The following is a 57,671-nucleotide window of genomic DNA, read 5'->3' as shown; positions in this document are numbered from 1 at the left end:
TCTGTATAAATGTTTGGGGAGACCGTTTTCATCAAAACGAACGACAACCTCTCCAGCAATCAAAGGTTTTAAGTACGCAACTAAATCGTCAGTGACATCATTACCGTTTATAATCCAGTCAGCGGGAACACATTTTTCCACGTTGGCACTTTTATGAATGTCGGCAGATTCAATTTTCATCTGATAAGGACTATCGGAAGTTCTGGTAAATACCATCATTTCTCCGCTATGACCTGCCACAGCCTGTGCTACGCCTGCTTCCCCGATTGCTAAAGCCTCCAAAACATCAGTTTCGGATAACAGATGTGCCGCACAACGCTGACATACATTTAATTCCACGCTTCTTGCTTTGCAACCAAGTTCCGCTTTTACTAAGTTTTCCAGCGCTTTTCCTGCACCACTTAACATCGCGTGACCAAAGGAATCGGTAGCACTGGTGCCGCCTTCACAGATTAAAGTGCCGTTTTCATCGTGAATCCCTTCGGATACCGCCACAATCACTTGATGAATTCCCTTTTCAAATAAATTTTGAATATCATTGACAAACTGTTCTTTGGAAAATGCAACTTCAGGTAAATAAATCAAATGAGGTGCGCTTCTGTTTTCGTTTCTTGCCAATGCTGCTGCACCGGTCAACCAACCTGCATGACGCCCCATAATTTCAACGATGGTAACAGATTTCAAATCATAAACCATACTATCTTCGGCAATTTCTGCCACGGTGGTTGCCACATATTTTGCCGCAGAGCCAAAACCGGGTGTATGGTCTGTGATCGCAAGGTCATTATCAATGGTTTTGGGAACACCAATGATTTTCACATCGATACCGTGTTCTTTTGCATAATCGGATAATTTGCAAACGGTATCCATGGAGTCATTTCCGCCAATATAGAGAAAATAACCGATGTTTTTTTCTGAAAAATAAGAAAAAATCTGCTGATACAGTTCGGGGTTATCAGAAACTTTCGGAAGTTTTTTTCGACAAGAGCCTAAGTATGCCGCAGGAGTTTGCTTTAAAATGTCTAAATCAAGAGTGTTTAATTCTATTAAGCTATCATTCAACACTCCTTCAATTCCGTAAACGGCACCATAAATTTTATCAATACCTTCTTCTTTTAATGCACCGCCAATCACGCCTGCCAAACTTGCATTGATTGCTGCAGTTGGCCCTCCCGATTGTGCTACCAACAAATTCTTCATAATGTCCTCCAATGTTACTGTCTTAAAAATTCTTTTTGTAGTTTTCGATGCAATCGGCAATTACTTTTTTTGCCACTTCGGCACCTTCCACCATATTGACAATGGTTTCTTTATATTCAAGCATTTTATACACTTCGTAAAAATGCTTGATTTCGTGAAATAAATGATTGGGCAATTCCGATACATCACGGAAAGAGTTATGATAGGGGTCATTTTCGCAAACAGCAATGATTTTTTCATCTACCGCCCCATCATCAATCATTTTGATAACACCGATAGGATAACATTCCACCACCGTCATAGGCAAAATTCCTTCGGTGCAAAGCACTAAAACATCCAACGGGTCACCGTCCTGGGCATAGGTTCTGGGAATAAAACCGTAATTTGCCGGATAATGAGTGGAAGTGTATAACACACGGTCTAATTTTAAAAGACCGGTCTCTTTATCCAGTTCATACTTGTTTTTTCCGCCTTTTTCAATTTCAATCACAGCAGAAAATTTTTCGGGAGTGATTCTTGCATCACTCATATCGTGCCAAATATTCATTAGATTTTCTCCTTTTCTATAGGAGAGGGATTCCCTCTCTTAAAAAAGTTTGCTTCTCTTTGATAATTTCATCTAAATCTCTCATATACCGTTCCGGCTGCTTGTCGGTACGAAGTTTGGAGAAGGGTTTTTTGGTAGCAAAATCGGTCAGTTTGGAAGTTCCTCCTGCACCAACCGCCACCACGGAAGAAATTTCTTCCATCATAAAAATATTATAGTTACATACCTTGCCATTTCTCATAAAACCGATATTTTCCAGACCTGCCACCGCATTTTTCTGACGGTAAATATAGTAAGGTTCATAAGTTGGTTCCAACACATCGTAAGAATACTGAAGCATTTTCTCAGCTTCCCGATACTGCTCTAAATCGGATTGCATCCGAAGATCAGAGGTACGCTTTTTGCACAAGGTATGTAAGGTAATATGCTCAGGAGAAAGTTCTAAGATTCCGTCCAAGGAATGTTTAAAATCTAAAAAAGTTTCTCCGGGTAACCCGGCAATCAAATCGGTATTGACCGTCTCAAAAGAGAATTTTCTGCTCATTTCATAAGCTTTTAAAAATTCTTCAACACTGTGACGTCTTCCGATTCGGTCCAAAGTAGCTTGGTTTAACGTTTGAGGATTAATACTGATGCGGTTCACTCCCATTTTGGATAACACGGATAGTTTTTCGTAAGTAATGGTGTCAGCTCTGCCTGCTTCCACCGAAAATTCTTTGGGAGTCTGAAATGACAATACAGTGCCGATTAACTGTTCTAACTGTTTTTCTGTTAATACGGTAGGCGTTCCGCCCCCGATATACACACTGTTTAAGGTAAGACAGCATTCCGAAAGGGTTTCCATCACGGCACGAACCTCTGTAAGAAGTGCAATAAAATAATCATCAATCAGCAAGGAATAAGGTTTTAAATATTCCAGCGTGAAAGAACAGTATCCGCACCTTGTGGGACAAAACGGAATGTGAATATATAAAGAAATTTCTTTTTTAGATAATGTTTTTCCTGTTGCAATTACCTGATTGGCACATTGCTCCATCACGCGTGCTTTCTCGGGAGAAACCAGATACACAGAAGATAAACCGTCAAGAACGTTTTCTGAAAATTTCAGCGCTGTCTGAGAAGGGCGGACTCCTGTTAAAATACCAAAAGGCAAGTTTGCATTACACACACGATAGATAGCACGTTTTAGCGTAAGCAAAACATCATCTCTGACAATCGGTTCCTGATGAATTTTATCTCCGCAGGTAATTTTCACAAAAGAATCATGGACCTGATAGGAAATATCCAAATCCGCATTTTCGTGGTTACAAACAACCTCATCAAATGGGAAAATCATTTTTAAAAGATGGTAAATTCCATAGTGATAAGATTCTATTTCGTTTTTCAGATTGATGACCATCTTAAAACCTCATTTTGTTTCTTTTCCATACCAACAGTGGTTTTGGGACCGTGTCCTGAATAAATCACGGTTTCATTGGGTAAAGAAAAAATCCGTTTGGTGATAGAATGAACCAATTTGGATAAATTTCCCGTGGGAAAATCCCATCTGCCGAGGGTTCCGTAAAACACGGTATCACCTGAAAACAAAACATCGTGACCGTACAAGCACATTCCGCCTTGGGTGTGTCCCGGTGTATGCATTACAGCAAAGGATAAATCGCCAACCAAAATTTTGTCTCCCTCTTTTACATAGGAATCCACTTGGGGAATTGAAAAATCAGAACTGATATATCGCGCAAGAGATAACTCGGGATTTAAAATCAGTTCTTTTTCTTCCAAATGTGCAATCACAGTTGCGCCGGTAGCTTTTTTTAATTCATTCACCGCGCCCACATGGTCATAATGACCGTGGGTTAAAACGATTTTTTCAACCAAAAGCTGATGCTCTGAAATCACCTTTAAAATACGACTGCTATCATCCCCAGGATCAATCACAAGACAACGCTTGTTTTCATCCCACACTAAATGACAGTTTTCTTCAATATTTCCTGTGACAACTGTTTTAATTTCCATCATAAATCCCTCAAAAAATCGGCAGAAGTACATACTTCACCGATTATATTTTTTCTATCATATATCATACACCATTTTTATCGTTTTGTCAATTTTTTTCCAAGCAGATTTTATCATTTTTTGAAATAATTTTTGCCGGAACATTTTTGGTAATTTCTCCTCGTAAAATTGTTTCTGCCAAAAAATCTTCCACCTGCTTTTGGATCGCTCGTTTTAAGTGTCTCGCTCCATATCTGGCGTCCTCTCCAATCTTAGCAATATGAGAAATTATGTCCTCGGAAAATGTGATAAAATACCCTTGCTTTTCCAATCGAATTTGAAGTTTTTTTAATAAAATTTCAACAATTTTTTTCATATCGGCGCTGAGGAGTTTCCGAAACACAATCATTTCATCCACACGGTTTAAAAATTCAGGGCGAAAATATTTATTCAACTTTTTTAGCACCCTTTGAGACAGTTCATCATGGTTTTTCTTTTCATTGTCTGATTGCTCACGAAATCCCGTAAGACGAATTTCCTCTGTCAATTCCTTGGCACCGATATTGGATGTCATAATAATCAATGCATTTTTAAAGCTGACCCTTCTCCCTGAGGAATCGGTTAAAATCCCGTCATCTAAAATCTGCAACAGCAAATGAAACACATCGGGATGAGCTTTTTCAATTTCGTCAAACAAAACTAAACTGTACGGATAACGGCGAATTTTTTCTGTTAATTTTCCTCCCTCAGAATATCCTGCATATCCGGGAGGTGAACCAATCATTTTGGAAATACTGTGTTTTTCCATATACTCCGACATATCTAAACGAATCATCGCATCTTCAATACCAAATACCTGTTTGGCTAACGCCTTTGAAAGCTCTGTTTTCCCTACCCCCGTAGGACCTAAAAACAAAAATGAACCTAAAGGTCTCTCAGGATCATTCAGCCCTGCCTTTGAACGTCTGATCGCCCTTGAAACAGCCAAGATTGCATCATCTTGACCGATGATTTCTTCTTGAAGCTTAGCTTCTAAATTCACCAATTTTTCCTGTTCATTTTGCTCTAATCCTGAAAGTGGAATTCCCGTCCATTCCGAAACAACCTGACTGATATCTTCTATTGTGATAACCTGTTTGGAATAATGACGTTGCTCTCTCCACTGCTCCATCTGTATCTGAATATTTTGGTTCAATGAAGTTTCCTCATCACGCATTATCAATGCTCGACTGTAATCCTGCGTTGCAATTGCTTCTTCTTTCTCTTTGAGTACCCCTTTTAACTTTGTTTCCATATCACGAAGATGAGCGGGAACGGTGTGAAGCTTTAATTTCATACGGGATGCTGCTTCATCAATTAAATCAATTGCCTTATCAGGAAGAAAACGGTCCCGTAAATACCGATGAGATAGCTCTGCGGCGCTTTTGATAGCCTCTTCTGTAATTTTAACATTGTGGTGAGTTTCGTAGCGGTCTTTGATTCCTTCCAAAATACGAATGGTATCTTCCACTGACGGCTCCGCTACAGTAACAGGTTGAAATCGTCTTTCTAATGCAGCATCCTTTTCAATATGTTTTCGATATTCTTCGAAGGTTGTTGCTCCAATCAAATGAATTTCTCTGCGACTTAAGAAAGGTTTTAAAATATTCGCTGCATCAATTGCTCCTTCCGCTGCCCCAGCTCCTACAATATTGTGAATTTCGTCAATAAATAAAATAACCTGATCGTTTTTTTTCGCTTCATCAATAGCTTTTTTTATCCGTTCCTCAAATTCTCCCCGATATTTTGTGCCTGCTAAAATGGAGGAGATGTCCAATGATAGAATCCGTTTATTTTTTAAAATATCAGGAATATCTCCATCTGAAATTTTTTGTGCCAACCCTTCAACCACCGCAGTTTTTCCCACTCCGGGTTCCCCAATTAAACAAGGATTATTTTTCGTTCTTCGACAAAGCACCTGAATCACTCGTTCAATTTCCTTTTCTCTACCGATAACCGGATCCACCGTTCCCTCCAGACACATTTGTGTTAAATCCTTGGATACACTATTTAAAAAAGGCGTGTCTCCTGTAGATTTTCTTGGATGGGGAATATTTTTTGTTTTTTCGCCCAAACTTGGAGGCAACATTCCCCCTGATACCATATCATAAATATCGTTTTTCATTTTTTCAGGATTTAATTTTAGTTGCAACAAAATTCTTCCTGCAATGGAATCTTCCAAAGACAACAAAGCCAACAAAAGATGCTCTGTTCCAATATAATTATGTCCCATTTCTTTTGCTTCCTGAAAACTTAACTCTATCATTTGTTTGGTTTTGGGCGTAAATGTTACCTTTCCCGAATAAACAGAAGAAGAAACACCATAAATTTCCTGGATTTTTTTATATATATTGCTTTCCGTTAACCCGTTTGCAGACAAAATACGGTGAGCAATCCCGTTTTTTTCCTTAAAAAGTCCATACAATAAATGTTCACTGCCCAAATAACTCTGAGAAAATTCACGAGCCAGTTGTTCTGCATAGCTAAGAACGGATGCTGCCTTTTCCGTAAACTTTTTTTCAAACATAAAATGCACCTCTTCTCCCTACCATTTTAGCCAAAATTATTTGAAAAATACCAAAGAAAAAAGGGCTGCCTCAAAGCAACCCTTTTTTCTCACTTTTTCACCCGAAAAATCCATCGGAACAAACCTTTTAAGTAGCTAGGCGGACGGTAAACAACAATTTTCATAACCCAATCTCCTTTTTTATTAGAATCTACGTCTTCCTCGATGATATGAACAAGCACATCCCACCCCGATCAGAATGCAAGACAATAAAATCACAATGATACTCAGCGGAACGGCTAAAGCGAGCAAAATTCCGAATCCCAGGGCAGAGAGTACCAACCCCCAACTAAGCGGAAAACATCCGCGAAAAAATTTCATCTTGTGGCACCTCCATCCTTTTTGGCTATAAAAAAACCATACCAAAATAACAACAGTTCTACTATCATTATATTGATATGGCTTTTATTGGTTACAAACAATCAGAAGATTCCCTTCCGATACTGAAATTTCTGCAACATCATCTGTAACAATATTGCTGGTTCCGATAATATCATATTTATCTAAAAATGCATTTTCCAAAGGATAGTAAAATCCTTTTAATGTCACTCCTTCACAAGTATCTGAAAAAGCATAAACAGAAAGTGTTTTTCCCTTTTTCCCTTTTAATGTTACTTTGGAATCGGTTAGATAAATTTCAGTGGCGCCGTCTGTCACGACCATCGAAACATCCCGCACCATCGCGTGCTGAAGCAAACAAATGTTGGCATAGCTATGGTCGAAACGAGTACCGATACCCCCGTATAACACAATGTTCTTGGCGCCTTTGGAAAAAGCGAATCGCAAAGCATACAGCGTATCCGTTTCATCTTTCTCAACGGGCAATTTCACCTTTTTTAAACAATCAGCAGGTTCTTCAGCTAAAGAATCAAAATCGCCAACTAAGATATCGGGAATAATCCCTGATGCTTTTGCATGGTCATACCCTGCATCTGCACAGATAATATAATCTGAGGCATTCGCATACTCAGCAAGTTTATCAGGATTATGATGATTTCCTGCTGATATAATCAAAATATTCAAAACTTATTCTCCTCGTAAAATACGGATGGCTTCTTCACGATTTTCATCACCAAAAACAGTGCTTCCCGCAACTACCATGGTGACGCCCGCTTTTTCTAATTTGCGAACATTTTCATAATCAACTCCGCCATCAACAGACAATAAAATATTTTTGTCTTGAATCATGTTACTGATTTCTTTGATTTTTTCGTAACTGGATTCAATAAATTTTTGCCCTCCAAATCCAGGATAAACAGACATTACGGTAATCATAGAAATCTCATCCAGATATGGTGCTAATGCGGACACAGGCGTGTCAGGACTAAGTGCAAGACCTGCTTTTTTACCAAAACTTTTGATCAAACGAATACATTGTTTGATATCATCCGGCTGTTCTACATGAACCGTAATATAATCAGAACCTGCTTTGGCAAATGGTTCAATATATTTTAGGGGATTATCAATCATCAAATGGGTATCAAAAGGTAAATCTGAGTGCGGACGAATGGATGCAATCACACAAGGGCCAATCGTTAAATTCGGTACGAAATGCCCGTCCATCACGTCCAGATGCAAGAAATTTGCTGTTTGCACAGATTTCATTTCTTCCCGTAAGTTGGAGAAATCAGCTGCTAACATCGAAGGTGAAACTTTTACCATATTTCATTCTCCTCTCTACTTTTTATGCCAAGGTTTAATATCTTTGATTTTTTCAAAAATCTGCACATAGCTTTGGTATCTGGAAGGTGCAATTTCTCCTGACTGCAACCCTTCCAAAACACCACAACCTTTTTCCTTTGTATGTGAACACCCTTTAAACTGACACACTACATCCCGAAATTCCGGAAACATTTCATCCAGATTAGAAATAGCAAAATCAATTTCCAAGGAAGAAAAGCCGGGAGTATCCGCTACATACGTATTCGGGGCAATCTGAAACAACTCCGAATGGCGTGTTGTGTGACGTCCACGGGTAATTTTACTGATTTCTCCGGTTTTTAAATCTGCGTTCTCAATCAGTTCATTAAGCAAGGATGATTTCCCTGCACCGGAAAATCCTGCAAACACATTGATGCCACCTAAAATACTTTGCTTTACAGCGTCAATCCCTTCCCTTGTCAGGGTACTGGTGTAAATCACAGGATATCCGATACGACAATATAAATCGCCGTATTCTTCTCCTTTTTTCAGGTCTGTTTTATTGATTACAATCAAAGGCTCAATCTGATACAGTTCACAAAAAACCAATAGTTTATCCACGAAAAAGGTATCAAAATCAGGAGATTTTGCAGGTGCTACAATGATAAAATGATCCACATTGGCAATGCTTGGGCGAATCATCAGGTTTTTCCGAGGCATAATATGATCAAGGCTTCCCTTTTTTTGTTCCTCAGAGACCACAGAAATCTCAACTTTATCACCAACCGTTGGCGTAATTCCGTTTTTTCGGAAAACACCTCTTGCTTTACATTCGTAACAGCCATTCTCGGTTTCTACGTAATAAAAACCTCCGATTCCTTTTGTCAATAAACCTTTCAAATTGCACCTGCACCTCTTTTCTGTTAAATATTCTAGCAATTAGTTAAATGCAACGGACTGATTGATAAATACCTGCCCATCTACTGTAATTTCAACGGTTTGAGTACCGCTACCTCTTACTGCCACATTTACCGAACCGGAAGAAGTATCACATTCCTGCTGATACACAACAACACCGTCTCGTTTTGCAACAACTGTTGCGTTATCTTTATCCTGCGGTAAATCAACACTCCAGGATTTGGTCACAACTGTATTGGAAACGGGTTCTGCCGGCTCCTCACTGGGGGTAGGAGTTGGAGTTGCAGTAGGTGTTGCAGTAGGAGTCGCTGTGGGTGTCGCAGTAGGTGTTGCGGTAGGAGTTGCGGAAGGAGTGGGTGAAGGAGATGCTGAAGGAGTTGTTTTTTCCACTGCAACAGTTAACTGAATCGTGGTTCCTTCTCCAACGTCATCGCCTTTTTTCAAAGACTGCGAAATTACCTTACCGATATTAGAGCTGCCTTCTTTTTCAATAATCACAACAGTAAAGCCTAACTCGGCTGCTTTTTTGGTAGCAGCATCTTTTTCCATTCCCACAAAATCAGGAACTGTAATGGTTTCAGATTCACCATCTTTTTTAGAAACATAAACAATAACTTCGCTACCTTTTTTCACAATACTGGTGGCAATGGGGTCCTGTCGAAAAACGTATCCTGCCTGAGTTGTTGAAGACTCTTCTTCAACAACTCGAACCGTTAACCCTGCTTTAGTTAACTCGTCCACCGCCTGGTCTTTTCGTTTGTTGGTTACTCTGGGAACAGAGATTTTTTCTCCGGAAGAATCATTGCCCACAATATCAAATTCCAAAACGGTACTGCCTACTTTTACAGAAATATTGCCGTAAGGAGACTGTTTTAAAATGGTTCCTTCTTCTTTACTGTCATCCTGAACCTCATTCACAATAATTTCAAAACCGGCTTCTTCTAATTTGTCGCGGACTTCATAGAAATTCTGACCTTCCATATTCGTCAGATAATACACTTTATCATTATTTTTAGAGTTCTTCATATTGGGGAAAAATGTACTTATAATCAGAAAAGCTACCACAAGCACAATTGCCGTTGAAGCACCGATAGCTGTCCAAAAAGCAGTTTTATCCGATTTTCCGCTAGTTTTTTTCTTTTTCTTTGCCTTAGGAATATCTTCGTCTTCATCATGGTATCTCTGCACAATTGTCTCTTCTGCGCCCTGTCTTTGTGCACGCTGATTTCTTCCGGGAAGTTCAATTCCTGCATCATGTCTTGCCAGATTTACCATTTCAATCGTTTCTAAAACGAAAGCATCTTCATTTTCTTTTGTGGTGAGATTTTCCACCTTTTTGAATTCGGTCAATTCGGCAGACATTTCTTTGGCACTCTGATAACGGTTCAACACATCTCTCTGCATGGATTTGGTAACAATGCGAACCAATTCATTGGGCACAGAAATATTTAAGTCCTTAATGGAAACCGGCTCAGAACTTAAGTGCATTAACGCTACCGAAACCGGATTATCCCCATCATAGGGCAATTTTCCGGTCAGCATTTCATACATCACAATCCCTAAAGAATAGATATCGCATCTGGCATCAATCATAATGCCTTTTGCCTGCTCAGGAGAAATGTAATGTACCGAACCGATTACATCACTGTCAATCTTCTTGGTTTCGTTGTTGTTAACTGCTCTGGCAATACCAAAATCAGTCACTTTTAACACACCGTCATCGGTTACAATGATATTTAAAGGTTTAATGTCACGATGAACAATACCGTTCTTATGCGCACATTCTAATGCAGAAAGAATCTGCAATGAAAAATTAAGTGCAACATTCCACGCCAAAACTCCGTTGGCTTTAATCACTTCTTTTAGAGTGACCCCTTCCACATATTCCATAACAATATAATGAATACTATCTTCTTCACCCACATCATACACAGATACAATATGTGGGCTGGACAAGGATGCCGCCGCCTGAGATTCAATATAGAAACGCTTGATAAATTCTTTATCCTCGTTAAATTCATCCTTTAAAATTTTTACGGCTACAAAACGATTTAAGAGGTTACATCTTGCTTTATATACGTGAGACATGCCTCCCACGCCAATTAATTCTAAAAGCTCATATCTTCCGCCCAGAATTTTTCCAATCATAATCTTTTCTCCTTATTTCGATTTCTTATCGGTTCTACCGAAGAACTATCGTGATATTATCTGATCCGCCATATTCATTTGCAAGCTTTACTAAAGCTTCCGTGGCCGCCTTGCGGGTATATCGGTTTACAAGGTTGAAAATTTCTTCATCCGATACGTGCGATGTAAGTCCATCGGTACACAAAAGAAGTTTGTCTGTTCTCTCTGTGTTTAAGAAGAAAATGTCGGGATACACTTCCGGTGCAATCCCAAGTGCCTTTAAAATTTCATTTCTACGAGGATGAGTTTTTGCTTCCTCGGGAGAAATCACTCCATTTTTCACCAGTTCATACACATAAGAATGATCCTTGGTGATTTGCGTTATTTTTTCTTTGGATATCAGATAAGCCCTGGAATCTCCCACATTGGCAACATACATTTTTTTGGAATTTCCAACAGCTACCACTATGGTTGCTCCCATTCCGCTTAATTCATTATTGCTGCAAGCTTCCTGATAAATTTGGGTATTTGCATACGAAATTGCATTTCTTAAAAAAACTTCAGGATCCGAAAAAGGATCGTTTACTTTAGCAAATTCTAAAATGGAACTCACCGCCATTGCACTTGCAATTTCACCTGCATTATGACCACCCATTCCATCGGAAACAATAATTAAAAATCCTTGTTTCTGATTTTCAAAATAAAAACTGTCCTCATTTAAAGAACGTTTTTTTCCGACGTCTGTGATACCGTGTATCATAGGGGCTCACCTTCCTTTCTATTGGATGCAGCTCGTCTCAACTGACCGCAAGCAGCGTTAATGTCTGTGCCAAGGGTCCGTCTAACCGTAGCGTTCAATCCGCCTGACATCAACATTTGCTGAAACTCTGCAATTCTTTTTTTCTCTGAGGGGGACATACTGCCCCGTGCCGGATTTACCGGAATTAAATTAACATGACAAAGCATTCCTTTTAAATGCCCGATCAGCTCTTTTGCATGTTCGGGTCTGTCATTCACGTCTTTGATCAAAGTATATTCAAAGGAAACGCGTCTTCCTGTTTTTTTCACATATTGTTTCACAGCTTTGAGTAATGTTTCATACGGGTACTTTCTGGAAACAGGCATTGTTTTATTTCGAATCGTATCGTTGGGAGCATGAAGAGAAACCGATAAGGTTAACGGAATATTTTCCTCCGCCAATCGGTTAATACCATCAACCAAACCGCAAGTGGACAAAGAAATATGCCGATAACCAATATTGATACCGTGTTCATCATTTACATTTTTTAAAAAACGAAGCACATTCTCATAATTATCCAGAGGTTCGCCGATTCCCATCAACACAATGTTGGAAATCCGTTTCCCCTCACCTTTTGCGGTAAAAAGAACCTGGTCTAAAATTTCGCCTGCTTCCAAATCTCGCACTTTGCCGCCTACAGTGGATGCACAAAATGTGCATCCCATATTGCATCCCACCTGGGTGGAAATACAAATGCTGTAACCGTGTTTATAATCCATCAATACGCTTTCAATGGTATTGCCGTCTCCCAATTCATATAAAAATTTGACAGTACCGTCTCGGGAAACTTCTTTTTTCACAACCTTCAAATCAGAAATATAAAAATCCTCTGATAATTCTGCTGCCATTTTTTTGGAAATATCTGTCATTTCTTCAAAGGAAGTAACCCCCAGAGAAAGCCATTTAAAAATTTGTTTGGCTCGAAACTTCTGGCGGTATTTTTGCAAAAAATATTCTTCTAATTCAGAGAAAAGTAAATTTTTAATATTCTGTTTCATAGAAGAACGCACAATTCCTTCCTTCGTTTTTATAAAGTAACTTTTTTAATAATCTTCTTAGGACATTTTTCCATACAAATACCGCACCCCACACATTTTTCGGGGTCAATGGTTGCCAGATAATGATCCACCTTTACAGCCTCATTGGGGCAATTTCTTTGGCAAAGAGAACAACCGATACAACCAGCCTGACATTCCTGCTTTACCAGGGCACCTTTATCGGTATTCCGACATTTTACCACATATTTGTCTTTTTCAGAAATAATGGTGATGAGCTGTTTGGGACAAGCTTTCACGCACTGTCCGCAGGCAGTACATTTATGAAAATCCACCACTGCAATCCCGTTTTTAATGCTGATAGCACCAAAATCACATACCTGCACACAAGAACCATACCCCAAACAACCGTTGCTGCAAGCCTTATAACCGCCACCAATCATACGGGCAGCAGAAACACAGTCTAAGATACCATCATACTGAAATTTAATTTCTGCAACATCGGTGCAACCTTCACAACGCACAAATGCAGCTTTCTTTTCAAAAACTTCCGCTTCCACTCCCAAAATTTTGGAAATAGTTGCCGCAGTTTCTTTTCCACCCACAGGACACACATTGGCCTTTGCTTCTCCTGAAAGAATTGCTGCAGCACACTGTGAACATCCTGCGTAGCCACATCCACCACAGTTTGCGCCGGGCAAAGCTTCGGTAATCAGTGGTAATTTTTCATCCTGCTTTACATAAAAAATCTTTGCAGCAAGACCGAGGAGCGCACCGAACACAAGACCCATAGCCGAAATTGCAATCGTTGCACTTAAAATATTTGTCATAATCTATTTCCTTTCGTCTACAGTTTCATACCGGCAAATCCTAAAAACGCCATCGCAATCAATCCCGCAGATACCAAAGCAATTGGCATTCCCTTCATAAAAGAAGGAATCTTAGAATTTTCCAAACGTTCTCTTACACCCGCAAACAACCAGATTGCCAAAGTAAAGCTCAAAGCTGCGGCAATCCCGGATACCAGACTTTCTAAAAATCCGTAATCTTTTTGCACATTTAAAATAGCAACGCCAAGCACAGCACAGTTGGTGGTAATTAAGGGCAAATAAATTCCCAAAGACGCATACAACGGCGGGCTTAACTTCATAATCGCCATTTCAACAATCTGAACCAATGCCGCAATTACCAAAATAAATGCAATTGTCTGCAAATATTCCAACTGAAACGGAACTAAAACGAAATGATTCACGAGCCACGTCATAGCACTGGCAAGCGCCATAACAAAAGTAACCGCCATTCCCATAGCTAGAGCGGTACTTGTTTTTTTGGATACCCCAAGGAACGGGCAACATCCTAAAAATTTAACTAAAACAAAGTTCTCCACCAAAATGGTGGTAATTAAAATGGAAAATAATTTGCCAACATCAACCATTTTTGGTGCCTCCCTTCGTTCTCATTGCATTGATCACGCCCAACACAATCCCCAAAACGATAAATCCGCCCGGAGGAAGAATCATCATAATAGCTTTGGGATAATTGGGACCGAACACAGAAATTCCTGCTAAGCTTCCGTTTCCAAGCAATTCACGGATGGAAGATAAAATTACCAGCGCAACCGTGAAACCAAGTCCCATGCAAAGACCGTCAACCGCAGATTTTCCGGGAGTATTTTTGGATGCAAAGCTTTCTGCTCTAGCCAAGATAATGCAGTTTACCACAATTAACGGAATAAATACCCCCAAAGATGCAGAAATGTCTGGAAGATATGCTTTTAAAGCCATTTCCACTGCGGTTACAAATCCTGCAATAATTACAATGTAAGAAGCAATTCTGATTTTATCGGGAATAAATTTTCTTAAAATAGAAATAAAGAAATTAGAGCAGATTAGAACCAAAGTAGCGGATAAGCCCATTCCCAAACCATTGATAATGGAGGTGGAGGTTCCTAATGTGGGACACATCCCAAGGAGTAGCACAAATACAGGATTTTCCTGAAACATTTTTTTAAAAAACGCTTTCATTATTTAGCACCCTCCTTTGTCTCTTTCGCCTCTTTTGCCTCTTTTGCCATATCAGATGCCTGATTGATGGCACCATTTACGGCTTTCGAGGTGACAGTAGCACCTGTCATCGCCTGAATTTCGGAAAAATCCTGAGCCGGCTTTCCGTTAAACTGGGATGCAAAAGGCTCTTCTTTCGCACGGGAACCAAGACCAGGAGTTTCAGACATTGAAATATATTCCACGCCGGTTACATTAAAATCGGCATCGAAACCGACAATCAGCTCAATATCGCCACCGTAGCCTTCCGGAGTTACAACATTTACTGCATACCCTTTTATTTCGCCATTCTCAATTCCGACATAAACTGCATCACTGAATTTTTCCAACTCACAATCAGATAAAACAGATTGCATTGCTTCTGCTTTTTTGGATTCAGTCAATTCATCAATAATCGGTTTCGTCACATAATTTAAAGCGGATAAGCCCAGTGCAACTACCAAACATATTACAAACAGTTTGATTGCTAAAACGAAAATGTTATCATTTTTTTTCATCTGCAACATGTCTCCTTTGTGCACCGTATTTTTTAGGAAGAACTAATTTGTCAATTTGAGGTGCTAAAATATTTACCAATAAAATGGAATAACAAACACCTTCCGGATAACCGCCCTTCACTCGAATAAAAATGGTTAAAGCACCTGCTAAAATACCGGCAATGATATTGCCCTTTCCTGTGGTGGGAGAGGTAGTGTAATCCGTTAACATAAAAATTCCACCCAGTAATACGCCGCCGGTTAACACAGAAGCAATGGGATCACCACTCATCAATCCCTGATAACCAAAGAACCAACCTAACAGGGCAACCGTTACTACATAGGAGAAGGTTGCATGAGGTTGAATAATTTTCCGTGCCCACAAATAAATAAATCCCAAAATTAAAGCAACGGCACAAACTTCACCCATAGCACCGCCCATATTTCCAAAAAGCATATCCATGTAACTGAGGTTTACCTGCTCTCCTGCTTTCAAAAGTTTTAAAGGAGTAGCATAAGAAACTGCATCCACAGAGGAAGCCTGATAAGAAAAAGGAGCAGTCCAAGTAGTCATCGGAAGTGAGTAAGATGCCAACAAAAAGGCACGACCTGCCAAAGCGGGATTAATAAAGTTATTTCCTAATCCGCCAAACAGACATTTTGCAACAATAATTGCAAAAAAGGAGCCAACCACAGGAATATACCAAGCTACACCGACGGGCAAGGTCAATGCAAGCAATACGCCGGTGATTGCAGCACTACCGTCAAAAATGGTAGTTGGCTTTTTAAAAAGTGTACACCACAAATGTTCAAACAACATTGCTGAGGTCACAGAAACAATGATTAAAATCAATGCACGAATCCCAAAAATCCAAGTTGCAGCCCCAATTGCAGGAATCAATGCAATCAAAACATTACTCATAATTTTTCCGATTCCAAAATTGGTTTGAATATGAGGCGAAGTAGATACAATCAATTTTTCATTCATAACAGTCACCAAATGCCAAAAGGCACCTTGCTAATAATCCTTTCTATACAATAATTCCGATGAAGAAATCTATTGTTTTTTCGGAAGACTTGCTTTAGCAATTTTAATGGTTTGCACTAAGTGTCTTCTTGAGGGACAGATATAACTGCAAGTTCCGCATTCCATACAATCCTTAAGTCCGTAACGAACAGCCTGATCGTAATTATGCAGTTCTGCATGTGCCATAATCATAAGCGGCATCAATCTCATCGGGCAGTGCTTTACGCATCTTCCGCATTTTAAGCAATCTTTCGGTTCATAATGACGATATTCCTTATCAGTAAAGAATAAAAGTCCTGAAGTTCCTTTCATCACAGGTGCCTCTAAAGTGTACTGCGCGGTTCCCATCATCGGACCACCTGCCAATACTTTTTTTATTCCGTCGGTAAGGCCCACATGTTCTGCCAGACAAGATAAAGGAGTACCGATTCTAACTAACAAATTTTCAGGATTTTTTGCACCGCTACCTGAAACGGTAACGACTCTCTTGATAAGAGGCATCCCGGTTCTGATTGCCGTGGAAATTTCAGCTGCAGATGCTACATTTTGCACCACAACACCCGCATCAATGGGTAATTGACCGGATTTCACCTCACGTTTCAAAACAGAATCAATCAGCTGTTTTTCACTACCCTGGGGATATTTTGTTTTTACGAGAATTACCTCGATATCAAATTCTTCTTTACACTTTTCACTCAATAAGCGGAAGGCATCTTGTTTATTATCTTCAATAGCGATATAACCTCGATGCACATTTAAGATTTTCATCATAATTTTTAACCCGTCGATAATATCATCGGGATGTTCCAACATCATACGATGATCGGCAGTTAAAAAAGGTTCACATTCTGCACCGTTTAAAATTACACAATCAGCTTTTTTGCCTTCGGGAGGAGATAATTTGATAAAGGTTGGAAAAGTAGCTCCACCCATTCCCACAATACCGGCTTCTTTGATGGCTTCAACCAATTCCTGGGCAGACATTTTACCGGGATTTTTGGGAATCACTGTTTCACAAACGGTGTTTAGTCCATCATTCTCAATCACCACAGCCAAGCATTTTCCAAGTCCTGTGTGCGGACGTTCTTCTATTGCTATTACCTTACCGGAAACAGAGGAATGCACAGGAACCGAAACAAAGCCGGACGGTTCACCAATTTTCTGCCCCATTTTTACCTCATCACCAACTTTTACCAAGGGTTTACAAGGTGCCCCGATATGTTGTGACATGGGAATCATAATGGTATTCGGAGTTGCTAAAGCAACGATTTTTTTTGCTGCAGTAATATCTTTACGTTCCGGAGGATGAAATCCTCCTCGAAATGTACGTGCCATATTGCAAAATCCTCCTCATGATTTAACAATTTTTATTCTACTTCTGCCGCTACGGGTGCTTCTGCTAAAGGAGGGATAGAAGATTCTGCACTCGGAGCAGCTTCTGTGTTCTGTGAAGATACAGAAGGCTGGGATGTTTGTGTAGACTGAGTAGATTCTTGAGAAACGGATGACGAAGTATCCGCAGAATCTCCACCGGTAGTAGTTTCAGGTGATTGGGAAGTTTGCTGAGTAGATTCTCCTACAGGAATCTGTTCGGTTGCAGCAGTATTTTCCGATTCAATAGTTGTTTGAGATTCCCCGGCGGTGCTATTTGCTTCACTTTCAGCTTCATTTGTTTGAGGAACTGAGGGAGCCGTGCTGGCAACAGTTCCTGCTAAGCCTGCATTGGAGGTCTGAATAATTTTTGTTAAGGGAATGTAATTGGAAACACCTAAATCATCGGTACGAATTACATTACCGCTTTCATCTTTTACAATACGGTATGTACGCACATCCTGACCATCGTAACCATATTGCGTTACAATACTTTTTCCGGCTGCCAAAGAGGGATTATACACGTATTTCACCCCACGGCCGTAATACCCTAAATTTTCAGTAGTGATTTCAACAGTATTGTTGTTTTCTTTGGTTCCCCAAATTTCAACAGTCATTACCCCATTTTCAGCATATGCTTTAATTTTGATGGGATTCTGCATTGAATTTTCAAATTTAAAATCAATAGAGCCGTATACTACGGTAGCATCAACACCGGGCTCCGCATAAGCCACCACAAAATTATGATTTTTACGTTCAACAATCTTTAAATCGCTATACAATGCAGCAGGATAGATGGTGGAGGAAACCTGGCAAATACCGCCACCGGTACCGTCAACCACGCTGTCTGCCAGGAAAATTTTCGCATCCTTAAAACCGTTTTCGTAGGAACGCTTTCCAACAACTTCATTAAAGGAGAATACATCTCCACTGTTTAACACTGTTCCGTTTACTTTTTCTGCTGCTAATTTTACATTAGAACTACGGGAAACTTCGTCTTCATTATATTCAGTAGAAAAAATAGACAAACGATTGGGGAAAGCATCTGTAGAAAGTTCATCGGTACGTACGTTAGGTTCTAATACGGTTACGGGAACACTGAACTCTCTTTCTCCGCTGGCCAACATTTGTGCTAACACAGCTTCATCAATCTGAAGTCCTGTCTGATGAGGCAACACAACTTTTTTCCCATCTTGCACCTCGATTCTGGCATCAACCACAGGAAGATTGATGTCCTTTGCCATTTCCGCTGCGGTCAAAGGTCCGGCAACACGTTTGGTCAGTTGATATGCGTCCTGAATATCGGGATACTGCTCTGTAATTTCAGAGAATAACAGCTCAAAATCAAATACATGAGTTTCATCAGATAACACAATGTCAGCAACGTTTTCGTTAATCGTAAATTCAAAGCGCTGTACTTGAAATCCTTCCTGAGTCAGAAGAGTCTTTAAAACTGTAGTAAACATTTCTTCATCCATAACTACACTGGGAGCAATATCTCTGTTGCTCCAACGAATGACAAAATTATCAAAGAAATTATTTTTCCCCGCAGACATAATATCTGCCAAAGTTTTTTCCTTGTCAATAGAGAAGCCTGCAGAATTCAAATCCAAAGCAACCGTTTTGTCTTCCACAGTAACACTAATCCCCTTGGTCTTCTGAATTTCTGCATCAATCAAAGCAGAAATTTCTTCTTCGGTTTTTCCGCCAACAGAGGTACCGCAAAAAGAAACCCCTTTGGAAGCGGCTGCCGCATTATAGGTATCGCAAATGGGGGGAATCATAAAGCAAAGCAATACAATTACCAAAAGAGAAATCCCCATAATCCATAAATTTGTTTTCGTAAAAATCTTCTTCATAACTCAATTCCTCAAAATCCGTTCAATTATTATTATTCACAGAAATAATAACTTTTCTGTTCAGCAGTAAGTGCGTCCAAACCCGCTCCCAAAGATTCCAACTTAATTTTTGCTATCTTTCGGTTAATTTCTTCGGGCAGATAGTGCATACCGGGCAGTAATTCATCTTTATGCGCTTTTAAATAATGTAATGCCAATGCCTGCACGGAAAAACTCATATCCATAATTTCGGCAGGATGTCCATCCCCTGCTGCTAAGTTTACCAATCTGCCTTCAGCCAGCAGATGAATTTCGTTGCCGTTAGTTAAAGTGTAGGTTTCAATATTCTGACGGGTTTCTTCGTGAGAAACACTTAAGGACAATAAATCATTTTTATTGATTTCTACATCAAAATGACCTGCATTTGCTAACACCGCACCATTTTTCATCACGTTAAAATGTTCTTTGGTGATAACATCTTTGCATCCTGTTAAGGTTACAAAAATATCACCTAATTTTGCAGCGTCATCCATTTTCATCACGGTGTGGCCATCCATCACCGCTTCGATGGCTTTGATTTCATCAATTTCGGTGATAATAACCTTGGCACCCAACCCTTTTGCACGAAGGGCTGCGCCACGTCCGCACCAACCGTAACCTGCAATCACAACGGTTTTTCCTGCAACCACTAAGTTGGTGGTACGGTTGATACCATCCCAGACAGACTGCCCTGTTCCGTAACGGTTATCGAATAAAAATTTCATCATCGCATCGTTTGCAGCGATAATGGGATATTTAATTTCGCCTTTTTGTGCTAAATTTTTTAAGCGGTTTACCCCTGTGGTGGTTTCTTCGGTGCCACCAATCAGGTTGTCTGCAAGATGAGGCATTTTATGGTGGATAATATCGGTTAAATCACCGCCGTCATCCAAAATCAAATCGGGACCGTCGGATAAAGACTCTTCCAGATGACGTTCGTACTCTTCCATAGAGACGCCGTGTTTTGCACACACACGGATTCCGTCTGCCCGTAATGCTTCACACACATCATCCTGAGTGGATAAGGGATTGCATCCGGTTGCGGTTACAATGGCACCTGCGTTTTTGAGCATCTTTACAAAGCAGGCTGTTTTTGCTTCTAAATGAATACAAACAGTGATTTTTAATCCTGAAAACACCTGTTTTTCCACAAAGTCTTTTTCAATTTCGGTTAACACGGGCATAAAACGTTTTGCCCAGGCGATTTTCTTCTGACCGCTTAAAACTAAATCATTCATAATTTTTTCCTTTATATTATCATTGTTAGATCAGGTACATCAGTTCAGATAATACCTTCCAAAATGTTTCAGTAGCTTTTCTTCCTTCCTCCACCACTTCTTCGTGAGAAAGGGGCGCTTTGGAAATTCCTGCAGCTAAATTGGTAATTAAGGAAATGCCAAGTACATTCATCCCACAGTGATTTGCCACAATGACTTCCGGCACGGTGGACATTCCTACCATATCAGCACCTAAAATGCCAAAGGCACGAATTTCCGCAGGTGTTTCAAACTGAGGTCCGCCCGTCATCACATACACACCGGTTTTATAGGGAACCCCAACTTTTTGGAAGGCAGTTTTGCAATGTTCTCTCAACTCCATAGAATATGCGCAGGACATATCGTGAAAACGAGGACCAAAGGTTTCATCATTTGGGCCAAGCAAAGGACTTTGTAACCCTAATTTGATATGATCGGAAATCACAACCAAATCCCCTGCACGAAAATCGGGATTGATGCCTCCGGTTGCATTGGTGAGAATCAAATTGGAAACACCGAGAAGCTTTAATACTCTCACATAGAAGGTGACTTCGCCCATGGAATAGCCTTCATAAAAATGAAAACGACCTGACATAAAAATCACGTTTTTTCCGTTCATTTCGGCAAAAACCATTTCTCCCCGATGCCCCGGTACCGTAGAAACAGGAAAACCGGGGATTTCACTGTATGATATTGTCAATTTATTAGGCAATTTGTCGATTAAATTGCCGTAGCCGGAGCCTAATACCACGCAGGTATCGTAGGCTCCGTCAATTTTTTCCTGTAAGAAAGCTGCTGCTTTCTGATAATTAGACATTTATAATACCTCTTTTATTTGAAGTATGCTACGCCGGATTCAAAGAGTTTCATATCAAAAGAACCGTCGATATTTTTATACAAGCTATCTGCAATACGTTCAGAGTGACCCATTTTACCAAAGATTCTGCCGTCTTTGGAGGTGATACCTTCAATGGAGCATAAAGAACCATTGGGATTATATCTGGGATCATAGGTGGGATTGCCGTTGGGATCAACGTACTGAGTAGCCACCTGACCATTTTTAATCAGTTCATCCAACACTGCTTTGGGTGCAGTGAATCTGCCTTCCCCGTGAGAAATTGCAGTTTTATACACATCGCCAACCTTGGTATTTGCTAACCAGGGAGACAGATTGGATGCTACTTTTACGTCTACCATTGTCGAAATATGACGAGGAATGGTGTTAAAGGTTAAGGTAGGCCAGTTTTCGTTGGGTTCTAAAATGTCGCCGTAAGGAACCAGACCTAATTTAATTAACGCCTGGAAACCGTTACAGATACCTAACATCAGACCATCTCTCTGATACAGCAGTCTGTTGATTGCATCTTTGATTTTTGGGTTTCTTAACACTGCGGAAATGAATTTACCGCTGCCGTCGGGCTCGTCACCACCGGAGAAACCGCCGGGAATCATCATAATCTGAGATTTTTCGATAGCATTCGCCATTGCTTCCACGGATTCTTCCAACATAGAAACAGTCAAGTTTTTAAATACCATAATTTCGGGTTCTGCACCTGCTTTTTCAAAGCGTCTTGCAGAGTCGTATTCACAGTTGGAACCGGGGAATACGGGAATTAACACCTTGGGTTTTGCCACCTTGATGGAAGAAGTCACAATGTTTGCAGCTTTGTATTCACAATCTGCCATTTCACCGCTGATTTCATCTGCATAAGGGGGATATACTTTTGCTAAGGGTTTTTCAAATGTGTCAGACAGCTGAGCTAAGTCATATTCTTTGCCGCCCATCACGATGGCTTCAGATTCATTGGTAGTACCGATTAAGGTAAGGTCTAAATCTTTTTCGGTTTCTACCACGAAAGAACCGTATTTTTTATCAAATAAACCGTCTTCTTTTGCAAAAGTGAAACCAATGCGGTTACCCAGCACCATTTTGGTGACTGCTTCTGCAATACCGCCGTAAGAAACAGCAGAAGCAGAAATCACAGTACCGTTTGCTAAGTTTTCTTCTAACCAATGGATATTTTCCAAGAATTTATCCATGTCAAGGAGTCCGTTTTCTAAAACAGGAGTTTCCAACAGATATACTTTGGAATTTTTCTGTTTCATTTCCCGGGAAATAACATTTTTGGTAGACACAGGTGCAATCGCAAAGGATACCAATGTGGGAGGCACGTCCATATCGTTAAAGGAACCGGACATAGAGTCTTTACCGCCGATTGCTGCAATTTTAAGCAGTTTCTGAGCGTGGTATGCACCCAGCAACGCTGCAAAGGGTTTTCCCCAACGGGTTGATTCATCACGCAGACGTTCAAAATATTCCTGGAAGGTTAAATAAGTGTCGGACAGTTTGGCACCTGCCGCAATAATTCTTGCAACAGATTCAATTACCGCGTAGTATGCACCGTGGAAGGTGGATACAGAAGACAGTTTGGAATTATAACCGTAGCTCATTACGGTAGCGGTAGTGGTATCACCGTATTCAACGGGGATTTTTGCCGCCATAACGTCTTCGGGGGTCAGTTCATATTTTCCTCCGAAAGGCATTAAAACAGTTGCCGCACCGATGGTGGAGTCAAAGTTTTCAATCAAGCCCTTCTGAGAGCAGATATTCAAGTCGGAGAGCATTTCGTCTAAATCAGAGAATTCTCCGCATAATGCGTTTTTCAGTTCAATTTTGGGAACGGTTACTTTTGCCTGTTTGGAAGCACCGTTGGAATTTAAGAAGGTTCTGGACAGATTTACAATCTTATTGCCTCTCCAGTACATTTCCAGTCGATTGGTGTCGGTAACATCGGCAACTAAAGTTGCTTCTAAGTTTTCTTCATTAGCATAAGCAATGAATTTGTCTGCATCACTTGCTGCAACCACAACTGCCATACGTTCCTGAGACTCGGAAATTGCCAGTTCGGTTCCATCTAAACCTTCGTATTTTTTCGGAACTTTGTCCAGCTGAATTACCAGACCGTCACACAGTTCACCGATGGCAACAGACACACCGCCTGCACCAAAGTCATTACAACGTTTGATTAAGGTGGTAACTTCTTTCTTTCTCATCAGACGCTGGATTTTACGTTCTTCAGGAGGATTACCCTTCTGCACTTCTGCACCGCAGGATTCTAAAGATTCCATCGTGTGTGCTTTGGATGAACCGGTTGCACCGCCGCAACCGTCACGTCCGGTTCTGCCACCCAGCAGAATAATTTTATCGCCGGGCTGAGGACGTTCTCTAACTACGCTTGCTTTCGGAACAGCACCCACAACGGCACCGATTTCCAAACGTTTTGCAACATAGCCTTCATCATATACTTCTCTTACCAAGCCGGTTGCCAGACCAATCTGATTACCGTAGGAGCTGTAACCTTTCGCTGCAACTTTGGAAATTTTTCTCTGAGGCAGTTTACCGGGTAAGGTATCTTTTAAGGATTTTCTCGGGTCACCGCTACCGGTAATACGCATTGCCTGATACACATAGGAACGGCCGGATAACGGGTCACGGATTGCGCCACCCAGACAGGTTGCTGCACCACCAAAAGGTTCAATTTCGGTGGGATGGTTATGGGTTTCGTTTTTAAACATAATGAGGTAAGCTTCTTTTTTGCCGTTTACTTCTGCTTCTACCTCAATGGAACATGCATTGATTTCTTCAGATTCGTCTAAGTTCTTTAAGTAACCCATTTTCTTCAGTTCTTTTGCAGCAATGGTGGCAATATCCATTAAGCAAATGGGTTTCTCGCTTCTGCCGAGAGTTATTCTTGCATTGCAATAATCATTGTAAACTTCATTTACCAATTCGTCTTCCACTTTGATGTCGGTTAAGTGAGTTGCAAAAGTGGTATGACGGCAATGGTCAGACCAGTAGGTGTCAATCATACGAAGCTCGGTTAAAGTGGGGTCTCTTCCCTCTTCGTCTTTAAAATATTTCTGACAGAAGGAAATATCATCAAAGTCCATAGCGAAGCCATAGTCAGAAAGCATCTTTTTCAATGCAATTTCATCTGCAGTGATGAAGCCATCGATCACAGCAACATCTGCAGGTTCGGTAACCACATCAATTAATGTGGTGGGTTTTTCAGCTTTAGCTTCTCTTGCTTCTACAGGGTTAATCAGATATTTTTTGATTTCTTCTAATTTTTCATCGGAAACATTCCCTAAGAAAGCATATACAGTAGCCGTTTTTACGATGGGACGTTCTTTCCCGGTAATAACCTGCACACACTGTGCCGCTGAGTCTGCTCTTTGGTCATACTGACCGGGCAGATATTCCATCACGAAAGTTTTGGCATCTGCTAAATCCACGGTTTCGTCATAAACGAAATCCTGCATCGGCTCCGAGAAGATAACATATTTTGCTTTTTCGTATTCTTCTTTGGTGATGCCGTAAATATCGTAACGCACCAGAACACGAACTTTTTCCAGTTCCTTGGTATTTAAGTTGTCTCTTAAGTCTTTGCAAACGGATTTTGCTGCAATGTCAAAGCCGTCTTTTTTTTCTGCGTAAATTCTAAAAATTTCCATAACCTGACTCCTACTGTATCCTTTCATTTATTCTTTTCCTACTTGATTTTTTAGACTTTGAAGATAAGCTTCCACAGCACCTCTTCGAATCGTGGTAACACCGGAAAACTCCTGATTTAAAGATTCTTCCATCATTTGGATTGCCAGCTCGGCTTCTCCCAATCTATCCAACACACAACCGTAATTGTAATACGCTTCGGGGAAATTTGGATTTTTATCCATTAAGGCTGCATAAATCTCTTTTGCTTTTTCGTATTCACCTTTTTTATAAAGGCACAATCCGTAATTATCGCAAATGACCATATTATCGGAATTATACCGATAAGCTTCTTCGTTTACATCTGTGTAATATTGTTCATCTTCAGTCAGAATTGCCATATAACCATAAGTGGCATAAAAATTACTGTTCACAAATCCGCTTTCTTTAATGGCTTCCAAAATTTCTTTGGCTTCCAAAATTTCTTTATTCTGCAAAGCGATAATCGCCATCATGCATCTTGCCTGACTTTTTACTGCGGGTTTTATTTTAGCATCCATCAACAAAAGATTCAGTATTTTTTTTGCTTCTCGTTCCTCTCCAAATTTCAGTTCAGCATATGCTACCTGAATTTGCTTTGCCGGCGCAAGACCTTGTTTATATGCCTTTCGAAGCTGCTCCATACCTACCGAAGAATCTCCGGAAAGCACCTCCTTCACGCCCTTATGATATGCGATAGATGCGCGCTTTTTAAATACATAAAAAACCGCAAAGGCAAACAATATAAATCCGATAAATTCGAATAATCCCATTTTTTCAATCCTTCCTTGCGAGATATGATGATGCTTAAAACTCAGCTGTGCCCACTGTTCTGGGGAACGGAATTACATCACGGATGTTTGACATACCGGTTATATACATAATTGCACGTTCAAATCCAAGACCGTAACCTGCGTGTTTGTTGGAACCATATTTTCTTAAGTCCAGATAGAATCCGTAATCTTCTTCATTTAAGCCCATTTCTTTCATACGTTCCAAGAGAACGTCCATTCTTTCTTCTCTCTGGCTACCACCGATGATTTCGCCAACACCGGGAACTAAGCAGTCCATCGCTGCAACGGTTTTACCGTCATCATTTAAGCGCATATAGAAAGCTTTAATATCTTTGGGATAATCGGTAACAAAAATGGGTTTTTTGAACACGGTTTCGGTTAAGTAACGTTCGTGTTCGGTCTGCAGGTCAATACCCCATTTTACGGGATACTCAAATTTTTCACCGCAATTTTCTAAAATTTCAACTGCTTCGGTATAAGTTACTCTGCCAAAATCGGAATTTGCAACAAAGTTCAATCTTTCCAACAGTGTTTTATCTACAAAGTTGTTGAAGAATTCCATTTCTTCGGGAGCGTGTTCCAAAACATAGCGAATAATGTATTTCAGCATTGCTTCTGCCAGTTCCATATCATCATTCAAATCAGCAAATGCAATTTCAGGCTCAATCATCCAGAATTCTGCAGCATGACGGCTGGTGTTGGAATTTTCTGCACGGAAAGTGGGGCCAAAGGTATACACTTTCTTGAATGCCATTGCATAAGTTTCCACATTCAGCTGACCGGAAACGGTTAGGTTGGTGGATTTCCCGAAAAAGTCTTCGGAAAAATCAACTTTGCCATCTTCCATCGGTAGTTCGTTTAAGTCTAAAGTAGTTACTCTAAACATTTCACCTGCACCTTCACAGTCACTACCGGTGATAATGGGAGTGTGCACATACACAAATCCGCGTTCGTTGAAGAACTGATGAATCGCAAAGGCAACCAGCGAACGGATGCGGAACACTGCAGAGAACAGGTTAGAACGGGGACGCAAGTGCGCAATCTGACGGAGATATTCCACACTGTGACGTTTTTTCTGCAGAGGATAGTCAGGAGAAGAAACGCCTTCAATAATAATTTCTTCTGCCTGAATTTCAAACGGCTGTTTGGATTCGGGAGTTTCTAACAGAATTCCTCTTACTCTCAAAGCAGCACCCACATTTAAGGCAGCAATTTCTGCATAATTATCTAATTTATCCTGACTGAAAACAATCTGAATATTTTTGAAAAATGTTCCGTCATTCAATTCGATAAAACCGAATGCTTTGGAATCACGGATGGTTCTTACCCAACCGGTTACGAATACTTCCTGCTGATCTAAGGAAGCGTGAGTTTTGTAAAGTTCTTTGATTTCTGTGGTGCGCATGAGTTATCCTCCATATCTATTCTTTTTCATTACGAATTTGGTTTGGATTGGTATATAATTATATCTAATCCATAATTTGATATTTTATTATAACATAATAAAATCATAAAAGGAAGACTTTTTTGCAATTTTTTTTAAATTTTTGCATATTTTTTTTGATTTTTTCTAAAATAAACAAAAAAGGGGGTATTTTTTATGAATTTCAGTATCAATTTGGACGAAAATATCACCCGTTTACGAAAACAATTTCAAGGAAATTGTATGATTGTTTTCCGACATCTGGAGAACGCTGTTTCCCCACAAATCAAAGGAACCGCGATTTTCTCTGACGGATTAGTGGGAGCAAGTTTGGTAAACGACTATGTGGTAAAACCGTTTGTGGGAAATACACTCCTGAAAGAACAGGAAAACAAGCTGCATTTTTTACAAAATAGCGTATTTCAATCGAATGACGTGGTAATTATCCAAAATAACCAGGAATTGGTTCAGCGTTTGTTCTCGGGGGACGTCATTTTTTTCCTGAATGGCTATCATACTCCGTTAGCGGTGAACGCCAGATTCCCTGCCACAAGAACTGTCTCGGAGCCGGAAAATGAAAAAACGCTGAAAGGCCCACGAGAAGGGTTCTGCGAATTGATTTTGTTCAACACCGCTCTTATTATGAGAAGACTGAAAAACGAGCACCTAAAACTGGAAAATTTCACGTTGGGAACACAAACTAAAACTACGGTAATTATGGCATATATTGAGGGACTCTGTCATCCCGAGCTGATTGAACAAATCCGATGTCGACTGAATGCAATCAAAACCGACGGACTAACCGACACCAATCAACTGGCGGAGCTCCTAAAAGACAAGCCTCTCTCTCCGTTTAAAACTACCGGTTCTACCGAACGTCCTGATGTGGTTTGTCATAAACTGATGGAAGGCAGAATCGCGATTTTAGCAGATGGCACGCCTCAGGTAATTACTCTTCCGTTTCTATTCCACGAATACTTTTCTTCCACAGATGATTACAGTGTAAATTTTTATTACGGATCCATCTCAAGACTGCTTCGTTACATTTCCTTTTTAATTGCCGTTTTTTTGCCGGCTATTTATCTTGCAGCCGTAAAATTCCAACTGGAAATCCTGCCGGAAAAACTGCTTTACAGCATCAGCTCAAGCAGAATGAACGTTCCTTTTTCCGCCACGGTGGAATTACTGATATTTTTTCTGTTTTTTGAAATTTTAAGAGAAGCCTCAACCCGCACTCCGTCAGCAATTGGACAAACATTAAGTATTGCAGGCGCACTCATTTTGGGTCAGACTGCCGTGGAAGCCAATTTTATTTCCGTTCCTGCCATTATTATCGTGGCAATCAGCGGACTTTGCACCAATGTGTTACCGCAAATGAGAGGTCCACTCATTTTACTTCGTTTGATGATTCTGATCGGAGCCGCTTTTTTGGGAATTTACGGAGTTGTTTTAGGGGCAATTGCACTCATTGTTCATCTTTCTGATATTACTGTTTCAGGCGAAAATTACTTGTCGGAAATGATTCCGCAAAAAAGGAATCTTTGGGATATTTATATCCGCGGTCCTTACCGCTTTCTAAAACGAAATAAAAAAGAAAAAGCAAGGTGAGAACGAAATGGTAAAAAAACTGATTCTGTTAATTCTTTTGATAACAATCTCAGGAATCCATACAGGTTGTACAAAAGAGAATGAATTAGGAAATCTTTCTGTGGTAACCGGGTTATTCTTGGGTGAAAATCAGAACCGATATATCCTCATTGCAGATTGCATGAACTTCTCCAACGAAGAAAATGGAAAAGAAAGTAAGTCGATTCGGATAACCGCATCCTCTTTGCAGAAAGGCTTTTCTTCCTTAAAAAAAGAATCCCAAACTCCATTGTATTTTTCCCGTACCAAAGTTTTACTCTTAGACAAAAAAATTTCAGAATCAAAAAGAGACGCTGTTTTAGAAGAATTGCTGAACTGCCGGATTGTCCCGGCTGATATTTCTATTTTAAAAGCAGATTTCTCAGAAAAAAAGCTTCTATCCGAAGAAGGAACCTCCTTTGGTTTAACCATTGACGAGCAACTAAACAAAAACAATGATGCCGATTTTTGCAAACTGTATCAACTGGTGAAAAGCGATAACGAAATAAGCAATGAAATTCCGGCGGTATCATTATCTGAAAACGGATTTTATATAAAAACTCAAAACTCCAAATAAGAAAGAAGGTATCCTATGAAATTGACTGACCGACAAGGTTTTTCGTTAATTACTGCATTCCTGTTCGGCAACGTATTATCAGGAATCGGCGGGAACGGCAGCGGACCTAAAACAGGATATCTTTCTGTATGGCTCAGTTTTGGAATTTTTGCAGTGCTCACCCTGATGTTTCAAAAACTTACAATCAAACATAGTGCTCATGATTTTTTTTCATTGACCCATCAGCTTTTTGGCAAAATCGGCAATCAAATTTTTTTGGTTTTTGTGGCGATTTTCAGTTTTTCTGCAAGTTTTTTAAGCATCACAAACTATATGGATTTTATTCAATTTTCCGTAACCACAAATTTTCCCGTTACCATAGGATTATTTTTTATGTTACTTCTGACTGCTTATCTTTGCTTAAAGGGCATCAAAATCATGGGAAGATATGCAGAGATTATTCTTCCGATCGTGATAATTTCAGTGATTTTATTGCTGACTCTCGGGGTAAAAGAAATTCGGAATATTACGTTACCTCTCCCCTCATCTCCCACTCAGTTTGCAAAACAGGGATGGCAGATTTTTTGTTCTCCTTTTTCTGAAATCACATTTTTATGGATTCTTTTTGACCACTTGCAAAACCCCGAACACATCGGGAAACTCTCTCTCAAATCCGGGCTTATTACCACCATATTATTTTCCTTGGTTTATCTTTTCAATGTCAATCTGCTGGGAGAAAATTTACTGCAAAAAATCAGGTTTCCAACTTACTTTTCCGCCTCTTTGGTGGAAGTTGGAATTGTGGTGGAAAATGCCGAATCTTTAATAACCCTTTCCTACTCTTTTTGCGATATTTTATACGGTGCTCTTTGTCTTTTTGTTGGGGTAAAAGCAACTTGTAAATTGTTGGAAACTGTTGGATTTTCTACTCACAAAACAAAAAAAATAACAGCATTTTCAGCTGTTATTTTCCTGTTTCTATTGTATATTTCCGGATTGATTCCAACCGATTTATCGACTTATTATCCGGCAGTTTCGCTTTTGTTTCTGCCGTTTACGGTAGGTGTCCCACTGCTTTTATTCTTTCTTGGAAAAAATCAAAAAAGCAGTTCATTTTCTAAAAAACTGTAAAATTTGTTGCCTGATACCACAAGATGGTCCCGAACACGAATATCTATGGTGTTTAATGCTCTGGTAATCAACCTGGTAGTATCCATATCCGCACCACTTGGAGCAAGATTTCCACTGGGATGATTATGAGCTAAAATCACCTGTTTCGTCTTCGGAAATTTCAAAGCTTCTTCCACGATTCTACGTGATTCCACAGTGATTTCGTTCACAGAACCTTCCGTGATTTTGGTATACGAAATCACTTTATTGTTATTATTTAAAAAGATAGCATAAAACACTTCATTTCGGTGTCCGGAAAACAAATGAATTACAAAATCTCCAATTTCTTGGGTAGTTGTTAATATTTGAGTTTCTTTCAACTTTTCTTTCTCGAGTTCCCGAATAATACATTTCACCAATGTAATCAGTGCAGCTGTATTTTCTCCCACACCGGGAATTTTACTAAGTTCACCGGGGCTTGCTTCAAATACCGTAGAAAAATTGTTCCCATAGTAATTCAAAATGGTATGTGCAAGCTCATTGGTATCTTTTCTTGGAATGGAATAAAACAACAGCAATTCCAAAAGCTCGTGCTGACAAAGATAATCAAACTGAGAAGAAAGCAATTTGGAACGAAGTCTCTTCCGATGACCATCATGCACAGTGCTTTGTACCGCTTTTTTCTTAGGCTCTGTCATACAGGTTATTACCGTCTTTATCAATTACCACGGTTAAAGATAAATCTTCCACTTCTAATCTACGCAGTGCTTCTGCTCCTAAATCTTCATAAGCAATCACTTCTGCTTTTTTGATAGATTTGGAGATTAACGCACCTGCGCCACCGATTGCAGCAAAATAAATACCTTCATTACGTTTTACCGCATCGATAACATCCTGGTTACGAAGACCTTTTCCAATCATACCCAACTGACCTTCATCCAGCAGAGTGGGAGCATACTTATCCATACGGTAGCTGGTGGTAGGTCCGCAAGAACCAATTACTTCACCCGGCTTCGGAGGAGTGGGACCTGCATAATAAATGATTGCATCTTTAATATCCAAAGGTAATTCTTCCCCTGCTGCCAAGGCATCGGTCATTCTCTTATGAGCAGCATCTCTGGCGGTATAAATTACGCCGGAAAGCAGAACCATATCCCCTGCTTTTAAGTTTTTGATTTTTTCAACTTCTGAAGTGTGCAATTTGATTTCCATACAATTTTTCCTTTCTCAGTCAGTTATTACTTCGACAGCAGAATCTCAGGAAGTTCGGTTGCATCTTCCAGAATATAATCTGCTCCCATATTTTCAAAAAAAGTGCGGGCATCCTTGCCGTCTACCCCGGTTAACACAGCGCAGAATTTACACCCTGCATCATGTGCTGCAATTAAATCACATAGAGCGTCTCCCACCACTAAAACATGGCTGAAATCTCGTTTGTTTTTTATAGATTCCAACGAAAACTCTTTCCCCAAAGCTCCCTTTACAAACTGAAACGGATGGGGTTTTACAAATTTTTCATCGGAATGATATAATTTTTGATATTCATTTTGCCAAAACAGAACGTCATCATAGCTAACAATTCTTTCTTGATCAAAGCAGTCAAAAACTCCCCAATTTTTCAAAGGGCGTTCTAATTCCTGACGTGGTCGTCCGCTTCCAATGCCTAAGGTATATCCTGCATTGTGAAGTTTTTTTAATAAAGTTTGAGTTTCAGATAACCCCAACAAAGGTTCTTCCAAATCCACTAACCCTATATTTCCTTTTTCCATGGGTAACTTCTCGTGATAGCAAGCCATATAACCATCATCCCCAAGATACCAATGCTGAAATTTTTTTACAATTTCGTCGTAAAATTCGCCACCCTTTCTGGCATAACCCTCAGGGTAGTTGAAAATTTCTTCATATTCCTGCGCCAACACTTCCAAAAGCTCAGGTGCCAAAATATTTTTATCTGCCAAAAACTCAGGAACCATGCCAAAGATTTCTTCGTCTTCAATTCCCTCGCTTTTTAAAATATCAGTAGTTAAAATCACCGCATACGCCAAATCCCAATTGGAATTTAGTCCCAATGATTTTAAAGTAACCACAGTTTCCTGATACGAAAAAACAGTATCCATAATGGAATCCACTTCTTCATAACAGAATTCACTGTTCAACTCCAGATCTTCGTGAAAATACTCATATACGGTTAGTGCTGCCGCCTTCCAATAGGCTTGTTCGCCGGTAATCACACCGTCTAAATCAAACAGTACAGTGCTAAACTTCCCGGAATGCCCGTCGTCCATAATATTTCTCCTATCTTTTTAAGATGATTTATAAAAAATTATTCAATGACAAAATCTATTTTTCCTGCAACGCCTGAAGTTAAGCCAATTCTGGCTTCATCACAATACAAGGCATTTTTCAGACAAATACCAAATGCGCGGTAAATCGCTTCGAAAATATGATGCATATTGGTGCCTTTTCTTAAATTGATATGTAAGGTTGCCTGTGCTCCTTGCGCCACACCTTCCAAGAACACAAATAAATCTTCGGTAGCTACTCCTTCGGTTGTGTCTGCAAGTTTTCCTGCATCATTGGTAAAATTAAAATAAGCACGGTCTTCAAAGCTGATTGCTGCTTCCGCATATGCTTCGTCAATAATACCAATACCGTCACCAAAACCGGTAACGCCGGAGGCTGCATTTTCTGATACATAGGTTTTCAGAGCTTTCCCGAAAGCGATGCCCAAATCCTCAAAAACTACATGTGATAATACAAAAGTATTTAAGCAAACATCGGTTTCCACAGTAATCCCTGCCCGATATGCAATATGTTCAATCATATGATTTAAAAACGGGTAAGGTGTGTTGATTTTCTTGCGATAATCTGCTGCAAGTGCACGAAAATCACAAGCTACCTTCATATTGGATTCAGTTGTGGTACGTGTTACGGTGACAGTAGTTTTCATAAGGTTTTTCCTTTCTTTCATATATTCATAGAATATACATAAATGGTATTATAGCACATTGTGAAAAAAAAATCAAGTCCTAAATTTCTGAGAATCCTTTAAGATAACATTCCAAAAAACTCTTCCTCGGTCAGAATGGTAATTCCAAGATCCTGGGCTTTTTTCAATTTACTGCCTGCTTCCTCTCCTGCTAAAACGTAATCCGTCTTTTTAGACACAGAAGAAGATACCTTTCCACCGTTATCTTCAATGATTTTTGATGCTTCGCTACGATTTAAGGTGGGCAACGTTCCTGTTAAAACAAACGTTTTATTTAAAAAGATTTCAGAAACGCTTTCGTCCTGATATTCCATATTAACACCCTGCCCACGAAGAGCTTCCACCATCTCACGGTTGGATTTTAAAGCAAAAAATTCCACTACGCTTTTTCCTGAAATTTCACCAATTTCAAAGATACCCGTAAACTCCTCCAATTTGGCATCCATAACAGCAGACATATTCTTAAAGTTTTTGGCTAAAATTTTACCTGCTTTTTTCCCAATCTGACGAATTCCTAACGCAAAAATCAAACGGGATAAGTCGTTTTGTTTGGAACGTTCAATGGCAGAAATTAAATTTTCAGCAGATTTCTGTCCCATTCGTTCCAAAGAAGCAATATCTTCTGCACGAAGAGTATAAATATCAGAAACTTTTTTGATTAAGTTGCTTTCCAGAAGAAGGTTTACCACCTGGGGCCCTAATCCTTCAATATCCATCGCATCTTTAGATGCAAAATGCACGATATTTCTTAAAATCTGTGCAGGACATTCCACATTGGAGCAGCGGATTGCAACTTCATCCTCTATACGAACCACTTTGGCTCCGCAAACAGGACAAATATCAGGCATTTCATATATCACTTCAGAACCGTTTCGTTTTTCGGGAACGGATTCAACCACTTCAGGAATAATGTCTCCTGCCTTTCGCACTCGAACCGTATCACCGATACGAATATCTTTATCGCGGATATTGTCATAATTATGCAGGGTTGCACGTCTTACTGTGGTTCCTGCCAGACGGACAGGTTCCAGCTCCGCATTGGGTGTTAAAACCCCCGTTCTTCCCACCTGAATAAAAATATTAGTCAGTTTCGTTTCCTTAATTTCGGCAGGATATTTATAAGCAATCGCCCATTTAGGGAATTTGGAAGTTTCCCCCATTTTACTACGAGAGGAAAATTCATCAATTTTTACTACCGCACCGTCAATATCAAAGGGTAAGTCTTCTCTCATATCCCCTAATCTTGTGATTTCCGAAAAAACATCTTCCATCTTGGAAAACAAATTATAGTAAGGACTCACAGGGAATCCCATTTCTTTTAAAAAGGTTAAACTTTCGCTATGAGAAGAAAAAGTTTTTCCTTCACATAACTGCAAATTAAACACAAAAATACTTAGCTTTCTTTCTGCGGTGATTTTGCTGTCTTTTTGACGAAGAGAACCTGCCGCTGCATTTCTGGGATTGGCAAAAGGCTTTTTCTCCAAGATTTCCTGCATCGCATTTAATTCTTCAAACACTGCTTTTTTCATATAAACTTCCCCACGGACACAAAGGTAGGGAATCTTTTCGGGTAACACTTTGGGAATTTCTTTAATTTCCATCAGGTTGGCAGTGACATCTTCTCCCACAACACCGTCACCACGGGTTGCACCACGAACAAAAACGCCATTTTCATATTCTAAAGAAACAGAAAGCCCATCTATCTTCAGTTCTACCGCATACTCATAGGAATCACCCAAAACATTTTGTACCCGCTCATCAAACGCAGAAAGCTCCTCGTAGGAAAAAGCATCTTCCAAACTCTGAAGCGGTATTCTATGTTCCACAGGACTAAACACATCACTTGCCTTCCCCCCAACTCTTACTGTGGGAGAATCGGCAGTGCGAAGATGAGGATTTTCATCTTCCAAAATTTCTAATTCCCGCAAAAGTTTATCATAGGTAAAATCATCCACCACAGGACTGTCTTCATTATAATAGCAATCGGAATAATAACGAAGAAGGTCCCTGAGTTCTTTGATTCTATCTTCTGCCTTCATATGGGGCAACACTCCTTACAGCACTTATTTCAAACTATCGTAATCCACAAAGAAATTACATTTCATCACCGGTTTTACAATAATGGAACTATCAATTTTCTGGCGCATATCACGAGATAATTCGCTAGTATTTGCCGGAGGTAAAAACATAACTGCCACAATGGCAAAACATGCCACAACAAATGATGATCCTGTTAGCAACATGCCCGCCCATTGATTGATTTTACCAAGCACGGGAATACGATTGATAAATTTTGTCGATTTTTTCAAAATAAACAACACCAACCGCAGCAAGAAGAAAATGATAATAATACTGATGATATTAATAATTACAGCAGAAACCCCTTCTGCCATCTTAGAAGTTAAAAGTTCCACGGTAGTTACTTTATAGCGCTGAAACAAATCAGGCTGGTTTACACTTTTCGCAACATATCCTTGCACACCGGCGAGCACACTGCTATGTACCATATTATATAAAGGTGTCTTCGTTAACACAACCGCAAACGCAGGATAAAACAAATATCCTCCGAAAGCAGATAAAATAATGCTGACAAAACCCACTAAAGCACTGGCAAATCCTGAGCGATAACCCAGATAAAGAGCAATTGCCAAACCTACTACAAAAATAAAATCCAACATAAGAATTCTCTCCTTTCTATCTAAAGCCTATGTCAAAATTACTGAAGAGTCATTTCACCATACCCCATTACAGCTACACGATTCTGGAAATAAGACACATGGTGAATATCATAATCCATTACTTCGCTTTTTATAATTTTACCGCGTTTGGTCACATTGAAAAATTCTTTTCTTGTATGAACTACAAATTTATCATCCGCAATGTCTCCAATTTTTACAAAAGCGGTCAATCCGAACTGTGCAGTTCGTTTTCCGTTCAAATCGTATACTTCACACTGATAGGTATCCACGGTATCTCCACCGAAACAAAGCAAAGCTGAACCATCAGTAAAATAATCAAACGTTTTTAATTCCCGATTGGACACATCACAAATCAAATCAGCTTTTTCACCGTCTTCCAATAAATAAAGTCCGTTAGCACACAATACATAGATTTTATCTTTTACATAAGAAACAGATGCTCCCACCTGATTATCCACAACCTGCCCTTTTACAGGCTCCGGGTTGTCCATTTTGAAAAACAATACTTTCGCAGTAACACCAGTTTCTGAAATTTCATTGGTAAGAACCGCCATCGTATCATTCTCCGGATTGATGGTGGCATCCACCACATATCCTGTTCCGGAATACCAGGTGAATTTTTCATTTCCGTACATATCATACAGCTTTACTGCAGATTTACTTCCATCTTCATCCACAATCACCACAAAATCACCATCAGCATTCATTCTTGCGCGAATAATCTGTCCGTTAAAATTAAAGGGACTCACAATTCCCGTATCATCATACAACAAAGCAGAAGTTCCGCGAATGTCATAAACCAAAATACTTTGGTTGCTCTTTTCGAAAATCGGTTCAGTCATTGCTTTTAAAAACGGTGCAATGGATGAAGCAATCTCAGATTTTGCATCACGGCCCTTGATATCCACTGCTTTGACTCCATCAGATGTAGTGAAATAATAGGTGTCTTGTAAATAAATACCACAAGGATGCTCATTGGCTGTGTAATGAACGGTTTTGGCAGGTGGGTAAATGGGAAACACCTCAATATGATACAGATAGGTTACTCCCAACAATATCACAACTATCCCAACAATCATCCAAATCCATTTGGATTTTAGAAAATTGGTGTCTGTTGTTTTTGTAAGACGTAGTTTTCCTTCTTCCTGTTGTTCGTCAACATTCGTCGTTTCTTTATTCATTGCGACTCGGTCCTTTCATCTAATTCATAGTATACGTCGTATAAATACAAGCCGTAAGGCGGAACGGTCATTCCCGCATCGGTACGATTTTTTTCAGCAATAATCTTACCCAGTTCTTCCTTGGTCATCTTGCCAATTCCGATCTGAATCAGAGTCCCAACGATAATGCGCACCATATTATACAAGAATCCGTTGGCACTGACACGGATTTCAATTTCGTCATCCACAGGAGTAACGCTTAACTCCATCACATTTCTGACGGTTGTTTTTACCTGTCCTCCTGATGCCATAAAGCAACGGAAATCCTTTTCTCCGATAATGACATTGCAGGCATCCTGCATTTTTTTAATATCCAGCATAATGGGATAAAAATAGCTCCTGCGGAACCGAAGTGCTTCGGGATTCCGCTTATTTAAAATCCGATACACGTAGGTTTTGTATTTTGGAGAAAAGCGGGCGTGAAAATCCTCGGGAACTTCCCGACAGCATCGCACCGTAATATCATCAGGAAGCAGAGAATTCATCGCCAATACAAATCGGTCACAAGGAATGGGAGACTCGGTTTTCACATTAAAATAGTAACGGATGGCGTGAACCCCTGCATCGGTTCTGCCGCAACCTGTAATACGCAAATTCTCGCTTGTAAGAATGTTGAGTACCCGTTCCAACTCACTCTGAATCGTAATCTGCCCATCCTGACACTGAAAGCCGTGATAATTGGTGCCATCATAGGAAATCTGAAACAGTAAATTCCTCATAAAATTCCTCCCAAAAGATTTAAGGAAAGAATTCCCGTGAAAGCAACTGCAAAAATCAAAAATGCAACAGTGTCTTTTTTACCGTAATGAAGTGCGTTCATTTTGGTACGGTTTTCTCCCCCGTGATAGCAACGGGATTCCATAGCAACCGCCAGTTCATCCGCACGGCGGAAAGCAGAAATAAACAAGGGAATCAAAATAGGAATCAATGCTTTTGCACGTTTTAAAATATTCCCTTCGGATAAAGCAGCACCTCTTGCTTTTTGCGCTGCCATAATTTTGTCGGTTTCCTCAATCAAGGTAGGAATAAAGCGAAGGGCAATGGACATCATCATTGCAATTTCATGAGCAGGTACTTTGATTTTCTTTAACGGTTTTAATAAACTTTCAATCCCGGCAGTTAAGGTAATAGGAGTAGTGGTGTAGGTTAAAAAGGATGTTCCCAACACTAAAAAAACCACTCGAAACAACATCAATACCGCCATTGAAATTCCTTCTTGGGTAACCTTGAGTATTCCCCACTGCCACAACACCTTACCGTCTGTCATAAACAGGTTGAGCAGTGCGGTAATTGCCATCAGAACAGCCAATGGTTTTACACTTTTCAGCATATACTTAAATGGAATTTGAGAAACTTTTGAAAGAAGCACACAGCCTACGCCAAGTGCCAAAAAACCCCAAAAGTTACCGATAAAGAAAATGGCAACAATGTACGCTAAGGTGAGTAATATTTTTAATCTCGGATCTAATTTATGAACCACCGATTCTGACGGGTAATACTGCCCGATGGTAATATCTTTTAACATGATTTGCCTCGTAATTTTAAAATTTCTTTGATTGCATCCTGCACGGTAAAAATGTTTTCAGCAATATTGATTCCCTTTTCACGGAGTTTTTGCACCATATCGGTAACCTGAGGTACCGAAAGTCCCACTTTTTTTAGTTCACCTGCGTGAGAAAACACTTCCGCCAATGTTCCCGAAAGCATCAGCTCCCCTTCATTTAACACAAAAAGTCTGTCGCAATATTTAGCAACATCTTCCATACTGTGAGACACTAAAATTACCGTCATTCCCATATGCTTATGGATTTTTCGGATACTGTCTAAAATTTCGTCTCTGCCTTTGGGGTCAAGCCCTGCAGTGGGTTCGTCCAGAATCAAAATCCCCGGTTCCATGGCAAGAACTCCTGCAATCGCCACACGACGTTTCTGTCCGCCTGAAACGGCAAAAGGCGATTTTTCCGCCATAGACAACGGCAAGCCTACCAGCTCCATCGCGGTGCGCACACGCATATCAATTTCTTTTTGGGATAATCCCATATTGGAAGGACCAAATGCAATGTCCTGATAGATGGTTTCCGCAAACAACTGCTGTTCGGGATACTGAAATACCAATCCCACCTCAAAGCAAAGACCTTTGGTGTCCGCATTTTTTCCGGTTATCACACGGTCTCCCACAGTAATGGTACCGGAAGTTGGCTTTTCCAAACCGTTTAACTGTTGCACCAAGGTGGATTTACCGCTGCCGGAATGTCCGATCAGACCAATAAATTCTCCGCTTTCCACCGAAAAAGAAATATCTTTTAGTGCATGCTTTTCGTGGGGAGTGTCAGGCGAATATATATAAGATAAGTTTTCAACTTTTAATTTCACAATGATTCCTCGTTCTTATAAAACTTTCGTAATCTGTTCCACAAATTCGTCCACAGATAAAATACAGCTGTCAATGGGAACACCTGCTTTATGCAGTTCGTGGGATAATGCGGTAATCTGCGGAACATCCAAGCCTGTATGCTTTAAAATGTCATACTGAGAGAAAATTGCCTTTGGAGTACCGTCTAACAGGATTTTTCCTTCTTCCATCACCACGATACGGTCAGCTAATGCAGCTTCATCCATATTGTGAGTAATCAGTACGGCGGTGATGCCGTATTCACGGTTTAAACGCTGAATGGTTTCCACCACTTCCCGTCTGCCCTTAGGATCAAGCATGGCAGTAGGTTCATCCAGCACAATCACAGAAGGACGCATAGCAACTACCCCTGCAATGGCAACTCTCTGTTTCTGTCCCCCTGACAAATGATGAGGCGACCACAAGCGGTATTCATACATACCAACGCATTTTAAGGCTTCATCCACTCTTTGTCTGATTTCATCGGGTGCAATTCCCAGATTTTCAGGTGCAAAAGCAACATCATCCTCAATGATGGAGGCAACCAGCTGGTTATCAGGATTCTGAAACACCAGTCCGCAACTTTTACGGATTTCTAACAGAAGGTCCTCGTTTTGGGTATCCATATCGGATACATACACCCTTCCCCCTTCAGGAAGCAAAATGCCGTTAAAAAGCTTTGCCAAGGAAGATTTCCCGCTGCCGTTATGTCCTAAAAGTGCGGTAAAACTTCCTTTTTTGATTGTAAGATTTAAGTTATTGAGAACAATTTTCGTGCTTTCTTCATAGCGAAAAGTTAAGTTCTCTGCATTAATAATATCCATTCTCTTTGGTTCCTTTTTTTCTGAAAATACCAAAATACTAAAATACTAAAAAGAATCTGCTTGCCATCTTGCAGTGGAGCCACAGGGTAAGTATAAACCGGAATGTTTTGCCTGAAAACCAATTTCATCTGCGGTTACTTTCCCACCGAATTTTTTGGTAACGGTTAAATTTAAGATGTTTTCCATAACGGTGTTGGAAAGACCGGTGGTGTAACTGTTAATGATGAAGAACAGCGGTTTCTCAGTTAAGATGCGAGATGCAAGTTCCACCAATTCAAAAATTTTATCTTCAATTTTCCAAAGTTCCCCGTTAGGGCCTCTGCCGTAGGACGGAGGGTCCATAATGATGGCATCGTAAGAATTACCACGTTTGATTTCTCTTTCCACGAATTTATAGGCATCGTCCACAATAAAACGAACTTTGCCGTTTTGATTTAAGTGATTTAAATCCACATTTTCCTTTGCCCAGGTGACAATGGATTTTGCCGCATCCAAGTGGCACACACTTGCTCCCTCTTTTAAGCAGGCAACGGTGGCACCGCCGGTATAAGCAAACAAGTTTAACACCTTGATTTCCCTGCCGGATGCACGAATCATATCACGAGCAAAATCCCAGTTGACTGCCTGCTCGGGGAACAACCCTGTATGTTTAAATCCTGTGGGACGTACTTTGAATTTCAAATCACGGTACAGTATCTCCCAATGTTCGGGCAGTTTTTTAAAATATTTCCATTCGCCGCCGCCTTTTTTGCTACGAAAATATTTGGCGTCAATATTTTGGGAATATTTTCCGATTTCACCATGTTTCCAAACCACCTGCGGGTCGGGACGAAGGAGCTTCACGTCCTTCCATCTTTCCAGCTTGTAGCCGTCATCAGCTTCCAATAATTCAAAATCTTCCCAATACTCTGAAATCCACATAATTTATCCTCATTTTTCTGTGTTTAATCTATCAAAATCTAAAAATGGACATACTTTAATCAATTTTATCATAAATGCTATGTTTTGTCAAGGTTTTAAGGGCGGAAAATGGCACAAAAAAAAGCCTCCCCTGTGTAAGGGGAGGTTGGTTTTGCCTCACAAAACTCGGAGGTTATTTATTTGTAAAACCACATTGAAAATTATTTTACATAATATAAACCAAAATCATCAAAAGACATATCGAGTTCAATCTGCATATGAACATCCATCAATCTCAAAGTGGCATTCAACAATCTGACGTACTTTTCATCAGGAAAAGTATTAATTCCCTCTACATAAGGCTGATTCGCTTTCGGATACTCAGCGTACAATTTGTATTGCTCTCCTTCTTGAAAATAACTTTGGGAATAATATAGAGATGAGTTGCTATCGGGAGAAATCGTAATCATAGCCGTTTCTTTAAAATCTCCTTCGTACAAAAAAAACAAGCTAATTTGATCCTCGATATAGTCATAAGTAAACAATATGGAATATTGATTATCATCGGAATAACAAAAAACATAATAGCAGTCATCCTCGTAAGATATACGACCTTTACTCAAAATATTATCTTTCAACTCATTGTAAGCAGTCATATTTACGTTGGGCAGTGTGATTAAAACTGTTTGGGTCGAACCATCCCACTCAACGTTCATATGAAATGCTTCAGAAATAGCTCTAACAGGAACTAAAGTTCTTCCATCGATAATACAAGGTGCTGTATCTAACTCAATTGGATTTTGCTGATTAATTCGAATATTTGGGATTCCGATTGTAAGTTTCACGGTTACATCGTCTCTGGCAGAAGTTACTGTCTGAGTTTCTTGATCCCATTCTACTGTTGCTCCCAATTCTTCAAAAATTGTTCTCATGGGAACCATTGTTCTACCGTTGATGATTTGCGGTTGAACATCAAAAGCTAGTGCTTTTCCATTAAGTTTGACAGTAATACCACTGTCTGCAGACGCCGTCAAACTGATCGACATAGAGAGTATAAGTAGCATACTCAAAACCAATGCTGTGATTCGTTTCATCATAGAAACCTCCTTAAAATAAAAAATGTGTGACTTCAACCGAAAATAAGCTCGCATTTTTACCAAAATAAAGATAAAAATACCAGATTTATTATTTACAATTTTTGATGAAATCAGAATCGCTATTCAATTTTAGATTATGTGACAAAAACAGTATAACACATACGATAATAATTGTCTATACTTTTTTCAAAAAATACCAAAATAATTCTTGCTTTATTTTCTTTTCTATGATATAATAGAGTGTAAAAATTTGTGAAGAGGTGAAATTGAGTGGCAGAAGAAATTTACGGCAACGAGAGTATATCCAAATTAAAAGACGAAGAACGAGTACGTCTTCGCCCTGCTGTTATCTTTGGTTCGGATGGGATTACCGGTTGTCAACACTCTATTTTTGAAATATTATCCAACTCCATTGACGAGGCAAGAGAGGGTTACGGGAAGAAAATTGAAATTACCCGTTTCCGTGACCAGTCTGTGGAAGTGAAGGACTACGGCCGTGGAATTCCTTTGGATTACAATTCCAAGGAAGATACCTACAACTGGCAGTTGGTATTCTGCGAATTATACGCAGGCGGGAAATACAACAATCAAGGTGGCGAAAACTATGAATACAGCTTGGGCTTAAACGGTCTGGGCGCTTGTGCAACCCAGTATGCTTCCGAATATATGAGTGTAAGAGTTGTCCGTGACGGATACCTTTACTCTTTGGAATTTGAAAAAGGAAAAAATGTGGGTGGTTTAAAGAAAGAACCCACTTTGGAAAAGAAAACAGGTACCGTTATCAAATGGCGTCCTGACTTGGAAGTGTTCACCGATATTGATGTGCCTTTGGAATACTACATCAACACCTTAAAAAAACAAGCGGTGGTAAACTCCGGCATCACTTTCATCTTAAAGGATGAAATGGAAAACGGAAAATTCCAGGAATATACCTTCCTCTATAAAGACGGTATCACCGACTATGTAAACGAGCTGACCACTGATAAAGCGCTCACTCAGGTACGCACCGTTTCTGCAGAACGTATGGGACGTGACCGTTCGGACAAGCCGGAATACAAAGTGAAAATGAATTTTGCTTTCTGTTTTAACAACGAAGTGAATCTCATTGAATACTACCACAACTCCAGCTTTTTGGAATATGGCGGTTCTCCCGAAAAAGCAGTTAAAAATGCTTTTGTGTATGCCATTGATAACTACATCAAGCAGACCAATAAATACAAAGCAAACGAAGCTAAAATCACCTATAATGACGTGTTTGACAGTCTGATTTTAGTTTCCAACTCATTCTCCACCATTACCTCTTATGAAAACCAGACCAAAAAAGCAATTACCAACAAGTTTATTCAGGAGGCAATGCAGGATTTCCTAAAAGAACAATTGGAAATCTATTTCATTGAAAATAAAACCGATGCCGAAAAAATCGCAGAACAGATTTTAGTCAACAAACGTAGCCGTGAGCAGGCGGAAAAAGCAAAAGTCAACATCAAGAAAAAACTGTCTCAAGCGGTTGACGTGGTAAACCGTGTGCAGAAGTTTGTGGATTGCCGTACCAAAGATGCCACCCGTCGTGAGTTATACATCGTGGAAGGTGATTCTGCATTGGGGTCCTGTAAACAAGGGCGTGATGCAGAGTTTCAGGCGATTATGCCCATCCGTGGTAAAATCTTAAACTGCTTAAAAGCAGGTTACGACAAAATTTTCAATTCCGAAATCATCACCGACTTAATGAGAGTGCTTGGTTGCGGCGTGGAAATCAAATTAAAAAATCAGAAAGATATGTCTGCATTTGATTTGGAAAAACTTCGTTGGGACAAAATCGTTATCTGTACCGATGCCGATGTGGATGGATTCCAGATTCGTACTTTGGTTCTGACCATGCTTTATATTTTAACACCTACCCTTATCGAAAAGGGAAAAGTGTATATTGCAGAGTCTCCCTTATATGAAATCAACTCCAAAGAAAAAGGAACTTTCTTTGCTTATGATGAGAAAGAAAAGGCAGACCATATCGCTTCCCTTTCCGGCAAATACACTCTGCAGCGTTCCAAAGGGCTTGGTGAAAACGAACCTGAAATGATGTGGCAAACCACCATGAATCCCGAAACCCGTCGGTTAATCAAGGTAATGCCCGAAGGCATGATTGAAACCAAAGAAACCTTTGAGCTTCTGCTTGGCGACAATCTGCAAGGCAGAAAAGACTATATTCAGATGCACGGCAAAGAATATTACGAATTCTTAGATATCAGTTAATTCTTTTAGCATTTGTGTTTTTAACTATTTTCTTATTTATTCAGTATCAAAAGAAGGAGTGAACCCCTTTGAATCATAGAGAACAGCCCATTACCGAGACCTTACGAACCAACTATATGCCCTATGCCATGAGCGTTATCATTTCTCGTGCCATTCCGGAAATAGACGGTTTTAAGCCTTCTCACCGAAAGCTGTTATACACCATGTATAAAATGGGATTAATCAATTCCCAGCGAATTAAATCTGCCAATGTTGTGGGCAGAACCATGCAGTTAAACCCTCACGGTGACGCTGCCATTTATGAAACGATGGTACGTCTGACCCGTGGGAATGAAGCACTGCTTCATCCCCTTGTTGACTCCAAGGGTAACTTCGGGAAAGTATATTCCCGCGATATGGCGTATGCTGCATCCCGTTATACCGAAGTAAAATTAGACCCCATCTGCAGTGAACTGTTTCGTGATATTGATTCCGACACGGTAGATTTTGTGGATAACTACGACGGTACCATGAAAGAACCCGTTCTTCTGCCCGTTACCTTCCCCACTGTTTTGACAGGCGCTAATCAGGGTATCGCAGTTGGGATGGCCTCCAACATCTGCTCTTTCAATTTAAGAGAAGTATGCGATGCTACCATTGCCTACTTAAAAGACGAGGATGCGGATGTTTATGAAATTATCACCGCACCTGATTTCCCCACCGGCGGAACCATCATCTGTGACCCTGAAGCCATGAAAGAAATCTTAGCAACAGGACGTGGCTCCTTTAAAATCCGTGGGTCTTACGAATACAACAAAAAAGAAAATGTTATCGAAATCAAGGAAATCCCCTACACCACCACCATTGAAGCAATCATTGATAAAATCGTGGAAAATATCAAGGGTGGAAAATTAAGTAAAGAAATTGCGGATGTCCGTGACGAAACCGACTTAAAAGGCCTAAAGATTGCCATTGATTTAAAACGTGGCGTGGATCCGGATGCCCTGATGCTGAAGTTATATAAAATGACTCCTCTTCAGGACACCTTCGGCTGCAACTTCAACCTGATTGTAAACAACGAACCTGATGTGTACGGTGTGGGCGGAATTATATGCGAGTGGTCAAAATTCCGTATCAACTGTGTAAGACGCCGATTACTCCACAATATCAAAAAGAAATCCGATAAGCTGCATCTTTTGGAAGGGTTAAAGAAAATTCTTCTTGACCTTGATAAAGCCATTGCCATTATCCGCGGCACCGAAGACGACAGTATGGTTGTGCCAAACTTAATGGCAGGATTCCAAATTGATGAAATGCAGGCAGAATTCATTGCAGAAATCAAATTAAGAAACTTAAATAAAAAGTATATCTTAAACCGCATCGCCGATGTGGATGATTTGAAAAAAGAAATCAAGGATTTAAAATTCGCCGTTGAACACGAAGAAGAAATCAAAAAAATCATTATCGGCGAATTAGAGAAAATCAAAGAAAAATACGGTATTGACAGAAAAACTGCCTTTGTTCCCGAAGGTGATGTGGAACATTACGAAGCCAATGCCGCAATTGAAGATTACAATTTGAAACTCTTTATCACCAAACAGCATTACATTAAAAAAATTCGCTTGACTTCCTTGAAAACGGGCGGTGAACATAAGTTAAAAGACGGCGATAAAGTGCAAATTGAAATCGATGAAACCAACCTAGGCGAGATTCTGGTATTTACCAACAAGTTTAATGCATACAAACTGAAAATCCACGAAATTCCCGATACCAAATTATCTAACTTCGGGGATTATCTCCCCTCTTTACTCGAAATGGAACCTGATGAATTACCCGTTCAGTTATTCACCACAGGTGACTACAAAGGCTTCTTCCTATTCGTGTTTGAAAATGGTAAAACCGCTAAGGTACCTGTATCCGCTTATCAAACCAAGACTAACAGAAAGCGTCTGATCAAAGCGTTTTCCAATGCATCTCCCGTGGTTCGTATCTTTAAACTTCAAGAAGATACCGATTTGGCGCTCTTCTCCAATATGGATAAAGCGTTGGTGATAAATACTTCTTTAATCAACTTAAAAACCACCCGTGATACCATCGGGGTGCAGACCATGAGATTGAAAAACGCCAAAATCAAAAAAGCGGCTTTGTTATCTGAAACCCGCATTAAAGAACCTGAATATTACTTTGGCAGAACCATTCCGCTAAGCGGTTGCTCTATGCGAATGGAAGACAAAGGATTTAAACAGTTGAAATTATTTTAGAGAAAAGGAAATAAAACTATGAAGCTCGGAATCGTAGGACTTCCCAACGTGGGAAAATCCACCTTATTTAACGCAATCACTAAAGCAGGTGCAGAAGCACAGAACTACCCCTTCTGTACCATTGAACCCAATGTGGGTATCGTAACCGTTCCCGACCCTCGTCTGGATGTGTTAACCAAAATGTATAACTCCAAAAAGACCGTTCCTGCCATTATTGAATTTGTGGATATTGCAGGCTTGGTAAAAGGTGCCAGCAAAGGCGAAGGGTTAGGAAACAAATTCTTATCCCACATCCGTGAAGTGGACGCAGTGATTCATGTGGTAAGATGTTTTGAAAACACCAACATCGTACACGTGGAAGGTTCTGTGGATCCTGCCCGTGATATTGAAATCATCAATATGGAACTGATTTTTTCCGATTTAGATTCCATTGAAAGAAGAATTGACCGTACCACAAAAATGTTAAAAGGTGACAAAAAATATCAGGCAGAGTTGGATTTGTTAAAACATTTAAAATCCGAAATGGAACAAGGCAAAACCGCCCGTGAAGTTGGTTTATCCGATGAGGATAAAGAACTCTTAAAGGATTTATCTCTCTTAACTTTAAAGCCCGTGATCTACGCTGCTAACCTTTCCGAAGAAGATTTGAAAAACGGTGGCGAAAATAATGAATACTTTAAACTCTTAACCGAACTTGCCAAAAAAGAAAATGCAAGCGTTATTCCCGTTTCTGCACAAATTGAAGCAGAAATTTCTGAATTGGATGACGAAGAAAAAGCAATGTTCTTAGAAGAATTAGGCTTAGAACAGTCAGGGCTTGACCGTCTGATTCAGGCAAGTTATTCGCTCCTTGGTTTAATTTCTTACTTAACCGCAGGAGAACCTGAAACCAGAGCCTGGACCATTGTAAAAGGTACCAAAGCGCCCGGTGCTGCAGGTAAAATCCATTCTGACTTTGAACGTGGCTTTATCCGTGCAGAAGTAATCGGCTATGACGAGCTGATTGAAGCAGGTTCTATGACCGCTGCAAAAGAAAAAGGTTGGGTACGAAGCGAAGGAAAAGAATATGTGGTAAAAGACGGCGACATTATTTTGTTCCGTTTCAATGTATAAAGGAATTTTGTTATGTATCAGTTATTAAAACAAGAAAATGATGCACGGCGCGGTGAATTTAAAACTGTTCACGGAACCATTCAGACTCCCGTGTTTATGAATGTGGGAACTGCTGCGGCTATTAAAGGTGCGGTGTCTGCTCTGGATTTAAAAGACATCGGTTGTCAGGTAGAATTATCCAACACCTATCATCTGCATCTTCGTCCCGGAGATGAGGTAGTGAAAAAAATGGGCGGCTTACATAAATTTATGAATTGGGACCGTCCTATCTTAACCGACAGTGGCGGATTTCAGATTTTCTCCCTGGCAAAACTCCGTAAAATCCAGGAAGAAGGAGTAACCTTTGCTTCCCATATTGACGGACGCCGTATTTTTATGGGACCCGAACAGTCCATGCAGATTCAGTCTAACTTAGGTTCCACCATTGCTATGGCGTTTGACGAATGTGTGGCAAATCCGTCTACTCACAGTTATGTGGAACGTTCTGCCGCTATGACCGTTCGTTGGCTACAGCGTTGCCAGAAGGAAATGGAACGCCTTAACTCCCTGCCCGACACCGTGAATCCCAACCAATTGTTATTCGGTATCAATCAAGGTGGTATTTATGACGATATCCGTGTGGAACATATGAAACAGATTGCCGAAATGGGATTGGATGGTTACGCGATCGGCGGACTTGCCGTTGGTGAAACCCACGAGGAAATGTATCGTATTATTGAAGCGGTAACTCCCTATATGCCCAAGGATAAACCCCGCTACTTAATGGGCGTTGGTACCCCCGGCAACATTTTGAATGCGGTGGCAAGAGGGGTGGATTTCTTCGATTGCGTTATGCCTGCAAGAAATGCACGTCACGCTTCTATCTATACCAAAAACGGCATTATGCATCTGATGAACAAAAAATATGAAACGGATGAGCGTCCCATTGACGAAAACTGCAACTGTCCCACTTGCCGCAATTTCTCAAGAGCCTATATCAGACACTTGTTCAAGGCAAAAGAAATGCTGGCAATGAGACTTTGCGTGATGCATAACTTATATTTCTATAACGAACTGATGGCAGATATCCGTCATCACATTGAACAGGGCACCTTCACCAAATTCTATTTAGAAAAGGCACCCATCTATGATAGTCCGATTCAGGAATGAGGAACCGATTATGGCAGAAATGAATAAAAAACATTTTAACGAAAATGAAAGAATTGACGATAAAATCGAGGGAAGAAACCCGGTGTTGGAAGCTTTAAAAGCAGATACCGAAATTGATAAAATCTATGTGATGAATCATTTCAAGGACCCGATTTTATATCAGATTGTGAAACTTGCCAACCAGAAAAAAATCCCTGTTTCCCGTGTGGAAAAAGGAAAGCTGGACCGAATGAGCGAAGTAAAAAACCATCAGGGTGTTATCGCATCGGTTTCTCAGGCAAAATATGTATCCGTGGAAGAAATTCTGCAGTCTGCTTATGAAAAAGGCAAAAATCCTTTTTTGGTTATCTTAGACGGCATTGAAGATACTCATAACTTAGGTGCTATCGTCAGAAGTGCCGAATGTGCAGGTTGCGACGGTGTGATTATTCCCAAACGACGTGCCGCAGGGGTAAACAGCGGTGCTTACAAGGCATCTGCAGGTGCGGTAAACTATATGAAAATTGCCAGAGTGACCAATTTAAATTCCACTATTTTGGAATTAAAGGAACAGGGCGTTTTGATTGTAGGAACGGATGCATCTGCCAATATGTCATACAAAGATCCCGACTTAACTGTTCCGTTGGCTATTGTCATCGGCTCCGAGGGGTATGGTATGAGTGAGCATGTGAAACAAAAATGCGATACCTTGGTAAGCCTTCCCATTTTAGGACAGGTAAACTCACTAAACGCCTCCGTTTGTGCCGGCATTATGATATACGAAGCATTAGACCAGCGAATGAAATAAATCAACAAATAAAAACAGCAAGAAACCATACCAGATTTCTTGCTGTTTTTTTCTATGTTATATTATGGAGCAGGATTAAAAATCCGTTCCCGTAAGGCTTCGATTTCTTCAGGAGTCACCTCACGGATTTTTCGATATAAATAGATTTCGGTGCCGTCTGCCAAGGGAAACGATATTTCTTCTTTTTCATAAGCAGTACCGATCCCCACCTGTTCCGTGATTTCGTAATACGGAACGGCAATCACCCGCTGTTCTTCTTCCGCTAAGTGAATCTGCAAGGTGGACGGTACCAAAATATAATCTGTCCAGAACAAACTTTCCGATAATCCGTTTCGCTTATCCACATCTGAAATACCGTAGTAATAAGTTGATCTTTCAATTTGTGACGGTGGTTGCACCGACACAGAAATTTCTGCATTTTTTAATGTTTCATAATTGAGTTTTAGGGAAGATGCCAAAAAGCAAACACGTTTCCCCTTCTCTCCGATTTCCTTATCCATATAAGCAGTCACTTTTAAAATCCCTTCAACATTTGGGTCAACGGGAGGATAGGACGAATAATTGGGAAATATCGCTGCCTGCTTTATCTCCGAAATGGAGGTTGGCTGCACTCGTGGAATAAAAGTATTCACCGTCTGAAAAGCAGAAGCGGCTGCCACTGCTACCGTTGCAAATTTTCGGTTGACCTGTTTCATTAGAGATAAAAGTAATACCGAGAAGGCAGGAACATACAAGCAAAGATGTTGCTGTCCGTGGGTCTGAACACCCACAAACAACGTAAACATCAAAATGGTCTGGAATAAAACAAATGTTTCTCTATGTAGTTTTTTACGGTTAAAAACTTGTTTTGCAATCGTATACAGACATACCGAAGCGGTCATCATCACACCGTAATAACGAGTGAAAATCATCACATCGGTGCGGATACCGAGCTGATAAGCAGCATAAATATGTCGATAATCCGCCATTAACTTTTCGCTGACAAAATCTTGGGTAAAAAACAGCAACACAAAGGTAAATGAGACTAAGATTTCGAAAAATGCTTTCAGATTTTTCTTGGTGATACCGTGAAGAAACACAGTAATTACAAAGCTTAAGGCAAAGAAGGAATACCATCTTCGTAAGTATACAGAAAGCGACAGCAGCACACCGATAAGGATTCCTTGTTTTTCTCTGCGACCAAAATAGTATAGTATCAATGCCAACAGTACAGGCGCAATTCCACCAACATCGATAAAACCCGTATTGGCAGCAAACATCAAATACCAAAGACATAAATAAACACAGATAATTTTCCAGTTGCTTACATGAAAGTGCCGTTTCGCACAGAAGTATATCAACATCAAAACAGGATAGATATAACAGTTGATGATAGATAATACAAAGACCAATCTGGATTCCCCGAAAAGTTTACAAAACAGACTGGCAGGAATCATAATCACGTAATTATAATCTGTGGTAAAAATAGAGTTATAGACTTCCTTCCAGTAAGAAATGCCGGGAAACATTGTATTATACTGATGCACACTGGTAAAATAGCCTGCATTGTCCCAGGTGAAAATTTTTTTTAAGAACATGCAATATAACACTGCAATCAGGTTGACAACAAGAAAAACAGAGCCTGCAAAAAAGACATCTTTTTTGGAAACAGAAACCATTTTCAATCTACCAAAAAAGTATTTGATATTTCGGAAAAAAAGAATCAAAAAAGCACCGAACAGCAAAGAAGATCCAATGAGACAACTCATATTACTCCCTTGCGTGCATCCTCGCAAAACAACGGATTGCAACAGGAAAGAAACAAGAAATGACAAGCAAAAAGCAACGCTCCCTGTTTTGGCACTGATGTCTTTAAACAGATATTCTTTCAAATTATTTCGAAAAGCGACCACAAGAAGCTCTGATATTATAATTCCAATCCAACGAAGAGATTCTGTGCAACAAAAACCGAAAACTACCGATAAAAATGTGCTTAATCTGGAGAATAAAAAATATAGTACCGGCAATGAGCATATACAAACAAGCCATTCCAACTTTATTATTTTTTTCACAGCAATCCACCTTTCCCGGTAATTTGGAGTCATTCAAATACACGATTCATTATACCATAGTAACATGGTAATGTCCATAGTTTTCCTATATTTTAAAGCAACAAACAAGATTGCAAGCGATCTTGTTGTTTTTATTGTGAATACAACAAGGTTCCGGGGCACCCGACCGCAATCTTTGATTGCGTCATCGGGTCTGGTTCTTATTCCAGCTCTTATCTATGCTTGGATTCTTTCTGTTTCCCAACCGGATTTTTGATGGGATACTTGGAATTTTGCAGCTTACTTTCCATTTAATTCTTCTTGGTTCTAAGAATTACAATCACATAACGAATCAGCAACAGAAAAACTATCACAATAAAAGAAACTAAAAATCCGCATAAAAAACCGTTATATACACGGTGAATGCTGACTGTTACTGCGGTAAAAGTATGGCAGAATGTGTTGAAAATGGAATTAAACAAAACGGTTGCGCCGATACCGAAAATCAACTTCCATTCAATTTTTGTTTTTATCGCCGAACAATAATAGAACAAAGCCAGTAACGGATATCCAAATAAAAATTCCTTGGTTCTGGGGCGAACATAGAAAACATCAGTCAGCCATTTTCTGAAGTGGTCTTCTAAGGGAATTAACTGTTCGTAATTGCCGATTCTGGTGCAGTAATATAAAAATCCTACCACTGCGGCAATTATAATGGGAAGAAAAATAAAAATTCTCCCCTTCTTACACCAATTCCCAATAACGGAAGAAATTTTTCCAACGGGGCAACTATCATATAAATAAATCATATATCCGTTGAATACCGCAAAAGCAAAAGGTAAGAGCATACTGAGCACGGTGCCGTGAAACAGCTTGGTTGACGTGTAGAATTCAATTCCGCCCAACAAAGAGCTAATGGAAACGATTCCCGAAACGGTAATTGCAAGGGAGGAAAGAATCATCCAAAGATATTTCCTCTTTCCTTTTCCGTTTTTCTCCAGATACAACAGCAAAGCGCTAATCACAGCAGATGCCATCACCATAATACCAAAGGCATACAGTCCTGCTAAAAAATCGGCAAATGCGTACGATAGAATGGCAACTGTCACCATCAATATAAAATAAATTTCGGTAAATAGACGGGGGATTTTTCGTAAAATAATCACCAAATACAGGTACGCCAAACTCAAAAGCATCAGACCGCCTGCCATAGAAGCCGTCTGCACGGGATAAACATAAGGCACATCGATTCCTGTTTTTGGGAAATCGTAATTTCTAAGTCCTGCTTTGAAATCCGAAATAGCCTGTAAGGTCAGTTTAAAATTGGCTTCCGCATCCATATCGGGATTTTCCAGGAGATTGGCGTGGATAAATTTGGTATTTCTTTCTAAAGCAGAGTTAAACCACTGATAATAACGGTATCGATATCCGCTTTCATCGTGGGCAACCAATTTATCCATATGGAAACCACGCAGCGTACGATACTTAGCAATCGAAAAGAAATCATCGTATAAAAATGGTGTTTCGTTTCCAATCTGACTTTCATTTTCCCAGACCACCAAGGTTATGTCCAGATTTCTGAAAACGTTTTTAAATTCTTCCGACAGGGGGATTTCATTATCGTAAGGATTGTTTCTTAAAACCAGAAAAGAAATATCATTAGTCTTAACAAACCGCTCAAAATACTTTGTGTAAGCAGGGTTTTCAAACGTGTAGGACGGATAAACCAAGGCAGAACTCATATCAGCTTCCGAAATGAGTTCCAACTGCTGCTTATCATACCCAACAACCAAATCATTTTCCCCGGTAAACTTTGGAATGACAAATACCATTGTCGTTTGATCTTCCAACAAAACGCTGGTATACTCCTCATAGCGACAGGAAAGTTCTTCACTGAGATAATGCTGCACTTGAGGATCGGTCACCACAATCATGAAATGATCTTGTTCATAGGTATTGTCACCGAAAGCAGTTATGATTTGTTGGGATCTTGCATCTTCCTTCTCAAAAAGAGAAGAATAGGAAATCAGTTCCACCTTCCCGGCTTGTTCCAGACCTTTTATGGTCTGAGGCTCCACAGTAACCACATTAGCCCCTGCATCTTTTAATTGATGAAGATGCGATATGGTAGCTTTCCCGTGAGACGCCAAATTTTTTATATCTACGGACATAAATGCCTGACGGCTGTTATTTTCATATTGGATTCTGCAAAAAAAGCTTCCCAAAAGAATTAACGTTGCCATAAAAATAACCAGCGACGATATCCACAGACGTTCTTTCTTCACAAACATTCTCCCTTCCGTGGGATGGTTTTATTAAAGCAAAAAAATAGCAGAGAGGATTTTCTCGGCTATTTTTGCTGTTTCATTATTCGGTTACAACACCTTTTTTTAAGATAATGTTGGCATAAAGTGCACTTTCTCCGCTCATAATGACTGCATAAGATTTCTCTGCTCTTTCGTAAAATGCAAAGCGTTCCACATACTCAATGGGAGCATCGGTATATTTTCCAACGATTTCTTTATAGGTATCCCAGATAGGAGTTTCCACAGTGTCACCGGGTACTTTCTCCATCAGATATACAGGAGCAGCATAGGTATCTAAAGGGAACAGTTTTAAAATTGCTTCTAAAATTTCGGGCACATCATGACCATCTAAACGAACCAGTTTATCACCGATTCTGGCACCGGGAAAATTACCGTCACCAATTACAATTTCGTCACCATGACCCATTTCCATTAAAATTTTCAACAATTCGGGAGATAAAATTTTCGGAATTCCTTTTAACATGTTTCAATACTCCTTTTGATAAGATTATAAGTAAAATATTTTAACAGTTACAGTATAACACAGTTTATCACATTCGTCAACCGATTCCTATGATTTTAAGAGGATTCCCAAAACAAGTCCTAAAATATACCAAATCCCCCATTTTTTTTGATAACCACGCTGTTTCTTTTCCAACGACAGATACAGAATTTGCACGGATAATAAAATTCCGGAAAGAATTCCAAGATACAATCCATTTCGAAAATACGAAGAAAACGGCATCCGAAAAAAACGGTATCCCATCATTCCCGTCAGGCAAATCAATAACCAGGTATGCGGTCGTTCCCCGATTTTCAAAGGAATCATCAATAATAAAAAAACGGATAACACAACTCCCAAAAGAGCGGTTAATACTCCTGCAATCTCCACAGACAATGGGAAAATATAAAATGTGGCAACTGCCATGGAAAATCCTAAAAATAACTCGGAGAATAGATAAGAAAGCCATGTGTTTTTCATAAAACTTTGATACTGTTTCATAGTTTGCAACGACTCCCTGTTCTTATGATAGACCATTATATGCATATCCTAAAAAAATAAGAACCCGACCCGATAACGCAATCAAAGATTGCGGTCGGGTGTCCCGGAACCTTGTTGTATTCACAATAAGACAAAAAAGCAAGTCCCCGATAAGAGGACTTACTTTTTTCACTTATATAATGGTACAATCCCAAACATCAATACCACTGTCTCCAAACACAGACTTCAATCGGTCGCGAACCTGCTCACGAGTAACTCCTTCTTTTAAAATCACTTGCAAAAAGCCGCCGCCACCTGCTCCGCAAACCAGTTTTGCATCAATCAGATCATCCACAGATAAGAAAATCTGATCAATTAAAATATTGGTAATTCCGCTATCAATTTGTTTAGATAAATTCCAATGCTCATTCATTAAATTGGCAAACGCATCAATATCACCAAGCAGCAAAGTATCTTTCATTTTTTGAGAAACCAGCTGAATTTCAGATAGCGAAAAAACAACCTCAGGGATATTGCCGATATATCTTCCCACAACTTCTCGTAACAGATTTCTTGCCAATCGGCGCTGACCGGTATAAATCAATGCAAACCGTTGGTTTAGCTTTGCTAAAATATCAGGTTTTAACGGCACATATTCCACTTGAATATCCTGAAGCAAACCAGGCTTGGTGGTGATATATTTTAATCCATCTGTCACCCCGCCAACCTGATCCTGCCAACCGCCACCCGTGGACATAATTTGTTCCACACAAAGCACGCTCTGATAAAGTTTGGCATCATCATAAGAAATTCCAAAAAATTCGTAAATGGCTTTCACACAAGCTGCTGATAAAATGGAGCTGGTACCCAGTCCGCTCCCCTTGGGAACACCGGTTACCTCAGAATCCATCACAAAGCCGCCACCAGCCCGTTTTAAAATATCGGTAAGATTTCCGCCCTCTTTCGGTAAAATGCCGCAAGCAAGAAGTGCTGCTTTTTGCAACGCAAAGGGATCATAGGGATTTCCTGTTTCCAAAAGAGGATCGAGTGAAGTAAATTCTCCGTGCACATCCATATCACGGCTTTCCAGCACGATTTTATATTCAGGAATCCGTTTTAACGTTACCTCCACGGGTTTTTTACCGTTTAACAAAATTGCTGCATTGAAAACTGTACCGCCCTGCTCAATACAATACGGTGGAGTATCACTCCAGCCACCGCCAAAGTTTACTCTGAGCGGCAAAGAAACTGTGTGAGTGTCCATCTGAATTCTGCATTCGCTGTGGTAGGTGGTAGTATCCATACTGTTTTGCAAAATCGTGTCACGAATACAGCCAAAACATTTGGAAAAATATTCATCACCATAGGTTTCGCCTAAAATTTTTCCAATATAATAATACAGTCTGATTTTTGCAGAAAAATCTGCTGTTTTAAAATAGTTTTTCAGCCAATCTTCCTGCATTTTGGTTAAATGTTGAAAACGATAAGCCTGGCATACTTCATCCGCACTGACGCCATCTGCGATAGCTTTTGCAATGCCTTCCATCACCATCAGTTCGCGCATACGGTTATTCCAAGCAATAATTGCATTTGCATCTGCATCAAAAAATCCGGCAGATAAACTTTTTCTTTCGGTGTTTTTCCAAAGAGTAAAATCTCCTGCTCCGTAGCAAAGATTGTATAAATTCAAAGCGTGAGAAACTGCTTCTTCCATAGTATCACAAACAGGATAAAGCTTCGCATTCCATAAAGTATGGTC

50 protein-coding genes (2 of these 50 cut by a window edge) are annotated in these 57,671 nt (G+C 39.9%); 9 read left to right on the top strand and 41 right to left on the bottom strand.

The window, feature by feature from the left end; genetic code table 11:
- The 23 genes from E7413_02780 to asnS all read right to left on the bottom strand — a co-directional run.
- Positions 1-1,203 carry the 5' portion of a 6-phosphofructokinase gene (locus E7413_02780; GenBank protein MBE7018787.1) on the bottom strand. The gene continues 3 nt to the left of window position 1, outside the view, so 1,203 of the gene's 1,206 nt are visible here — the first part of the coding sequence; it begins with the start codon at positions 1,201-1,203; its stop codon lies beyond the left edge, outside the window.
- 19 nt (positions 1,204-1,222) lie between these two features.
- Positions 1,223-1,747, bottom strand: a complete 525-nt coding sequence (locus E7413_02775; protein MBE7018786.1) for an inorganic diphosphatase — start codon at positions 1,745-1,747, stop codon at positions 1,223-1,225.
- 16 nt (positions 1,748-1,763) lie between these two features.
- Positions 1,764-3,146, bottom strand: coding sequence for a coproporphyrinogen dehydrogenase HemZ (gene hemZ / locus E7413_02770; GenBank protein ID MBE7018785.1), 1,383 nt, complete (start codon positions 3,144-3,146; stop codon positions 1,764-1,766).
- The gene (locus tag E7413_02765) at positions 3,131-3,793 is read right to left on the bottom strand and encodes an MBL fold metallo-hydrolase (GenBank protein MBE7018784.1); all 663 of its coding nucleotides are present in this window, start codon (positions 3,791-3,793) and stop codon (positions 3,131-3,133) included. Before E7413_02765 ends, hemZ begins: the two co-directional genes overlap by 16 nt.
- A 55-nt stretch (positions 3,794-3,848) precedes the next feature.
- On the bottom strand, positions 3,849-6,305 hold the full coding sequence (locus E7413_02760) for an ATP-dependent Clp protease ATP-binding subunit (protein ID MBE7018783.1): 2,457 nt from the start codon (positions 6,303-6,305) through the stop codon (positions 3,849-3,851).
- A gap of 444 nt (positions 6,306-6,749) precedes the next feature.
- Positions 6,750-7,367 carry a thiamine diphosphokinase gene (locus tag E7413_02755; GenBank protein ID MBE7018782.1) on the bottom strand — a complete coding sequence of 206 codons (618 nt, stop codon included), beginning with the start codon at positions 7,365-7,367 and terminating at the stop codon, positions 6,750-6,752.
- A gap of 3 nt (positions 7,368-7,370) precedes the next feature.
- Entirely contained in the window at positions 7,371-8,006 is a 636-nt protein-coding gene (gene rpe / locus E7413_02750) for a ribulose-phosphate 3-epimerase (protein MBE7018781.1), read from the bottom strand.
- Between the two features lie 15 nt (positions 8,007-8,021).
- Positions 8,022-8,873 (bottom strand): ribosome small subunit-dependent GTPase A, encoded by an 852-nt coding sequence (gene rsgA / locus E7413_02745; protein MBE7018780.1) that lies wholly within the window; start codon positions 8,871-8,873, stop codon positions 8,022-8,024.
- Positions 8,874-8,924: 51 nt separating this feature from the next.
- Positions 8,925-11,051, bottom strand: coding sequence for a Stk1 family PASTA domain-containing Ser/Thr kinase (gene pknB / locus E7413_02740; GenBank protein MBE7018779.1), 2,127 nt, complete (start codon positions 11,049-11,051; stop codon positions 8,925-8,927).
- 34 nt (positions 11,052-11,085) lie between these two features.
- Complete coding sequence (locus E7413_02735) at positions 11,086-11,790, bottom strand: Stp1/IreP family PP2C-type Ser/Thr phosphatase (GenBank protein ID MBE7018778.1); 705 nt, start codon at positions 11,788-11,790, stop codon at positions 11,086-11,088.
- Positions 11,787-12,827, bottom strand: coding sequence for a 23S rRNA (adenine(2503)-C(2))-methyltransferase RlmN (gene rlmN, locus E7413_02730; GenBank protein MBE7018777.1), 1,041 nt, complete (start codon positions 12,825-12,827; stop codon positions 11,787-11,789). Before rlmN ends, E7413_02735 begins: the two co-directional genes overlap by 4 nt.
- Positions 12,828-12,856: 29 nt before the next feature.
- Positions 12,857-13,654: an RnfABCDGE type electron transport complex subunit B gene (locus E7413_02725; protein ID MBE7018776.1), complete on the bottom strand. Its 798-nt coding sequence runs from the start codon at positions 13,652-13,654 to the stop codon at positions 12,857-12,859.
- A gap of 17 nt (positions 13,655-13,671) precedes the next feature.
- Positions 13,672-14,259 carry an electron transport complex subunit RsxA gene (gene rsxA, locus E7413_02720; protein MBE7018775.1) on the bottom strand — a complete coding sequence of 196 codons (588 nt, stop codon included), beginning with the start codon at positions 14,257-14,259 and terminating at the stop codon, positions 13,672-13,674.
- Entirely contained in the window at positions 14,252-14,848 is a 597-nt protein-coding gene (locus E7413_02715; GenBank protein ID MBE7018774.1) for an electron transport complex subunit E, read from the bottom strand. The genes rsxA and E7413_02715 overlap by 8 nt, the downstream gene beginning before the upstream one ends.
- On the bottom strand, positions 14,848-15,393 hold the full coding sequence (locus tag E7413_02710) for an FMN-binding protein (GenBank protein MBE7018773.1): 546 nt from the start codon (positions 15,391-15,393) through the stop codon (positions 14,848-14,850). The genes E7413_02715 and E7413_02710 overlap by 1 nt, the downstream gene beginning before the upstream one ends.
- Positions 15,371-16,351, bottom strand: a complete 981-nt coding sequence (locus tag E7413_02705; GenBank protein ID MBE7018772.1) for an RnfABCDGE type electron transport complex subunit D — start codon at positions 16,349-16,351, stop codon at positions 15,371-15,373. The genes E7413_02710 and E7413_02705 overlap by 23 nt, the downstream gene beginning before the upstream one ends.
- A 69-nt stretch (positions 16,352-16,420) precedes the next feature.
- The gene (gene rsxC / locus E7413_02700) at positions 16,421-17,725 is read right to left on the bottom strand and encodes an electron transport complex subunit RsxC (protein MBE7018771.1); all 1,305 of its coding nucleotides are present in this window, start codon (positions 17,723-17,725) and stop codon (positions 16,421-16,423) included.
- A 32-nt stretch (positions 17,726-17,757) separates the two neighbouring features.
- Positions 17,758-19,620, bottom strand: a complete 1,863-nt coding sequence (locus E7413_02695) for a hypothetical protein (GenBank protein MBE7018770.1) — start codon at positions 19,618-19,620, stop codon at positions 17,758-17,760.
- Positions 19,621-19,652: 32 nt separating this feature from the next.
- The gene (locus E7413_02690; protein ID MBE7018769.1) at positions 19,653-20,876 is read right to left on the bottom strand and encodes an adenosylhomocysteinase; all 1,224 of its coding nucleotides are present in this window, start codon (positions 20,874-20,876) and stop codon (positions 19,653-19,655) included.
- Positions 20,877-20,901: 25 nt separating this feature from the next.
- Positions 20,902-21,711 carry a purine-nucleoside phosphorylase gene (locus tag E7413_02685; protein ID MBE7018768.1) on the bottom strand — a complete coding sequence of 270 codons (810 nt, stop codon included), beginning with the start codon at positions 21,709-21,711 and terminating at the stop codon, positions 20,902-20,904.
- Between the two features lie 14 nt (positions 21,712-21,725).
- Complete coding sequence (locus E7413_02680; GenBank protein ID MBE7018767.1) at positions 21,726-25,409, bottom strand: phosphoribosylformylglycinamidine synthase; 3,684 nt, start codon at positions 25,407-25,409, stop codon at positions 21,726-21,728.
- Positions 25,410-25,436: 27 nt separating this feature from the next.
- A complete protein-coding gene (locus E7413_02675; GenBank protein MBE7018766.1) occupies positions 25,437-26,198 on the bottom strand; it encodes a hypothetical protein in 762 nt (253 codons plus the stop codon).
- Positions 26,199-26,232: 34 nt separating this feature from the next.
- Positions 26,233-27,624: an asparagine--tRNA ligase gene (asnS, locus tag E7413_02670; GenBank protein ID MBE7018765.1), complete on the bottom strand. Its 1,392-nt coding sequence runs from the start codon at positions 27,622-27,624 to the stop codon at positions 26,233-26,235.
- A gap of 195 nt (positions 27,625-27,819) precedes the next feature.
- Between asnS and E7413_02665 the strand changes: the two genes are divergently transcribed.
- The 3 genes from E7413_02665 to E7413_02655 are packed head-to-tail and all read left to right on the top strand — an operon-like array spanning position 27,820 to position 30,955.
- Entirely contained in the window at positions 27,820-29,250 is a 1,431-nt protein-coding gene (locus E7413_02665) for a spore germination protein (GenBank protein ID MBE7018764.1), read from the top strand.
- A gap of 7 nt (positions 29,251-29,257) precedes the next feature.
- Positions 29,258-29,845 carry a hypothetical protein gene (locus tag E7413_02660; protein MBE7018763.1) on the top strand — a complete coding sequence of 196 codons (588 nt, stop codon included), beginning with the start codon at positions 29,258-29,260 and terminating at the stop codon, positions 29,843-29,845.
- A 15-nt stretch (positions 29,846-29,860) separates the two neighbouring features.
- Entirely contained in the window at positions 29,861-30,955 is a 1,095-nt protein-coding gene (locus tag E7413_02655; protein ID MBE7018762.1) for a hypothetical protein, read from the top strand.
- Here E7413_02655 and radC read toward each other — a convergent pair.
- From radC to E7413_02590, 13 genes are all read right to left on the bottom strand, one after another.
- Complete coding sequence (radC, locus tag E7413_02650) at positions 30,922-31,632, bottom strand: DNA repair protein RadC (GenBank protein MBE7018761.1); 711 nt, start codon at positions 31,630-31,632, stop codon at positions 30,922-30,924. The two genes, E7413_02655 and radC, sit on opposite strands and share 34 nt — an antisense overlap.
- On the bottom strand, positions 31,619-32,146 hold the full coding sequence (locus E7413_02645; protein ID MBE7018760.1) for a Fe-S-containing hydro-lyase: 528 nt from the start codon (positions 32,144-32,146) through the stop codon (positions 31,619-31,621). The genes radC and E7413_02645 overlap by 14 nt, the downstream gene beginning before the upstream one ends.
- Before the next feature lie 26 nt (positions 32,147-32,172).
- Positions 32,173-33,219: an HAD family hydrolase gene (locus tag E7413_02640; GenBank protein MBE7018759.1), complete on the bottom strand. Its 1,047-nt coding sequence runs from the start codon at positions 33,217-33,219 to the stop codon at positions 32,173-32,175.
- 38 nt (positions 33,220-33,257) lie between these two features.
- Positions 33,258-33,905, bottom strand: coding sequence for a hypothetical protein (locus tag E7413_02635; protein MBE7018758.1), 648 nt, complete (start codon positions 33,903-33,905; stop codon positions 33,258-33,260).
- 77 nt (positions 33,906-33,982) lie between these two features.
- A complete protein-coding gene (gene ligA / locus E7413_02630) occupies positions 33,983-35,962 on the bottom strand; it encodes an NAD-dependent DNA ligase LigA (protein MBE7018757.1) in 1,980 nt (659 codons plus the stop codon).
- Between the two features lie 24 nt (positions 35,963-35,986).
- Positions 35,987-36,601, bottom strand: coding sequence for a CvpA family protein (locus tag E7413_02625; GenBank protein MBE7018756.1), 615 nt, complete (start codon positions 36,599-36,601; stop codon positions 35,987-35,989).
- 38 nt (positions 36,602-36,639) lie between these two features.
- Entirely contained in the window at positions 36,640-37,803 is a 1,164-nt protein-coding gene (locus E7413_02620; protein MBE7018755.1) for a hypothetical protein, read from the bottom strand.
- Positions 37,800-38,561, bottom strand: a complete 762-nt coding sequence (gene truA / locus E7413_02615; protein ID MBE7018754.1) for a tRNA pseudouridine(38-40) synthase TruA — start codon at positions 38,559-38,561, stop codon at positions 37,800-37,802. The genes E7413_02620 and truA overlap by 4 nt, the downstream gene beginning before the upstream one ends.
- A complete protein-coding gene (locus tag E7413_02610) occupies positions 38,558-39,367 on the bottom strand; it encodes an energy-coupling factor transporter transmembrane protein EcfT (protein ID MBE7018753.1) in 810 nt (269 codons plus the stop codon). Before E7413_02610 ends, truA begins: the two co-directional genes overlap by 4 nt.
- The gene (locus tag E7413_02605) at positions 39,361-40,215 is read right to left on the bottom strand and encodes an energy-coupling factor transporter ATPase (GenBank protein MBE7018752.1); all 855 of its coding nucleotides are present in this window, start codon (positions 40,213-40,215) and stop codon (positions 39,361-39,363) included. Before E7413_02605 ends, E7413_02610 begins: the two co-directional genes overlap by 7 nt.
- A 15-nt stretch (positions 40,216-40,230) precedes the next feature.
- The gene (locus E7413_02600) at positions 40,231-41,058 is read right to left on the bottom strand and encodes an energy-coupling factor transporter ATPase (GenBank protein ID MBE7018751.1); all 828 of its coding nucleotides are present in this window, start codon (positions 41,056-41,058) and stop codon (positions 40,231-40,233) included.
- Positions 41,059-41,103: 45 nt separating this feature from the next.
- Positions 41,104-41,979 (bottom strand): SAM-dependent methyltransferase, encoded by an 876-nt coding sequence (locus tag E7413_02595; protein MBE7018750.1) that lies wholly within the window; start codon positions 41,977-41,979, stop codon positions 41,104-41,106.
- 200 nt (positions 41,980-42,179) lie between these two features.
- On the bottom strand, positions 42,180-43,118 hold the full coding sequence (locus E7413_02590; GenBank protein ID MBE7018749.1) for a copper amine oxidase N-terminal domain-containing protein: 939 nt from the start codon (positions 43,116-43,118) through the stop codon (positions 42,180-42,182).
- Positions 43,119-43,325: 207 nt separating this feature from the next.
- Here E7413_02590 and E7413_02585 point away from each other — a divergent pair, with 207 nt between their 5' ends.
- The 5 genes from E7413_02585 (at position 43,326) to rlmB (ending at position 50,594) form a co-directional block, all read left to right on the top strand.
- Positions 43,326-45,305: a DNA topoisomerase gene (locus tag E7413_02585; GenBank protein ID MBE7018748.1), complete on the top strand. Its 1,980-nt coding sequence runs from the start codon at positions 43,326-43,328 to the stop codon at positions 45,303-45,305.
- 116 nt (positions 45,306-45,421) lie between these two features.
- A complete protein-coding gene (locus E7413_02580; protein ID MBE7018747.1) occupies positions 45,422-47,545 on the top strand; it encodes a topoisomerase IV in 2,124 nt (707 codons plus the stop codon).
- A gap of 18 nt (positions 47,546-47,563) precedes the next feature.
- Positions 47,564-48,658, top strand: coding sequence for a redox-regulated ATPase YchF (gene ychF, locus E7413_02575; GenBank protein ID MBE7018746.1), 1,095 nt, complete (start codon positions 47,564-47,566; stop codon positions 48,656-48,658).
- 12 nt (positions 48,659-48,670) lie between these two features.
- A complete protein-coding gene (tgt, locus tag E7413_02570) occupies positions 48,671-49,807 on the top strand; it encodes a tRNA guanosine(34) transglycosylase Tgt (GenBank protein MBE7018745.1) in 1,137 nt (378 codons plus the stop codon).
- Between the two features lie 19 nt (positions 49,808-49,826).
- A complete protein-coding gene (rlmB, locus tag E7413_02565) occupies positions 49,827-50,594 on the top strand; it encodes a 23S rRNA (guanosine(2251)-2'-O)-methyltransferase RlmB (GenBank protein MBE7018744.1) in 768 nt (255 codons plus the stop codon).
- A gap of 62 nt (positions 50,595-50,656) precedes the next feature.
- On the opposite strand, the gene E7413_02560 is transcribed toward rlmB, so the two are convergent.
- Positions 50,657-52,171, bottom strand: coding sequence for a hypothetical protein (locus tag E7413_02560; protein MBE7018743.1), 1,515 nt, complete (start codon positions 52,169-52,171; stop codon positions 50,657-50,659).
- Between the two features lie 64 nt (positions 52,172-52,235).
- On the opposite strand from E7413_02560, the gene E7413_02555 reads away from it, so the two are divergent.
- Positions 52,236-52,667: a hypothetical protein gene (locus tag E7413_02555; protein MBE7018742.1), complete on the top strand. Its 432-nt coding sequence runs from the start codon at positions 52,236-52,238 to the stop codon at positions 52,665-52,667.
- Between the two features lie 268 nt (positions 52,668-52,935).
- Here the strand turns inward: E7413_02555 and E7413_02550 are convergent, their stop codons facing one another.
- From E7413_02550 to E7413_02535, 4 genes are all read right to left on the bottom strand, one after another.
- Positions 52,936-54,909, bottom strand: a complete 1,974-nt coding sequence (locus E7413_02550; GenBank protein MBE7018741.1) for a hypothetical protein — start codon at positions 54,907-54,909, stop codon at positions 52,936-52,938.
- Positions 54,910-54,991: 82 nt separating this feature from the next.
- Complete coding sequence (fucU, locus tag E7413_02545; GenBank protein ID MBE7018740.1) at positions 54,992-55,414, bottom strand: L-fucose mutarotase; 423 nt, start codon at positions 55,412-55,414, stop codon at positions 54,992-54,994.
- A gap of 87 nt (positions 55,415-55,501) precedes the next feature.
- A complete protein-coding gene (locus E7413_02540) occupies positions 55,502-55,933 on the bottom strand; it encodes a hypothetical protein (GenBank protein ID MBE7018739.1) in 432 nt (143 codons plus the stop codon).
- Positions 55,934-56,105: 172 nt separating this feature from the next.
- Positions 56,106-57,671, bottom strand: partial view of a bifunctional fucokinase/L-fucose-1-P-guanylyltransferase gene (locus E7413_02535; protein MBE7018738.1) — the 3' portion only. It continues 1,431 nt past the right edge of the window; only the last 1,566 of its 2,997 coding nucleotides appear in the window; its start codon lies off the right edge, out of view — the gene reads right to left on this strand; its stop codon occupies positions 56,106-56,108.

This window comes from Oscillospiraceae bacterium (assembly GCA_015068645.1).
In the GTDB taxonomy this organism is placed as follows: domain Bacteria; phylum Bacillota; class Clostridia; order UMGS1840; family UMGS1840; genus SIG452.
Note: the sequence above shows the minus strand (reverse complement) of the source record. Positions and strands in the feature narration are given on the sequence as shown.

Excerpts from the sequence above, each read along its gene's own strand:
- E7413_02715 (MBE7018774.1), bottom strand. The coding sequence starts at position 14,848 with ATGAAAGCGTTTTTTAAAAAAATGTTTCAGGAAAATCCTGTATTTGTG.
- rsxC (MBE7018771.1), bottom strand. The coding sequence starts at position 17,725 with ATGGCACGTACATTTCGAGGAGGATTTCATCCTCCGGAACGTAAAGAT.
- asnS (MBE7018765.1), bottom strand. The coding sequence starts at position 27,624 with ATGCGCACCACAGAAATCAAAGAACTTTACAAAACTCACGCTTCCTTA.
- E7413_02675 (MBE7018766.1), bottom strand. The coding sequence starts at position 26,198 with ATGGGATTATTCGAATTTATCGGATTTATATTGTTTGCCTTTGCGGTT.
- rpe (MBE7018781.1), bottom strand. The coding sequence starts at position 8,006 with ATGGTAAAAGTTTCACCTTCGATGTTAGCAGCTGATTTCTCCAACTTA.
- E7413_02620 (MBE7018755.1), bottom strand. The coding sequence starts at position 37,803 with ATGAATAAAGAAACGACGAATGTTGACGAACAACAGGAAGAAGGAAAA.
- radC (MBE7018761.1), bottom strand. The coding sequence starts at position 31,632 with ATGACAGAGCCTAAGAAAAAAGCGGTACAAAGCACTGTGCATGATGGT.
- pknB (MBE7018779.1), bottom strand. The coding sequence starts at position 11,051 with ATGATTGGAAAAATTCTGGGCGGAAGATATGAGCTTTTAGAATTAATT.
- E7413_02690 (MBE7018769.1), bottom strand. The coding sequence starts at position 20,876 with ATGAATGATTTAGTTTTAAGCGGTCAGAAGAAAATCGCCTGGGCAAAA.
- E7413_02540 (MBE7018739.1), bottom strand. The coding sequence starts at position 55,933 with ATGAAACAGTATCAAAGTTTTATGAAAAACACATGGCTTTCTTATCTA.
- E7413_02640 (MBE7018759.1), bottom strand. The coding sequence starts at position 33,219 with ATGGACGACGGGCATTCCGGGAAGTTTAGCACTGTACTGTTTGATTTA.
- E7413_02725 (MBE7018776.1), bottom strand. The coding sequence starts at position 13,654 with ATGACAAATATTTTAAGTGCAACGATTGCAATTTCGGCTATGGGTCTT.
- E7413_02625 (MBE7018756.1), bottom strand. The coding sequence starts at position 36,601 with ATGTTGGATTTTATTTTTGTAGTAGGTTTGGCAATTGCTCTTTATCTG.
- E7413_02580 (MBE7018747.1), top strand. The coding sequence starts at position 45,422 with ATGCCCTATGCCATGAGCGTTATCATTTCTCGTGCCATTCCGGAAATA.
- E7413_02710 (MBE7018773.1), bottom strand. The coding sequence starts at position 15,393 with ATGTTGCAGATGAAAAAAAATGATAACATTTTCGTTTTAGCAATCAAA.
- E7413_02655 (MBE7018762.1), top strand. The coding sequence starts at position 29,861 with ATGAAATTGACTGACCGACAAGGTTTTTCGTTAATTACTGCATTCCTG.
- rlmN (MBE7018777.1), bottom strand. The coding sequence starts at position 12,827 with ATGAAACAGAATATTAAAAATTTACTTTTCTCTGAATTAGAAGAATAT.
- E7413_02665 (MBE7018764.1), top strand. The coding sequence starts at position 27,820 with ATGAATTTCAGTATCAATTTGGACGAAAATATCACCCGTTTACGAAAA.
- E7413_02680 (MBE7018767.1), bottom strand. The coding sequence starts at position 25,409 with ATGGAAATTTTTAGAATTTACGCAGAAAAAAAAGACGGCTTTGACATT.
- E7413_02610 (MBE7018753.1), bottom strand. The coding sequence starts at position 39,367 with ATGTTAAAAGATATTACCATCGGGCAGTATTACCCGTCAGAATCGGTG.
- fucU (MBE7018740.1), bottom strand. The coding sequence starts at position 55,414 with ATGTTAAAAGGAATTCCGAAAATTTTATCTCCCGAATTGTTGAAAATT.
- E7413_02685 (MBE7018768.1), bottom strand. The coding sequence starts at position 21,711 with ATGTCTAATTATCAGAAAGCAGCAGCTTTCTTACAGGAAAAAATTGAC.
- E7413_02595 (MBE7018750.1), bottom strand. The coding sequence starts at position 41,979 with ATGTGGATTTCAGAGTATTGGGAAGATTTTGAATTATTGGAAGCTGAT.
- E7413_02635 (MBE7018758.1), bottom strand. The coding sequence starts at position 33,905 with ATGAAAGAAAGGAAAAACCTTATGAAAACTACTGTCACCGTAACACGT.
- truA (MBE7018754.1), bottom strand. The coding sequence starts at position 38,561 with ATGAGGAATTTACTGTTTCAGATTTCCTATGATGGCACCAATTATCAC.
- E7413_02645 (MBE7018760.1), bottom strand. The coding sequence starts at position 32,146 with ATGGAAATCAAATTGCACACTTCAGAAGTTGAAAAAATCAAAAACTTA.
- ychF (MBE7018746.1), top strand. The coding sequence starts at position 47,564 with ATGAAGCTCGGAATCGTAGGACTTCCCAACGTGGGAAAATCCACCTTA.
- E7413_02660 (MBE7018763.1), top strand. The coding sequence starts at position 29,258 with ATGGTAAAAAAACTGATTCTGTTAATTCTTTTGATAACAATCTCAGGA.
- E7413_02775 (MBE7018786.1), bottom strand. The coding sequence starts at position 1,747 with ATGAATATTTGGCACGATATGAGTGATGCAAGAATCACTCCCGAAAAA.
- E7413_02560 (MBE7018743.1), bottom strand. The coding sequence starts at position 52,171 with ATGTTCTTAAAAAAAATTTTCACCTGGGACAATGCAGGCTATTTTACC.
- ligA (MBE7018757.1), bottom strand. The coding sequence starts at position 35,962 with ATGAAGGCAGAAGATAGAATCAAAGAACTCAGGGACCTTCTTCGTTAT.
- E7413_02705 (MBE7018772.1), bottom strand. The coding sequence starts at position 16,351 with ATGAATGAAAAATTGATTGTATCTACTTCGCCTCATATTCAAACCAAT.
- E7413_02735 (MBE7018778.1), bottom strand. The coding sequence starts at position 11,790 with ATGATACACGGTATCACAGACGTCGGAAAAAAACGTTCTTTAAATGAG.
- rlmB (MBE7018744.1), top strand. The coding sequence starts at position 49,827 with ATGAATAAAAAACATTTTAACGAAAATGAAAGAATTGACGATAAAATC.
- E7413_02695 (MBE7018770.1), bottom strand. The coding sequence starts at position 19,620 with ATGAAGAAGATTTTTACGAAAACAAATTTATGGATTATGGGGATTTCT.
- E7413_02765 (MBE7018784.1), bottom strand. The coding sequence starts at position 3,793 with ATGTACTTCTGCCGATTTTTTGAGGGATTTATGATGGAAATTAAAACA.
- hemZ (MBE7018785.1), bottom strand. The coding sequence starts at position 3,146 with ATGGTCATCAATCTGAAAAACGAAATAGAATCTTATCACTATGGAATT.
- E7413_02760 (MBE7018783.1), bottom strand. The coding sequence starts at position 6,305 with ATGTTTGAAAAAAAGTTTACGGAAAAGGCAGCATCCGTTCTTAGCTAT.
- rsxA (MBE7018775.1), bottom strand. The coding sequence starts at position 14,259 with ATGGTTGATGTTGGCAAATTATTTTCCATTTTAATTACCACCATTTTG.
- E7413_02600 (MBE7018751.1), bottom strand. The coding sequence starts at position 41,058 with ATGGATATTATTAATGCAGAGAACTTAACTTTTCGCTATGAAGAAAGC.
- tgt (MBE7018745.1), top strand. The coding sequence starts at position 48,671 with ATGTATCAGTTATTAAAACAAGAAAATGATGCACGGCGCGGTGAATTT.